Below are 57,671 nucleotides of genomic sequence, written 5' to 3'. Positions count from 1 at the left end.
CATTCGCGATCTCGTCTCGGACGGCGGGAACGTCACCGGCAGCACTTAGCGCCAGCGCGGCATCATAATGGGGAATGTTGTCTGAGTTCTCTGTGACCATATTGTTATATCTGGGTTATTCCAAGTTTGATACACATGCGAAGGATCCCGATGTGAGTTTCAACCCCAAGAATGGACTTGACCTCTGCAATCTTTTTTTCCACATGTTTCCTTCCGACTGGGAGTGCATCGGCAATCTGCTTCGAGGAAAGTCCCTCTAATAATAGCCTTAATACGTCTCCTCTGCGTCCTGCTAACAGCTGAGTATGGATGGACTTGCTTGAATTGACGTTCAATAGATCGATTGCTGTTTGAAGGCGAGGTTCGACGTATCTGTTACCTTTTCTGACTTGTCTGATAGCTTGGCAGATCTGTCCCGGAGACACGCCCTTACTGATAAATCCATTGGCTCCTGAATCAAGAAGATTCTTCACCAGTGCTGCATCCGGGTTGCCACTCAACAATAGGATAGCAGTGTTCGGGCTTTGTCGCTTGAGTGCCTGCAATGAGGATGCATCATAGGGCGTAGGTAGACTCTCATGGTTTTTGGGCATCCAAATGTCGCATAGCAGGACATTTGGTTTTAATTTCATCAGTGTTCTGGACAGTTGAGATTGACTGGAGCAAGTCTCGATAACCTCGATCCTACCATATGAGGTCGTATGTAGGAGGTTGGGAAGTACCCCGGCAAGCAACATCTCATCTTCAGCGATGACAACACTGGTCTTCTGGTGTTCCTGTAGAGTATTTCTGCGTGTCATAAACGGGCTCCATCGTCCTGCCGGCTCCTAACTATAAAGGTTTCGTGCAGAGAACCGTTAGGCGCCTTTGGAGCCTAGTCGCTTTGGCCGTTTGGTGGGGACCTTGAAAAATTCAGTCGGCGTGTTGGGTTACGGCGCGTTCAGCCTTGTTACTGGGCTTCGGGATCGAACCGCGCGCCTAACCCAACCGAGCAGGAAAACTAGGTACTGGTAGTCGCTTTGGCCGTTTGGTGGGGACCTTGAAATTCAGTTTTCAGCACGTTTTGTTAGCAATCGCTAAATTTAGCGCGGTCTGGGTTGTTTGGCGTTGGTTGTGGGGAAGAAGATCCCCTCCCTACGTCCGGGACAGTCCGGCGTGTTAAGGTTACAGCGCGTTCAGCCCTGTCACTGGGCTTCGGGATCGAACCGCGCGCCTAACCAACCTAACGAGGCCATGGGCCAAACAGCGCGGGGGGTTCAAAATCGAGGAGAATGCAGGTCCTCATCGAGCCCCCGGAAGGACTTTTGCAACACCCTCGGCAGGAGAGGGGCTTTCGGGTCTGTCGAAATATTCGTGTCCATTCGCATTCATTCACGGCAACAGGTTAATTTCATCATAAGAACCGGCTGTTACATTCTCTATAGCTGTTTGAATTTTTGATACAGAAAGCTTTATTCTAGCCCAACTTGTAGTACTAAGCACCAAAATGGATATTTTTCTATTACTGAGATTTTGCTGATATTTTAGGTTCTTATCTGTTGTAATTAATATTTCAAAACTTTCCTTTTCCGCTTTTCTAATCAAATCACCATTTCGAAGCCTTTCCCAACCCAATTCAAATACAGTAGAAACCTTACAACCGATAAGGCTGTTACGGAGTGGTACAGGTGTTCCTTGATCAAATAATATTCTCATCTATGCAGCATCTAGGCTTTTAGTTGCATGTTCTAAGACATCGCGAGCCTGCTCATAGCTAACACCAGGAAACCATTCGATAAATTCAGAGAGTGTTGCTCCATCTTCCAGATTTTCAAACAAAGCAGATACAGGCACCCGGGTACCACGAAATACCCAGGCACCACTGACACGTTGGGGATCACGTTCTACAGGTAAGCATGTGTGCCAGTCAATCATAGCATTAGGTTACTCTCTTTCGGATCTAATCTCAAAACAGCGAATTTGTATTCCATCATATTCTGCTATCTCCGTATTTCACTTAATAATGTTGGGGTTCGTCCCTCACCCTAACCCACTTATCCTGCTTGAATTTTTCAAGATACTTATCATCACCCCTCTCCACCCGACGAACCATTCGACTTCACCAACCTCTGCTCCAACATCCGACGTTCCTGCTGGGTGTTGATATTGAAAAAGGTACCGGCAGGATCCGAGAAATCGACGATGGCCAGGCGGTGTTGGGCGTACCAGGTATCGATCTTGCGGCCACCGGCCTTCAGGTAGGTCAGCAGGTCTGCCAGCAGATTCCGCCGCAACAGGGCGAACACCGGTTGCATCCGGACCCCGTCGTGGGCCACGCTGATCTCGGCCTGACGGGTATGCAGGGCGCTGTATAGGGCCTGGGCCAAGTTAGCGGGGAATAGCGGCGAGTCGCAGGGTACGCACAGGAGGTAGTCGGTCTCCGTGGCCTGCAAGGCACTCGCCATGCCCGCCAGGGGGCCGTAGAAGTCGCCCATGATGTCCGGTATCACTGGGTAGCCGAAGCGCCGGTAGTCATCCAGGTTGCGGTTGGCATTGATCAGAAGCGGGCCGACCTGGGGGCTGAGGGCCCGGATGATGTGGTCGACCATGGGCTGGCCGTCGATCCGCACCAGGCCCTTGTCCTCACCTCCCATGCGTTGCGAGCGGCCGCCGGCGAGGATGACACCGGTGATGTCCTGCCGGGGTAAGTCCAGCGGGCTCGTTTCCGGGTCGGTGCACTCGGGAGGGGGTGTGGACATGGGGTGCTCGGCTGGGTCGGTGGTCAGGGCCACAGCGAGCTTGTGCTCGGCGTCCCGGCGGTACAGGAACGGACGGACGATCGTATATTTACACGGCCCGGTTTTGCAGAGATGTTTGCGTTTTGAATAAAAATATCCTGTTAATCATGGAAATCCTGTTAATCCTGTACTATTCGGAAAAAAGTCAGATCTTCCGCAGTCAAATCCTCTGGACAAGACCAAATCATTCAGGATTGCTCAATCACAGTGCCTTGATGAAGACTTTGGAGTTGCGCCGATAGTTATAGAGGGCCTGTTTTTCCAAGGGCAGCTCCTCCAGACCCACGGGCTCGAAGCCGCGCTCGCGGAACCAGTGGGCGGTTTGGGTCGTGAGCACGAACAGCCTGCCGATTCCCCGGCTCCTGGCGATTGCTGTGACGTGCTCCAGGAGCTTGTCGCCGCGGGCTTGGCTCCGATAGTCGGGGTGGACGGCCACACAGGCCAGCTCGGCCAGGTCCGTGTCGGGAAAACAGTAGATGGCCACACACGCGATGACCATGCCGTCCCGCTCCATGAGCGAGAAACGGTCGATCTCGGTCTCCAGACGCTCGCGGGAGCGGCGCACCAGAATGTCCTGCTGCTCCAAGGGACGCAGCAGCTCCAGGATCCCCCCCACGTCGTCGATGCGGGCGGGCCGCAGCGCTTCATAGGGGGATGCGGTGATCATGGTGCCGGCGCCGTCGTGGGTGAAGAGCTCACGCAGCAAGGCCCCAGGGATACGACGGCCGATCAGGTGCACGCGCTCCACCCCTTGGATGCAGGCGTGCGCTCCGGCGCGCAGGGATTGGGCCAGCTCTTCGGGCATGTCGGGCGCAGCGGTGAGCAGGGATTCGACGTCTTGGCTGAGCAGATTGGAGATCAGGCCCCCGGATGCGTCCGACACACCTGGCTCCTCGAGCAGAAAGATGAGCTTGTCGGCCCCTAGTGCGATGGCGGCGGAACGCGCCACGTCCAGGGCGCTCAGGTTGAAGACCTCACCGGTCGGTGAATAGCCGATGGGGGGCATCAGGGCCACGGCGCCGTCGTCCAGGCGTCGGCGTAGCGACTCGCAGTCGATGCGGCGGACCACGCCCGTGTGCCGATAGTCGATGCCGTCCAGTACGCCCAGGGGTTTGGCGGTGACGAAGTTGCCCGAGGCGACGGGGATCCACACCCCTGCCATGGGGGAGTTAGCCAGTCCGAGCGAGAGCAGGGCCTCGAGCTCGACCCGCACGGCCCCGGCGGCCTCCTTGACACAGGCCAGGGCCTCGGCATCGGTCACGCGCAATCCTTTGACATAGTGCAGCGCGGCTCCCCGCCGCTCGAGCCGTTCCTCGATCTGGGGTCGGGCCCCGTGCGCCAGCACCAGGCGTATCCCCAGGCCGTGGAGCAGGGCGAGGTCGTGGACCAGCTCGGAGAAGCCTGCCTCGGCCACCACCTCGCCGCCGAAGGCGATGACGAAGGTCCGCCCCCGGTGGGCGTGGACATAGGGCGTCGCCTGCCGGAACCAGTGCACGCACAGGTCCGGGCCGGCGGAGGGTAAATCTGGATCGGCGGGCTTGGACATGCTTAATCAGGTAATGGCTAATGTATAAGTGATAACATGACCAGCGGTACTGGCTACTCTGTCCCCTCTCCCGCCGGGAGAGGGGTTGGGGAGAGGGGACCAAAAAGATGAATCGCGCTACTTTTTCACTTATAGGTTTACCACTACCCTTAATCACAACGGCAAGCCGCCTGCGCGATGGCAACCGTGGCGTGTTTACCGTCATTGCCCTGGTATCTGCGCTTTGCGAGGAGGAGATCGCCCGCGTGCCCGGCGGCCGTCAGGATGGCGGCCGCCTCTGCCACCGCGGGGGTCCCCATATGGGTCCGCACCCGCTCCGAGGGATGGGGGACCTCGACCTCCGCAAGCGCCTCGGCACTGAAGAAGTGCAGCCCCCATCCGTGACGCTGCGCCAGTAACAGGATCGCCTGCTCGTCCTGTTTCTTGTCGATGGTCGCCACCGCCGCGACGGCATCGAGGGCGAGGCCGGCCGCCGCCAGCGCCTGCCGCACGGCGCCCTCCAGGGTCTCCAGCGAGGCGCCGCGATCGCAACCCAATCCCAGGATAACCCGCGTCACGGCTGACCTGCCGGGGGCCGATAGACCACCAGGCGTCCTGCAAGCCGTTGCCATAGGTCCGCGGGGATCGCGCGCCGGGTCACCAGGAGCACGCCACTGTACCGATCCGGATCCACGGCCTCGACCGCTGAGTACAGATGGATATTCTCGGGCAGCGGTCCGGGACCGGACCACCAGTCTCGCGCTCCTGCTTCTTGGACCAAGGCAATCGCTTCGCCATCCACGACGCGGGCAGCGACGCGCGTGAGATTGGGCTTGGGCGCCTCCAGGCGCCAGCCCAGCTCCCGCCCCAGGATGTCGACGGCGATGGTGTTCGCACCCTCAGAGGCAGTGGTGATCACCGCCGTCGCCCCCAGCAGAGCGGCCAGCCGTTCGGCATAGGCATTGGCCCCACCGACGTGCCCGGAGAGCACCGGAATCACGAACCGTGCGGCGGAATCGATCACGAGCACACCCGGATCCTGGTACTTGGAGCCGAGATGCGGTGCGATCAATCGCACCACCGCGCCCACCGAGAGGAAGAACACCAGTTGGTCGAACGCGGAGAACAACCCCGCCATGCGGCCACTCAAGGCCCCCGGGTAGGCAATGACCTGGTTGGCAAGTCCGTCCATCAAGGCCGCGTGGCCCGCGGCTACCACCACCGTCGCCCGCGGCAAGCGTTGCGCCAGCCCGCGCACCTGCAAGGCCCCCGGTTTGGTGACGGCGATCAGGGCCACGCTCGGTTCGGCAATCCCCTGCACGGCAAATTTTGGAGAATTCCAGGAAATAGCGGGAACAGTATATGTCTACCGACCGCGGTTCGTATAATGGATATCTTTTTGGACAGTCTCTTAGCCGAATCGATGTTGAGCGCCATGGGGCTCCGGTTGTCGCGGTATCTGGCAGGTGAATAGGGGCAAGCTCTTTGTGGTCGGGCTCGGTCCCGGTGCCTCGGAGCAGATGAGCTTACGGGCACGGCAGGCCATTGCCGAGTCCGAGGTGGTGATCGGTTACGCCAAGTATGTGGACCTGGTCAAGGACCTCCTCGCCGGGAAGGAGGTGGTCCGCAAAGGCATGACCCAGGAGGTCGACCGCTGTATCGCGGCCTACGAGCGGGCGAGCAGGGGTCGCACGGTAGCCCTGGTCTCTTCAGGCGACAGCGGCGTCTACGGCATGGCCGGCCTGACCTACGAGGTCCTCCTGCGATCCGGGTGGACGCCGGACGCCGGCATCGAGGTCGAGGTGGTACCGGGCATCACGGCCTTGTCGGCCTGTGCCTCCCTGGTCGGTGCCCCCCTGAGCCATGATTTCTGCGCCATCTCCTTGTCGGATCTGCTGACGCCGTGGCCGCTCATCGCGCGGCGGTTGGAAGCCGCGGCCAAGGGAGATTTCGTGGTTGCGCTCTATAACCCCAGGAGCGGGCGGCGGCAGCAACAGCTGGTGGCGGCCCGGGACATCTTGCTGCGCCATCGCCGGCCCGACACGCCGGTCGCCATCGTCAATGCCGCCTATCGGGATCAACAGACGACCCATCTGTCGAGGCTCGACATGCTGCCGGACTGCCAGATCGGGATGTTATCCACGGTCCTGGTGGGCAACGGCGATACCTACCGACGGGGTGACTTGATGATTACGCCCCGCGGCTACTCCCACAAATACGACGACCTGACGGGTCATCTCAAGCCGGGGGAGCGATCCGGCCGTTCGCTGAGCATGGGACTGGAAGGCTGGAGGTCCTGCGTGCGCGCCTATCTGCGCGCAGCGGAAGGCCCCTCACTCGAGGATACCGCCCGCTACTTCGATGCCCCCCCGGGTGAGATCCTGGCGGCGGTCGGCGAGGCAACCGACGCTGACAGGGCCGGCGCCTACGCAGCGGCGGCCGTCAGGCACGGAAAGGAGGCCATACTACTGGACGCGGCCCGCGGCTGGGGCCGGGTTCGCATCTTCATGCGCAGCGGGACCGGTGCGGAGAGCGAGCTCCTGCTGAACGCGGACGGCCTCATCCGTCACGGCGACTCCCTGTTTGCCCAGGCCTCGAATTTTCGTTTGTACATCGACTGGTCGCGGGTCCGCCGGGGGTGGCTCGTCAGGCGGGGCGAACGATCGCGCGGCCTGTATTGCGTCGACGCGGCAGGCAATAGCCTGTTCGCGCTCTTTCTGGTGCATGACCAGGGACGCTTCGATCAGGAAGCCGTGGCGCGCTATGAGCGGGCATGGCAAGATGCCCTCAATGACCGATCACAGTGGACGCGCAGGCTCCTCACGGAAGATTGAGCCGCCTATGAACGCAACGAGATCGAGAACCCTCGATCGCACTCCAAAATTTCCAGATGAAGCGACCAGGCAAACGAGAGACAACACTCAGGGGACCAGGGCCGCGGCCGCGAGCGGTATATGCTTGAGCACGGCGGCCGGTTGCGCCAGGCGGCGCGGCGTTACGGCATCCCCATCGGAGACTGGCTCGATCTATCCACCGGCATCAACCCGTGCGGCTGGCCGGTCCCCGAGCCGCCGCGGGCCGCCTGGTCACGCCTTCCGGAAGACGGAGACGGACTCGAAGCGGCGGCCCAGGCCTACTATGGTGCCCAACAGCTGCTTGCTGTTGCCGGCTCCCAGGCGGCGATCCAGGCCCTGCCGCGGCTGCGGGACCAGGCGCGCGTCAGCGTGCTCGATCCGGGTTATTTTGAGCATGCTTACGCCTGGCGATGCGCCGGGCACCAGGTCACGTCCGTCACCGCAGGACAACTGGATGACGCCGTGTCCGCATCGGACGTGCTCGTGCTCATCCATCCGAACAACCCGACCGGGGCCCGCTTTCCGGTGGACGAACTGCTCGCTTGGCAGGCCCGGCTCGCCGCCCACGGTGGCTGGTTGGTGGTGGACGAGGCCTTTATGGACGCCACACCGGAAGCAAGCCTGGCGCGCTTTTGTCCTCGGTCCGGGCTCATCCTGTTGCGTTCCTTGGGTAAATTCTTCGGTCTGGCCGGGGCCCGGGTGGGGTTCGTGCTGGCGCAGCCCCAGCTGCTGGAGAGACTCACCGCGCTGCTCGGGCCCTGGGCGGTCAGCTCGCCGGCGCGCTGGGTGGCGACCCAGGCACTCGCGGATCGCGCTTGGCAGCAAGGCAACCGCCGCTACCTGGCGGCGGCCGGCGAACGTCTGGTGGATTTGCTGACGCGCTGCGGACTGCCCCCCGACGGCGGCTGCGGTCTCTTTCAGTGGGTCCGCACGCCGGCTGCGGTACGGCTGCAGGACCGATTGGCGCAGCGGGGGATCCTGACCCGGCTGTTCACCGAGCCGCCGAGCCTGAGATTCGGTTTGCCGGGAACCGAAGCGGACTGGGCGCGGCTTGAAGCAGCGCTAGCCGACGTCACCCCCCGGCGCCCGGATACCCTCGATCGAAAATGGGTAAGGTAGGAAGGTTACCCGAAACTTACACGAGAACCGGTCGCTGAGGCGGCCAAAAGGCCCCCAGATCGAGGCTTACCGCCTCGAATGGTGGTACGGCGACCTGATCGGCATCGGCAAAGCGGCCGACCTCGATCCAGGCGCCGGCGTCGAGTCGGTAGGCCTCCAACGTGCGCTTAGCCGGATCGATCAGCCATGCATACTGCACCTCATAGTGGGCATACAGCGGCATCTTGATCTCACGATCCTTGCTTGCCGTGGACGGAGATAAGAGCTCGCAGATCCAATCAGGAACTACCTCGAAGCGGTGATCTTCCGGCAAGTAAGGCATCCGCTCCCGTCGCCAACCGGCCAGATCCGGTACCGCCACCTCTATATTCCGCACGAAGTGGATCTCCGGTTCGTCGATGATCCACCAACCGCCAGGGCCACCTCTTCCTCTGTGAAAGGGTCCTCCCAACTCGATCCCAAGCGCAGAGCTGGCCCCTACCTGGGCTCCGGAAGGCCGCGGCTGCGTGTGGAGCTGTCCGTTCAGGATCTCCCCGGTCACTCTTTCAGGCAGGGCCTCCAGGCTCTCATAAAGAGTAGGTTGAAGTTGAAGTGCCGGTTCCATCTCTTTCTCTCTTACCAGGTAAATGTAGTAATGAACTTCCTGCTGAGCCTTTTTCTTCCCCGCTGGAAGAGTTACATGACCACGACATGTTAAGCACTACCCGGTAACATGCGGAAATCGAGTGCGCCCATCAGCACTATACCTAAAAAACAGACTGAAACTAGGTACTAGGCCCCTCCGTTAATAGGTGCAGGGGATTCAAGCGCTTGAAAACAAGCTCCCGTCAATCCGCCCACAGCAGCGACAGGTCGAATGCGATAGCGTCGAACGGTGGGAGCGAAATCTGATCTTGATTATTCAAGGTAGTGAGCAAGCGCCACTTTCCCGCGTTGTTCTCGAATGCCTCCAGGGTCTGCGGCTGGGGATCGATGAGCCAGACGTGCGCCACGCCGTGTTCCGCATAGATCGGCAGCTTCTCGGCACGATCGCCCACGGCCGTTCCAGGGGACAAGACCTCACAGACCCAATCCGGGGCCAGCTCGAACCAAGCGGTTTCCGGTAAGCTCGGCAGGCGCGTCCGGCGCCAGCCTGCAAGATCCGGGACCAGGATATGGGGCCCGAGATGTAGCTCGGGCTCGTCCAGGATCCACCACCCCCCTGGCCCACCACGGCCCTTGTTGAAAGGGCCATCGAGCGCTCCTCCGAGCGATGAACTTGCCTGTAAGTGCCTGGGCGCCGGTCTTGGATGGGTGACTAAACGGCCATTGACGATCTCGGCAACAAAATGCGCCGGAACCCCTAGCAGATCCTCATAGGTCGCCCGGCGTTCGGCTGGCTCGGCCATGGTTGTCTCTCCTTAAGTCACAGCGGTGGTTCATGGTGCGGCCAGGCACTAAGGACGGCCTGCACCAGGGTCGCGAGCGGAATCGCGAAGAAGATCCCCCAAAAACCCCACAGCCCCCCGAACACCAGCACGGCCACGATGATGGCCACCGGGTGCAGATCGACCACTTCCGAGAACAACAAGGGCACCAGGACGTTTCCGTCCAGGGCCTGGATGAGGAGGTAGGTCCCCCCCAGCCAGGCGAACTGGGAGGTCCAGCCCCACTGGGACCAGGCGACCAGCAAGACCGGCAGGGTCACCACGGAGGCCCCGATGTAGGGGACGATGACCGACAACCCCACCAGCATGCCCAGCAGCATGGCGTAGTTGAGCCCGAAGGCGTAAAAGGTCAGGTAGCTCACTGCCCAGACGATCAGGATCTCCCAGAACTTCCCGCGCACATAGTTGGAGATCTGACGGTCCACCTCCCGCCATACGGCGCCGGCGATCCTGCGGTGTTTGGGCAGATAGCGCTTGAACCAATTGATAATCAGCTCCCGGTCCTTGAGGAAGAAGAACACCAGGAGCGGTACCAGGATGATGTAGACCAGCAGGGTGATGATGTCCACCACGGAGGCGAGTGACCAGGAGAGGACGCGTTGACCGAAGCCGGCGATTTCGGTATGAATGGTGCCGATCACTTCCTGGATCTGCGCGGTGGAAATGATGTCCGGATAGCGCTCCGGCAACCCCATCAGCGCCTTTTGCCCCGCGGAGATCATGCGGGGAAACTGCTGTACCAGGTCCGTCACCTGACGGGAGACCAGCGGCATGACCCCGAACAGGACCAGTCCCACAAAGATGATGAAGAGGCTGTAGACCAGGGATACGCTCACGAGGCGGTGCCAACCGTGCCGCTGCAGGAAGGAGACCAGGCCCTCGAGGAGATAGGCGATGACGATGCTGGCCAGCACCGGGCCCAACATGTCGCCCATGGTGAGCACCACCGCGAATCCGACCAGCAAGAGGACCGCCAGAAAGACGATCTGGGGATCGGAGAAATAGCGGCGGAACCAGTCGGCAAGGACCTGCATCGGGGGACGGATCAGACCTGTTTGCGGGCCTGCTCTGCCCGATACTCGGCATAGTGGCGGGCGAAGAGCTCCTCCAGCTCGTCGATCACCTCGCCGACCGGGCGCCCCTGCAGCACATGGGCCCCCATCAAGGCGGAGGTATCATTGAGCATGGCGCTGCGATCGAGCATGTGAAATTTGCGGGAAAGCCGTTTGATGGCGCCGACCACGCTCTCCTCTCGGGGGCGTGGCATCGGTGTCGGTTCCAGTGGAGCCGATGCCTGTTGGGCGTGGGCGGTGCCCCGCGACGCCAGGAATTCACCGAAGGCGAGCAAGGTATCCTGATCCGCCGGCTCCAGCGAGCGATAGCGCTTGACCAATCGCCGCTCGCCGGCGCGGCCGCTGCCCTGAATCCGGCTCACCTATTTTCCTTCCCCACCTGAATCGCCGTGGGTGTCACAGTAGCTGCGTGCAAACTCGAGCAATTCTTCCATGGCCCGCGAGCGGAATTTCTGTTTCTGGTGAACGAAAGAGAAGGGTCTGTCCAGGGGTGGATCCAGATTCAGCTCCACGAGCGTATTCAGCCGCAGCTCCTTCCGGATCGTCGCCCGGGAGACTACGGACACGCCCATACCTGCCTCCACGGCACCCTTTACCGCTTCGGGGCTGCCCAGCTCCATGGCAATCTTCAAGGAAGCGCTGGAAGGCTTCAGCTGGCGCAAGTAATCGTCGATCACCTCGCGGGTTCCGGAGCCCTCTTCCCGACAGATGAACGGATATTCCAACAGCTCGGAGAACTCGACCGCACGCTTTCCCTCCATGGGGTGGCCCGGCGGGACGATGGCAACCAGCTGATCGCGCTTACAGTTCTTCACCACCAGATTCTTGTTGCCGACGGAGGATTCCACGACCCCGAGATCGATGGTGTTGTTCTCCACCATGGACACGATGCCGTCACTGTTGGAGACCTTCAAGTGGATCGTGACCTCCGGGTAGTGTTCCTTGAAGTCCCCGAGCAGGGTCGGAAGCATATATTCAGCGATCGTGGTGCTCGCACCGATGGTGAGCGTGCCGTTGATATCCCCTGTCATCTCACGGACCGCGTTCTCCATCTCCGCGTAGAACTCAAAGATGCGGTCGGCATACTCATACACCTTCTTGCCCACATCGGTTATGCTGATGCGGTTGTGGGTACGGTCGAAAAGTCGGGTGTTGAAATGCTCTTCCAACTGCCGTACCTGGAAGGTCACCGCCGGCTGCGTCATATGCAGCGTTTCTGCGGCCTTGGTGAAGCTCAGCAACCGTGCGACCGTGTGAAAAACCTGGAGTCTCCGGTCTGCCATGAGAACAAGCTCCGCAAGATACCCAAATAAAAAAACTTTATATCACAAAGTACCAATCCTTAGGAAGATCGATCGGGGTCGCCACCGGCGCGGCGCAGGCGATCCAGGACACAGCTGATCCTCGCCGGCTGGCGGGGGGCGATTTCGATGGCAGAGCCGGTCATCGGATTTCTCTTTAACAAAAAACGCCGCCCCCAGGCGGCGCTATTCGTCGCTGCCCTGCAGCCGGGTCAGATATAGAGGCAGATGTCACTGTCTCCGGCGAACTCGAAGAAGGCCGCCGCGCCCGCATACTCGATGCCGTCGATGAATACCGCGCGGTCCATATCGAAGAGATCGACGGTCATCTGGCAGGCGATCAGCTTGACCTCCGCCTCGATGCAGAGCTCGCGCAGCTCCTCGATGCTGGCCACTCCCTTGGACTTCATCTTCTGCTTCATCATGGAGGTAACCATGCCCTGCATGCCGGGCAGCGTCATGCCCAGCACCGGAAACCACTTGTCCATGCCCATCGGCATGGGCATCCCTGGGTTCCCGAGGGGGGTTACCTCCAACGCCAGCTTCTTCTTGAGGAGCTGCAGCCCGTAAAAGGTAAAAAAGATTTGGGTCTCATATCCCAGCGCCGCGGCGGTAGACGCGAGAATAAAGGGCGGATAGGCCCAATCCAACGACCCCTTAGTGGCGATGATGGCCAGCTTCTTCTCGTCCATTGGCGCTCCTGTTAAAACCTGGTGAGTGGTTGATAGACCGGTAACCCGCAGGTCACGTCTTTTTGATCAGAAAGTGGAACTTACCACCCTCTTCCTTCGATTCCAACAACTCGTTTCCGGTCTGTTTGGAGAAGGCCTCGAAATCCTTCACGGAACCCGGGTCGGTTGCGATGATGTGCAGGATCTGTCCGGCGTCCATGCCCGAAAGGGTCTTCTTCGCGCGCAAGATGGGCAAGGGACAATTCAGGCCACTTGCATCGAGCTCTTGATCAAAGTCTGCCATAGCAAAATCTCCAACTGTTCCAGTGTGTTAGAATATGAGAAAACTCAGAAATTCTAATTTACGCCAAACCACAGGAAAAGGCAAGCCGCGTTGGCGTCGGGCAGTGGCTCAGGTTGAAAATTTTATGCTTGGCCGCTCACGCCGCCATCCGGCGTACCACCTCGAAGCCGCCGCGGGCCCAACCGATAATACCGCCCCGCAGATTGGTGACGTTGTTAAATCCCTGTTCCATGAGATAAGCGCAGGCGTGGTAGGAACGGACACCGCTGCGGCAATAGAGGATGACCTCCTTATCTTGCGGCAGCTCTCCCATCCGCGACGGGATCAGATGCATCGGCATGAGCGCCGCATCTTGAATCACACCGCCGGCAATTTCTCCCGGGGTCCGAATATCGATCAGATGGACATCGGCTCCCGCGGCCATTCGCTGCTGCAAGCTTGCCGAGTCGATTTCTTTGACCACACTTGACCCCTAGCCGGTATGTTAGGATATTCAATATATTAATGAGTTTTAATGTTCCCCTCAACGCCGGGCCAAGCCGGTGGAGAACCCCGATCCGACGGGCCCGCAAGTCGCATCGACGCGCATGGCAGCCGGCACAGATTCGCGTCTTCTCGAAACCTGCACATCCGAACCAAGACGAGACCATGGAGCTGCTCCCCATCTTCCTCGAGGTGAAAAACAAACCCTGCCTCGTGGTCGGCGGCGGGGAAACGGCGGTGCGCAAGATAGCCAGTCTTCGGCGCGCGGGGGCCGCCGTGCGGGTGGTTTCCCCCCAGCTCGACGAGCACCTCGGCAAGCTGGCGGCAACCGGCGCCATCGCCCACCTACAACGCCCCTTTGAGGAGGCCGATCTTGCCGGGGCCGTTCTGGCCATCGCGGCCACCGATGATCCCAGCGTCAATCGACACATCGCCGACATCGCCAAGCGGCACGGTATCCCGGTGAATGTGGTGGATCAACCCGCGGCATGTAGCTTTATCATGCCCTCGATCGTCGACCGGTCACCCGTGGTGGTGGCCGTTTCCACATCCACCGCCTCACCCGTTCTCGCGCGCCTGTTGCGCACGCGCCTCGAATCGCTGATTCCCGCCGGTTACGGACGCTTGGGGACGCTCTGTGGGCGCTACCGCGCTGCGGTCAAGGCCCGGTTTGCGGACCAGCGCGATCGCCGTCGATTCTGGGACCGGGTGCTACAGGGCGCCGTGGCCGAGCGGGTGTTTTCCGGACACTTAGATGAGGCAGACGCGGCCATGGAACGCGAGCTTGCCGTCGCCGAGCCCGGCGGGGACATGGGCGAGGTCTATCTGGTGGGGGCCGGTCCCGGTGATCCCGACCTGCTGACCTTCCGCGCCCTGCGTCTGATGCAGCAGGCGGATGTGGTGGTATACGACCGGCTGGTGGCCGAGCCGATCCTGGATCTGGTACGACGGGACGCCAAGCGGGTATTCGTGGGCAAGGAGCGCAACAACCACACCATGCGCCAGGAGGAAATCAACCGTCTGCTCGCGGATTTGGCCAAGGCGGGGCACCGGGTCGTGCGTCTGAAAGGCGGAGATCCCTTTATCTTCGGACGCGGCGGCGAGGAGATCGATACCCTGGCAGCGCAGCGGATCCCCTTCCAGGTCGTGCCCGGCATCACGGCCGCCTCGGGCTGCGCCACCTACACGGGCATCCCTCTCACCCATCGCGACTATGCCCAGTCCGTTACCTTCGTGGCCGGACACCTGAAGGACGGCACGATCGACCTCAACTGGCAACAGCTCGCCCAGCCGAACCAGACGGTGGTGTTCTACATGGGATTGGTGGGGCTCGCGGTCATCGTCGAGCAGCTGACGGCAGCCGGCATCTCACCGGACATGCCTGTCGCCCTGGTACAGCAGGGAACGACCCCCAACCAGCGCGTCTACACCGGCACCCTGTCCACCATCCTCGAGCGCATAGCGCAAGACCCGCCCCAGCCCCCGACGCTGATCATCGTCGGCGAGGTCGTGCGCCTGAGAGAGAAGCTGAATTGGTTCCAAGAGTCCCGGTATTCGGAGCAGGGTGCTACCACGCCCCCGCTCTCCGGAAGCTAACTCAAGTTTGACAGCCGGTTATGCGGTGCCTCGTTTACCGAGATGAAAATCCAAGGGCGTGTGGTTTGTTACCTGTGCTAAACTTCAACAACCTGTAGATCGAGGTGGGAGAGTAATTACAGCGACTTTCACAGTAACCATCCGGAAGCCATAAAGACATTAGCATCTGCTCGCCTCATGTATCCCAGAGCGTCGCATTTCGATTACTTACTGATCTTGGGCTTTAAAGCCGTTGATGCCCTGATCATCGCCGCCGTCCTAGTCGCCGCGATCAAGCTCCACGGACCACTCTGGGGACCAGGCTACACAATAGCCGTACTGGTGGCCGTTATTGTCTTCTTTTTAGTCGCTGAGGTCGTTGGTCTCTATCGTCCCTGGCGAGGAGAGACCGTCTCACGCCAGTTTTTTCAGCTCCTGCTCGTTTGGATGTGGACCTTTTTTATCCTGCTGCTGCTGGCGTATGGATTTAAATCCAGCAGTTTTTATTCACGCATCGCGATCGGCATCTGGCTGATTACAACGCCGTTCCTGCTGAGTACCTGGCGGATCGTCGGAAGGAGGGTCTTTTGTTATAAGGGTCGGAAAAGCAATGTGGTCGTTTGGGGTAGCGGAGCGCTTTATGAGCAGCTCGTGGCAACCATCTCGCAAACTCCCCGGCTGGGTCTGAACTTGGTGGAGCATATCCGGGATGACAGTGTGAATGGTTCAGCTTCCGACACCATGGACCCTAGCGCCGAGCCGACGATCAGCAAGCTAGGCAGCCTCGTCCAAGGTGCAAAAAACGGCGACTTCGATATCCTCTACATTGCCCTGCCCACCATGGCACGCGCTGAAATCGCCGAGCTTGTCGATCGACTCGCGGACAGCACCCTGTCCGTGTATATGGTTCCCGACTACTTCACCTCGAGTCTAGCTCAAGGCAAATGGTCAAATTTGGAGGGTATCCCGCTCGTCAGCATCTATGACACCCCGTTTTGGGGCGTAGAGGGTTGGGTGAAACGGATCCAGGACGTCGTACTCTCAAGTCTCTTCCTGCTCGCCGCCGCGGTTCCGATGCTACTCATCACCATCGCGATCAAGCTCTCCTCACCAGGCCCTGTGTTGTTCAAACAGCGCCGCTATGGGATAAATGGGAAAGAGATCAAGGTCTGGAAGTTCCGCTCGATGCACGTCTGCGAGGATGAGGACAAGATACCGCAGGCCAGAAAAGACGATCCCCGGATCACCAAGCTCGGCGCCTTGCTTCGCCGTACCTCCCTGGATGAGTTACCCCAACTCATCAATGTCCTGTTCGGTACCATGTCCATCGTCGGTCCCCGCCCCCATGCAATTGCCCACAACAAGCTTTACCGCAAGCAGATCAAAGGGTACATGCTGCGGCACAAGGTACGGCCCGGGATCACCGGGTGGGCCCAGATCAACGGCTGGCGTGGTGAAACCGATGACCTTTACAAGATGGAAAAACGCATCGAATATGATCTCTGGTATATTCGCAACTGGTCGCTGTGGCTGGATCTCAAGATCGTGCTCCTGACCCTGCTGTACGGGTTCACCGGTAAGGCCGCCTACTGACTGGACACCGCACCGCCAATACTTGGATTTCAAGGGAATGACACAACTCGGCCCGAAAGCACCAACCCGTCCGCGGGTCCTCATGGTGATCGGCACCCGCCCGGAGGCGATAAAAATGGCGCCTGTAGTTCAGGCGCTGGCAGCGGAGGAGGTGATCACCGGCCGTGTTTGTGTCACGGCCCAACACCGGCAGATGCTCGATCAGGTGCTCCAGCTCTTTGCCATCTGCCCGAATTACGATTTAGATCTCATGCAGCCCGATCAGGCCCTTACCGATCTTACGGCCGAGGTGCTGCTTGGTCTGCGTCCGGTCTTGCAAGATTGCAAACCCAATCTCGTCCTGGTGCAGGGTGATACCACTACCACCTGGGCCGCAGCCCTGGTTGCCTTCTATCAGCGCATTCCCGTGGGCCATGTGGAAGCCGGACTGCGCACCGGCAGTCGCTACGCCCCCTGGCCCGAAGAGATGAACCGCCGCCTCACTGGCAGGCTGGCCGAGCTACACTTTGCGCCCACCGAGCGCGCACGCCTTAATCTGCTGCGCGAAGGGGTAAAGGACACCAGCATTACCGTCACCGGAAACACCGTCATCGACGCCCTGCTGGACGTGGTACAACGGCTGCGGACCGATCCCGTGCTCCGGCATCGGGTAGAGGCTCCGTTCGACTTTCTCGATCCCGCCCGCCGACTCATCCTGGTTACGGGTCATCGGCGGGAAAACTTCGGCGCCGGCTTCGAGCGCATCTGCCGGGCCCTGGCTACCCTGGCCCAAAGGCCCGATATCCAGATCCTCTATCCGGTTCACCTGAATCCTAATGTACAAGAGCCCGTCCGACGCCTGCTGGGTGGAGTGGACAATATCCACCTCATAGCGCCCTTGGACTATCTTCCGTTCGTCGCACTCATGGACCGCGCGTACCTCCTGCTCACGGACTCGGGCGGGATCCAGGAAGAAGCCCCCGCCCTCGGCAAGCCGGTCCTGGTCATGCGCGATACGACCGAGCGTCCCGAAGCCATCGCAGCCGGTACCGCCCGTCTGGTCGGCACCGATGCCGCCGCCATCGTGGCCGAGGCCACCAGGCTGCTCGACGACGAACACGCCTATCGCGCCATGTCCCACGCCCACAACCCGTACGGCGATGGACACGCCGCGGCCCGTATCGCAGCCACCCTGAGGGTCCGTTATGCGTGACCCACAAGGCCGCAAGATTTGCGTTATGGGACTCGGCTACATCGGCCTACCCACCGCAGGTTTCCTAGCCAGCAAAGGCTTTGAGGTTCACGGGGTCGACGTCAATCCCGCGGTAGTCGAGACTGTCAACACCGGGCGTATCCACATTCACGAGCCCGAGCTCGAGCGCCTGGTCGAATCCGCGGTGCGGAGCGGGCGCTTCAAGGCCGCTACTCAACCCGTCGCGGCGGACATCTTCATCCTTGCCGTCCCCACGCCGTTCAAGGACGACCATGAGCCCGACCTTGGGTACGTGGAGGCCGCCACGCGGGCCGTTGTCCCCCAGCTGGTGCCGGGCAACCTGGTGATCCTGGAGTCTACCAGTCCGGTCGGCACCACCGAGCGGGTCGCCCACTGGCTGGCGGAAGAACGCCCGGAACTCGCCATCGCTGGCCACACCCATCACCAAGCCGAATCCCACGAGACCATCCGGGTTGCTTATTGCCCCGAGCGTGTCCTGCCTGGACGTATCATCCAAGAACTGGTCGCCAATGATCGCATCGTCGGCGGTATCGATGCGACCTCCACCGCCGCTGCCGCGGACTTCTACCGCGAATTCGTTGCCGGCAAGGTCCTCACCACCGACAGCCGTACCGCCGAGCTGACCAAGCTCGCCGAGAATACCTTCCGCGACGTCAATGTCGCCCTGGCCAACGAGCTGTCCCGGATCTGCGGTCAGCTGAGCATCGATGTCCGGGAGCTGATCCGGCTGGCCAACCATCACCCCCGGGTCGAGATCCTGCGCCCCGGACCCGGCGTCGGTGGGCACTGCATTGCCGTAGACCCCTGGTTCATCATCCACTCTGTTCCAGAACAAAGCCGGCTCATCCGCGCCGCCCGCGAGGTCAATATCGCCCAGCCGGAGTTCGTGGTCACCAAGGTACGTGCTGAGATCGCCCACATCCGACACCCGACCATCGCCTGCTTCGGTCTCGCCTACAAGGCCGACATCGACGACCTGCGCGAGAGCCCAGCCATCGAGATCGCGCTACGCCTGGCCCAGGAAAGGAACGGACGCATCCTCGTCGTCGAGCCCCACATCGAGGCATTACCGATACCATTGGCCGACGCCGGCGTCCGGCTTTACGGTGCAAAGGAAGCATTGGCAGAGGCGAATATCGTACTCGGGCTCGTCCCACACACGGCATTCCGGAAGATATCCCGACAGGCATTGCAGGAAAAAATCGTGATTGATACTTGTGGATTGTGGAAATAGAGTGGCGAAGGAAAATACATCCACCCGAGCGGGCCGGGGCCCGGTCCACGACAGCAGCTATAAGCTGTTGTATTCACACGTCGCTATGGTCAGTGACCTGTTGCAAGGTTTCATACCGGGCACCTGGATCAATGAGCTGGACCTGGCCACGCTGGAAAAATGCAATGGCAGCTACATCAGCGACGACCTCCGCGACCGCGCCGACGACCTCATCTGGCGCGTGCGCTGGGGCCGGGATTGGCTCTATGTCTATCTGTTGCTTGAATTCCAATCCACGATAGATCGCTGGATGGCGGTGCGTATCCAAACCTACCTCGGGCTTCTTTACCAGGACCTGATCCGCACTCAGCAGCTGAGTCAGGCCGGTCTACTGCCGCCGGTATTCCCTATCGTCCTCTACAATGGAGCCGATCCCTGGAATGCCGCGGGGACCCTCGACGACCTGATCGAACCGGCGCCACCCATGCTGGGCGAATACCGGCCGCAACAGGCGTATTTCCTGATCGACGAGCAGCGTGTCGCTGAGCAAGGCAACCTGCCGCAGCGCAATCTAAGCGCTGCGCTCTTCCGCCTCGAAGCCAGCCGAACACCTGCGGAGGTGCTGACAATCCTCCATGCCTTGGTCGAGTGGCTCGTAGCACCGGAACAAACCGGTCTGCGGCGGGCCTTTACTGTCTGGCTCAACCGGGTGTTTCTTCCCAAGCGACTTCCGGGCGTAGAATTCGAGTCACTGACCGATTTACATGAGGTACACGACATGTTGTCCAATCGCGTAGAAAGCTGGACAGATCAATGGAAACGCGAGGGTTTGAAGCAAGGTCTGGAGCAGGGTCTGGAGCAGGGTCTGGAGCAGGGTCTGGAGCAGGGTCTGGAGCAGGGTCTGGAGCAGGGTCTGGAGCAAGGTCGCCAAGAGACGCGCCACCTACTCGCCCGCCAAGCCCGCCACCGCTTCGGTCCCGCGATCGCCGCGCAGGCCGAGCCGCTCCTGGCAGCGATTGTCGATCCTCTACAGCTGCAGCATCTTGGCGATGCACTCCTCGCCTGCCCCGACAGCACCGCTTGGTTGCGTGCCCTGCGTCAGGCACGGTCCACGCCAACCGCCGGCGACGGGCGCCCGTAACCGACATTCAAAAGCAGTCGATGAGCCTAATTGAAAACGCTTGCGACAGGGAGCGGAGCAAAAGGGAAGACCTGACCCTTTATCCGCACAAGAGCGACCTAACCTTGAATCTTATGCAATCATCCGGAGCATGACAACTAGGGTATAAGATATTGTGTACTGGTAACGACAAGCTACGATAGGGGCGCAGTGAGTGTTTAACGACAAGTCGATTCTTATTACCGGCGGCACCGGATCCTTCGGCAGGCAGTGCACAAAAACGGTCCTGGAGCATTGTGACCCTCGCCGGTTAATCGTCTTCTCGCGCGACGAGCTCAAGCAGTTCGAGATGCGGCAGGAATTCAACGCACCCTGCATGCGTTACTTCATCGGTGACGTCAGAGACTATGAGCGCCTGGAGCAGGCAACGCGCGGGGTCGACTACGTGATCCATGCCGCTGCCCTGAAGCAAGTCCCGGCGGCCGAGTACAACCCGACCGAATGCATCAAGACCAATGTCTACGGCGCTGAAAAACTCATCCGCTCCTGCCTTGTCAACGGGGTCGAGAAGGTCATTGCGCTATCTACGGACAAGGCCGCGACCCCCATCAACCTCTACGGTGCCACCAAGCTCGCATCCGATAAACTCTTCGTGGCCGCCAACAACATGGCCGGTGGCCACAAGACGACCTTCGCCGTAGTACGCTACGGCAACGTCGTCGGCTCCCGCGGCTCGGTCGTTCCATTCTTCAAGAAGCTCATCGCCGGGCAGGCGGAAGCCCTGCCCATCACCGACGAACGGATGACCCGTTTCTGGATCACGCTCCGGCAAGGCGTGGACTTTGTACTGGAGAGTTTCCAACGGATGCAGGGTGGAGAGATCTTCGTGCCCAAGATCCCATCGCTCCGGATTATGGATCTGGCGCAGGCCATGGCGCCCGAAATAGCGACCCGCATCATCGGGATCCGTCCCGGCGAAAAGCTGCACGAGGTCATGTGTCCCGCCGACGACTCGCATCTGACCCTGGAGTTTGCCGACCACTACATCATCCAACCGACGATCGAGTTCGCCTATAGGAACCAGGGATACGACGTGAATGCGATCGGCGAGACAGGAATGCCGGTCATACCAGGATTCGAGTACAACTCCGGCACCAATAAACACTTCCTCTCTGTCGAAGAAATCCGGGAGCTTAATCGCATCGCCGCTGTCGGCTGATGCACCGCCATGTATCCAGCCCGGCACCACCCACAAGCCCCTGCACCCGATTACCGACCTTCCGACGCAGGCTCGCCGGCACCGCGTTATCCGTAAAAGTGGATAATTTGTTGACGAACTGTTCCCAAGCGCCCAACGTCAGTCAACCCCATCCGCCGAACCGTCGACGCCGACCACAGTGACCAACCGCTATCGGGGAACAATGATGGCTCGGTGCCTATTACCTCAGGCCAAGGGTGCACACAGATGTTCAGCACCGCCGCGCTTCGAGTAGCCAACGTCGCGCTCCGCGGATTTGCTATGGGCAGCAAGTTCGTCTTGATCTTTGTGCTGGCCAGGCTTCTGGAGCCGGCCGAACTGGGTCTGTATGGCCTGTTTGCAATTACGGTAAGGTTCGGCACGCTGCTCATCGGCGGGGACTATTACATCTATGCCCAGCGAGAGCTGTTATCGGAGGATAGGCAGCGTTGGTCGTTTGTCCTCCAGCATCAAGCGATCGCCACCGGATTGCTCTACCTGGCCCTCCTGCCGACCCAACTGCTGCTCTTCCGGTTTGATCTGTTGCCCGGCAGTCTGATCGTCTGGTTCTTCTTGTTGTTGGTCTTCGAGCACCTTGCCCAGGAAATCAACCGACTCCTCATCGTCATGGGACGGCCCATTATCGGGAGCTGGATCTTCTTCATCCGTATGGGGGCCTGGGTCTGGCCCCTGGTGGCTATCATGTGGCTCCTGCCGCGGGCGCGAACGCTGGACGCGATTTTTCTCGCCTGGCTGCTCGGCTCCGCGCTCGCGTTCGCTCTCGGAATGCTGGCCGTCATCAGAGAAGCGGCACCCTGGCGACGCTGGCCTTTGGATTATGCCTGGCTGAAGCGGGGTTTCGGTGTGGCCCTTCTGTTCCTGACGGCGACCCTCTGTAGCAATGTGATGACTACGGCTGACCGCTATATAGTCGAAGCTCTGGTTGGTAGGGACTTGCTGGGTGTTTACGTGCTGTATATGAGCATTGCGATGGCGATCGTCGCCTTCCTGGATCCGGCGGTGTTCTCGTTCCTGTATCCGCGGATTGTCGGCGCTTATCGCCGGGGGGAACTGCTTGCTTATCGCCGCCTCATGAAGGAACTGATTTGGTCGTCTATCGCGCTTAGTCTCGGGCTTGCAATCCTGATTGCCCTATCGGCGCCGTTCGTCCTGCGGTGGACCGGGCGGTCCCTCTATGTCGAGCACCTACCCTTGCTTTGGGTCCTCTTGAGTGTTGCCGTGATCCATGTGATCGGGATGGCCCCGCACTACAGCCTCTACGTCCGGGGGGCCGATCGCGTAATCGTACTCGCGCATATTTCAGCGCTGTTCGTTTTTGCCGCGGTGGCCGTGTTGGTTGCCCCGCACGCGCCCTTCTACGCGCCGGCGTACGGGTTACTGGCTGGTTTCCTCTGGATAGGCGGCCTCGAGCTCGTTTGGTACCGACACTTAGCCCGTAGGATGCGGTGAGGCCAGGTCTGTCCCGACGCAGGCTTGTCCCGACGGAGGAGGGAACCTGGAGGGAGCTTGCCGAACCGCATCTTTGGACTCATTCAACCCCCTCCGACATCCTGTGCATCCTGTACAAGATCCTGTTGCCATTCAACTCTAACTGACTGTTTTTACATGTTGAATGGCCGCAATACCCCGCTACAGTCGATCAAGTGGTTAGCGTAGGGTCTGCTGTGCGGACCTTCTGAATGTCAACATCTGACGGTGCTTGAAGTGGTATTATTCCACTCCGTTCGGTCCGGCACCGAAGTCCCTTTCCGATCCGCCGCCGCCAAACCAATGATCCCATACGGCAGACACGATATTACCGAAGGAGACATCGCCGCTGTCGTCGCAGTACTCCGTTCGGATTTCATCACGCAGGGCCCCGTGATTGAACGCTTCGAGAAGGCTGTCGCCGGGTACTGCGGCGCCAGTCACGGCATTGCGGTTAACAGCGCCACCTCCGCCCTGCACATCGCCTGCCTGGCGCTCGGGCTGGGAGCGGGCGACCGGCTCTGGACCTCGCCCATCACCTTCGTCGCCTCCGCCAACTGTGGACGCTACTGCGGCGCCCAGGTCGACTTCGTCGATATTGACCCGCTTACCTATAACCTGAGTGTCGAGGCACTCGCCGCCAAGCTCGCCCAGGCGGAGACTCGGGGCACCCTGCCCAAGGTCCTGGTGCCGGTGCACTTCGCCGGACAGTCCTGCGACATGGTGGGCATCCGGGCCTTGGCCGACCGCTATGGCTTCAAGATCCTGGAAGATGCCTCCCACGCCATCGGCGGGCGCTATCGTGACGAGCCGGTCGGCTCTTGTAAGTACTCGGATATCACCGTCTTCAGCTTCCATCCCGTAAAGATCATCACCACCGGCGAAGGGGGGGTGGCGGTCACCAAGGACGCGGACCTCGCCGTGCGTATGACCCGGCTACGCAGCCACGGTATCACCCGTGACCCGCGCGCGATGCAGGGCGAATCGGATGGTCACTGGTACTACCAGCAGCTCGAGCTCGGCTTCAATTACCGCATGACCGACATCCAGGCCGCACTCGGTTACAGCCAGATGCAGCGCCTGGATACTTATGTGGGCCGGAGGCAGGAGCTCGCCGAACGCTACGATACGCGCCTTTCCGAGTTGCCGCTCGTTCGGCCCCATCGGCATCCGGACACCTACTCCGCTTGCCATCTCTACGTCATCCAGGTGGACCCGGAGCGCACACCCCTCGGGCGTGGCGTCCTGTTCAATCGACTCAGACAAGAGGGGATTGGCGTCAATGTCCATTACATCCCCGTGCACACCCAGCCCTATTACCGATACCTTGGCTTCAAGCATGGTGATTTTCCTGTTGCCGAACGCTTCTATGTAAATGCCATTAGTTTGCCGCTCTATCCGACCATGACCGAGGAACAACAGAATATCGTGATCGAATCGATCTCGATGGCTTTACGATGAGGATAGCGGTAATCCCGGCCTGGGGAGGGAACAAACGCATCCCACGAAAGAACATCCATGCTTTGCCGGAAGGCCGATTGTCTGCCACTCCATCGCCGCGGCCCAGGAGAGTCGCTTGTTCGATCACATAGCGGTTCCAACCGATGACGCCGAAATCGCCTCGGTTGCACGGCAATACCATTAAGTTAGAGACTGTCATCTCGACTAGAGGGGTAACCGTTCAACCCCCTTCTCTTCGGGATCAGGATCGAGAGAGAGTTGAACGGTTACCCGAAGGGAGAGATCCTGGACCGTAAAATCAGGCACATATTCACAAGATTTCTCGCTGCCTGCCTGTGCGTCCCTGCATGCAGACAGGCGCTCGAAATGACAAGTAACAACAAACGCTGCCGGCAGCGCTTAACTTAATGGCATTGGGTTGCACGGGACCTGACAATCAGGCGTAAGGCATTCCCGATGCAAGTATCTCAATAAAGCCCAATGGGGAACTAATCCATGTACAGCACGACTCAAGAGCAGTTCTGGGCCAAGACTTACGGCGATGAATACACAAAGCGGAATATGGATTCAAGGCTAATAGTCAACAACGTGGCCTTTTTTCTCAGAATCCTGCGCCGTACTGGTCCCCTTAAGTCTGTTATCGAGCTCGGAGCAAACATCGGATTCTGCCTGCGCGCGCTTCGGTCATTGCTTCCTGACACCGAGCTTTCCGCGCTCGAGATCAACGAATCCGCGGCTGACGTTTTAGAGAGTTGGGGCGAGGTTACCCGGGTCTATCGACAGTCTCTCCTTGAATTCGAGCCGAACCGGTGTTGGGATCTTGCCTTTACGAAAGGTGTGTTGATCCATATAAATCCAGAGAAACTTTCAGTTGCCTACGATAAGCTCTACGCATCGAGCGGCAAATATGTATTGGTTGCGGAGTACTACAATCCGAAGCCGGTGACGATCCCCCATCAAGGCCATACAGACACACTCTTTAAACGCGATTTTGCAGGGGAGTTGCTCGACCGATTCTCCGATCTCCGACTCATCGACTATGGCTTCGTTTATCGGCGTGATCCGGTTTTCCCGCAAGACGATGTGTCTTGGTTTCTGATGGAGAAACGTTAGCGGATAGACTTAAGGGCACCTTGAATTTTTCAAGGTGGCCATGAATAAAAGTCAGGAGGTTGTCGCTGAACGGTAATGTTGTTTCTAGGATTCTTTGAGGGACCTGCATCTTTACAAACGAGTCAAGTTTGTGCGCTGCACAAAAATAGTTCTGCCTCTTGTTGGGCAGGAATCGCAAATCCTTTGAACCACGGATGGACACAGATGGACACGGATAAACACAGATCACAATCCGTGTTTATCCGTGTCCATCCGTGGTTCTTCCTTGGGGGAGGAGGGGGTCACGACTCGTCGGTCTGAGGCGAAGCCTCGCTGGATTTTGTACGCAATTGTATTAGCGGTGCCGAAAAATGGAGTCTGTCGTTGATAGTATTAGCCGAATTGCGCTCGGCACCGTTCAGCTTGGTCTTGACTACGGAATTGCAAACACAAGAGGACAGGTCGTGCTGGAGGAGGCTACGGCGATTCTTCGCTATGCGCGTGATAATGGCCTGGACACGTTGGATACCGCGGTAGCTTATGGTGATGCAGAACGGCGACTCGGCGCGATCGGCATAGGTGGTTGGCGAGTCGTGTCGAAGTTGCCGGCACTGCCCGAGAAGATCCGTAGCGTCGATGATTGGGCCACGCGGGTGGTAACCGATTCCCTGCACAGGCTTCGGATAGAACGCTTGCATGGTTTATTGCTGCACCGCCCAAAAGATTTGCTGAGTACTTGCGGCAAAGCCCTGTATTGTGCCCTGCAAGGCCTCAAGGAACGCGGATGGGTCGAGAAGATCGGCATTTCGGTCTATGGTCCGGATGAGCTCGACAATATCTGCAATTTCTTCGACCTGGACCTCGTGCAAGTACCGCTGAATGTCCTGGACCGGCGGCTGGTAACTTCCGGTTGGCTACCGCGCCTGCAGCGAAATGGGATCGAGGTACATGTCCGCTCGGTCTTTCTTCAGGGGCTGCTACTGATGTCGGCCAATAGCCGACCAGCCGGGTTTCGCCGTTGGCAGGGGTTGTGGGATCGATGGCAAACCTGGTTGGCGGATACCGGTCTCGATCCCTTGTCCGCATGCCTGGGCTTTGTACTGGATCAGCCGGGCATCGACCGGGTTATTGTCGGGGTCGAAGACTTGAGCCAGCTTCAGGAGATCTTGACTGCTGCATCCGGTCCTGTGCCCGCGCTGCCCGATGATCTGGGCTCCGACGATCCCGACCTGATCAACCCCTCGCGGTGGCATCTTTCATGAAAACCCTGGCCATCGTTCAGGCACGAATGGGATCGACCCGTTTTCCCAGCAAGGTGATGCAACCCATTCTGGGGAAACCGATGATCGGGTTGTTACTCCACCGGCTTTCCCTGGCAAAGCGGATCGACCGGATCCTGCTGGCAACCTCCGACCATTCCCGGGATCGACCGCTCGTGGAGTACGTGCGGGAGCTAGGGTATGCCGTATATCGGGGAAGCGAGAAAGACGTGCTGGACCGCTATTACCAGGCGGCTAAGCCGCATAAGCCTGCTGCCGTAGTACGGATTACCGGAGATTGTCCGCTAATCGATCCGGCGGTAGTGGACGCCGTGGTCGGGGCCTTTCACGCAGACGCGGTAGACTATTTATCCAACACTGGGCAACGGACCTTTCCGGACGGACTGGATACGGAGGTGTTTTCGTTCCCGGCCCTGGAACGGGCGAGTCGGGAAGCGACCCGACCTCACGAGCGGGAACACGTCACCCCCTACCTGCGGGAATCGGGTAACTTTTCGCTCGGCAATTATCCTCATGAGGAGGATTGCTCGGCCGAGCGCTGGACTGTGGATGAGCCTGAGGACCTGGACGTTGTTCGGTACGTATTCACGCACTTTCATCCCCGACTGGACTTCGGTTGGCTCGAGGTGTTGGCCTGGTGTCGGCAGCAGCCGGAGCTGTTCGCGGCCAATCGTCACTTGCCCAGCAACGAAGGCGCGACCATGGGCACGGGCCAAAAGCTCTGGCGACGCGCCAAGCGTATTATCCCAGGTGGCAACATGCTGCTGTCGAAGCGGGCCGAGATGTTTCTGCCGGAACAGTGGCCGGCCTATTTCAGCCGCGCACAGGGGTGCAGGGTCTGGGACCTGGACGACCGCGAATACATCGATATGTCGTTCATGGGCATCGGCACCAATATCCTGGGCTATGGTCATCCGGAAGTCGACGAGGCCGTCATGCAGACGGTGCGGGCCGGTAACATGAGCACCTTGAATTGCCCGGAGGAGGTCGCTTTAGCCGAACGGCTGATCGATTTACATCCCTGGGCGGAGATGGTGCGCTTCGCCCGCTCCGGCGGCGAGACCAATGCCATCGCCATTCGCATCGCCCGTGCCGCATCGGGACGCGATAAGATTGCTATTTGTGGCTATCATGGCTGGCATGATTGGTATCTCTCTGCGAATCTTGCCGATGACCACAACCTGGATGGACACCTATTGCCCGGACTCGAGCCCAAGGGTGTTCCACGCAACCTGGCAGGCACGGTATTTCCTTTCACCTACAACCGCTTCGATGAGCTGGAGGCGCTGGTTGCGCAACAGGATATCGGCGTTATCAAGATGGAAGTGTCCCGCAACCTGGGGCCACAAGAAAGCTTCCTGCAGAATGTGCGTAAGCTCGCTATCGACAAAGACATCGTTCTGATTTTCGACGAATGCACATCCGGATTCCGCGAGACTCTCGGCGGTCTGCACAAAAAGTTCGGCGTCGAGCCGGACCTGGCGATATTCGGCAAGGCATTGGGAAACGGCTACGCGATCACGGCGGTCATCGGGCGCCGTGCCGTGATGGAGGCCGCACAATCGACCTTCATCAGCAGCACATTCTGGACCGAGCGCATTGGACCGAGCGCGGCCTTGAAGACGCTTGAGGTTATGGAACGTAAGCGCTCCTGGGAGCGGATCACCACGACAGGCCATGCGATCGCCGAGAACTGGCGGCGCCTCGCCGACGACAGGGGGGTCCGAATCGATCTCTCCGGTTTGCCGGCACTGATCGGCTTTGCAATCCAAAGTCCCCAGGCGCTGGAATACAAGACCCTGATAACCCAGGAGATGTTGGCGAAGGGCTATCTTGCCGCAACCAGTGTCTATGTCTGTACGGAGCACACATCGGAGGTCATTGACGGCTACTTCGACGCTCTCGACGGCGTCTTCGACCTGATCGGTGAGTGCGAGCAGGGGCGGGATGTCACCTCGCTCCTGAAGGGGACTGTCTGCCACACCGGCTTCAAGCGATTGAACTAATAAGCAATCAGCTATTCCTTGTGCGCATCGCCTTCCGTACCGACTCCTCCCTGCAGATCGGCACCGGTCACCTGATGCGCTGCCTCACCCTCGCGGACGGGTTGGTACGGCGTGGGCATACCGTGCTCTTCATCTGCCGCGAGCTGGCGGGCAATGTCAACGCCTTGGTGTGTGAGCGGGGACACAGGCTCGCGCTGCTGCCGGCCCCGCCTGCCTCCGGTGTGGTAACGGCCCAGGAGAATGCCCCGGCCCATGCCGCCTGGCTCGGCGTATCCCAGGATACAGATACGGAACAGACGGTAGCGGCGTTGGATCGTGCCGGTGTCGACAAGCTCGATTGGCTCGTGGTGGATCATTATGCCCTCGACACGCGCTGGGAAGCGCATCTGCGTAGCCGTTGTATCCGGCTCATGGTCATCGACGATCTGGCGGATCGCCCGCATGATTGTGATTTGCTGCTCGACCAGAACCTCGGCCAAATGCCAGCTACTTATGCGCATCGAGTCCCGGCAAGCAGCAAGGTCCTGGCTGGACCGCAATACGCGTTGTTGCGCCCCGAGTTTGCTGCACTGCGGCAATACAGCCTCAATCGGCGGGCCATTCCGCGACTAGAGTGTTTGCTGGTCAGCATGGGTGGGGTCGATAAGGATAATTTCACCGGCAAGGTACTCAGGGCACTGAAACCTGGTCCGTTACCGCCGGACTGCCGCATCAAGGTGGTGATAGGTCCCCATGCTCCCGCGCTGGAACACGTAAGGGCATTGGCCTCCGAAATGCCGTGGGTGACTGAAGTTCTGGTTAACGTATGGGACATCGCGAAACTGATGGCCGAGAGCGACCTGGCGATTGGTGCGGCGGGAAGTACCTCCTGGGAACGTTGCTGTCTCGGTATTCCGACAATTCTTTTTCCTGTAGCGAGTAATCAAATATCCAATTGCGCCGCCTTGGGGAAAGCCGGAGCGGTAATCGCGTTGGATGCCCGAGTTTTGACCGGGAGGGGTCAGCCCGAGTGGGCGCGTGCGATACAAGATGCAATTGAAAAGGTAGAACCGAAGTTGCACGTTATGTCTCAAGCAGGTGCGCGCATCTGTGACGGCCTGGGCACCGGCCGGTTGGTTAACGAACTTATTAGCGAGAACCCGAAATGACCTCAGACGTTCTTAGCTTCTGGAATAGCAGAGCCCCGCTCTCATGCAAAGCAGGCAGCAATGATCTGATTGCCAAATCGATAGAGATCGAGGCCCTGGCAAACTATTTCAGGGATGGACTCGAGGTTATGGAGTTTGGTTGCGGCAATGGAATAACTGCCCTCGAGCTGGCGAGGCGTTTCCAAATAAGCATCGAAGCGTTCGATTTTTCTTCAGCCATGATCGAAGCAGCCGTATCATCGGCAAACTCGACAGACCTCTCTTCCAAGGTAAATTTTTCAGTGGGTGACATTACCGATCCGCCGGAAATAGCCGGTCGTTTCGATATTGTCTTCACAGAGCGAATGGTGATAAATCTCTCTCATTGGAAAGCACAGCTTGCCGCTATCAGTACGCTATGTGGTTATCTGAAACCGGGAGGCAAGCTATTGCTTATGGAGAATAGTGCTACTGGTCTGAAAAAAATAAATGAAATGCGAAGTATGGTGGGCCTACCAGAGATTTCTCCACCCTGGCACAACCTCTACCTTGATGACACAAAAGTCTCTGAGGTCACGATCGATGATTGCGATCTGGTCGAGGTTGTGCCCTATAGCGCAACATATTATTTTCTCAGCCGCGTGGTCAACGCATGGCTTGCGCATCAGGAGGGGCGGGAACCCAGCTATGATGCGCCGGTGAACCGCCTCGCACAGCTGCTTCCCCCTATTGGGGATCATGCACAAGGAAAGTTGTGGGTTTTCGAAAAGAGGTCTTGATATGGGCCTTGGTCGTCGTCTATGAAAAGGTCTTGAAAAATGAGCTATAACCTAATCCGAATCGCAGACCGAACAATAGGGTCTGATCACCCACCATTCATTGTTGCCGAGATGTCCGGTAACCATAACCGATCGCTCGATCGCGCCTTGGCGATCGTCGAGGCGGCGGCAAAGGCCGGCGCGCATGCCCTCAAGCTCCAGACCTACACCGCGGATACCATGACCCTCGATCTCAAGGAGGGTGAGTTCTTCATCGATGATCCGAACAGCCTGTGGCAGGGCAAGTCACTCTATGAGCTCTACCAAGAAGCGCATACCCCGTGGGACTGGCACGAACCGATCTTCAGACGTTGCCGGGAGCTGGGGCTCATCGGTTTCAGCACGCCGTTCGACGAGACCGCGGTCGATTTCCTCGCAGGGCTCGAGGTCCCCTGCTACAAAATCGCCTCGTTCGAGAACACCGACATCCCGCTGATCCGCAAGGTCGCCGCTACCGGCAAGCCGGTGTTCATCTCGACCGGCATGGCCACCGTCACCGAGCTCGATGAGAGCGTCCGCGCCGCCCGCGAGGCCGGCTGCAAGGATCTGATCCTCTTGAAATGCACCAGCACCTACCCGGCAACGCCCGAAGACACCAATCTCCTCACCATCCCCCATCTGCGCGAGTTGTTCGGCTGCCAGATCGGCCTCTCCGATCACACCCTGGGCATCGGCGTTGCTATTGCCAGTGTGGCACTGGGAGCGACCGTCATCGAGAAGCACTTCACCCTTGCCCGCGAGGACGGCGGCGTCGACTCGGCGTTCTCGCTGGAACCGCACGAGCTGGCGGCCCTGGTCGTAGAGACCGAACGTGCCCGGCAGGCACTCGGGGAGGTGACATACGGCCCGACCGAGGGTGAACGCGCCTTACGGGCCTTTCGTCGGTCCCTCTATGTGTGCGCGGATCTCCAACCCGGCGATAGGCTGACCGAGCACAGTGTCCGGGCCATTCGACCTGGAAAGGGATTACCCCCGAAGTACCTCGATAAGTTGATCGGCATGCGGGTAGGTCAGGCCGTCAAAAGGGGTACACCGCTGACGTGGAACCTACTGGAGATGGATAAACTCGGGCAATAAGAGAGACAGTTAGTGCGAATACTTATAACCGGCGCTGCGGGAGTGATAGGAAAGAAACTCACCAAATATCTCTGCGAGACTAGTCATCGAATCATACCGGTGGATGTTGTGCAGCGTGATGGGGTGATTTCTGCTGACTTGCGAGACGAAGCCACTGTATATCGTCTTGTAAAAGAGTATGTCCCTGACCTGATACTACATCTGGCAGCTATCAAGAATCTACGCTTCTGTGAGCAAAACAAAGAAGCAGCTCGTGCAACGAACTACGGCATTACAGAGATTCTGACCAGAGCATGCTCGGAATTCGGAACGCGCATGATATTCTTTTCCTCGGATTATGTCTTCGGGAAATATAATCACTTTTGGCAAGAGGACGATCCTCCTTGTCCAACGACCCGATACGGTAAAGACAAAGCAGCTTCCGAGCGGCTTATCCGAGAACGACTTTCCGACTATGCAATCGTGCGGACTGCCCAAGTCTATGGTTTCGCAGGGGACTTCGTGAGTTTAACCTGTGAGGCACTGACCTCTCGACGAGAGTTCATAGTCCTTGCAAATCTCGTCAATTGCCTGACGTGGATTTACGATCTACTTCCCATGGTAAATAAAATCATAAATCACGCTAATCAGGGTATTTTCCATTGCGTAGGATCGGAAGCCATGTCTCGATACCAATATGCGTGTGAAATAGCCAAAGCGTTCGCTTTGGACCCCTCTTACATTCAAGCCGTAAATCTGGATTTTTCAAACGATATTCGTCCTCCCGTCGTTTGGCTCAATGGTGCATCCACCTACGAAACTCTTCGGGTTCATCCAGGGAAGTTGAAGGATAATCTTCCTTTATGTTCTTCATATGCAATGGAGGTAACCCGACATTGAAAAATACACCATTAATTCCGCCATCCCACAAAACCGTGGAAGGCGTGAAATACCTGCTTCTTGCATTGCTGGCCACACTCTTTTTGGTGGAGCTTGGCCTGTCGTTCGGCTGGAAAGTAAAGGGGGATTTGGTTTATATGCACTATATTGCGTATTTGATCAATGAACATGGTTTTGTGCCGTATCGTGATATCTTTGAACCCAATATGCCGGGTTCGTACCTATTCCATATGGCAATAGGAAGAATGTTTGGTTACTCCGATTATGCGCTTCGCATAGTGAATGTTGCTTGGCTTGCGGCAACATTCGTAGTAACCTGGTTTATTATGAATTCATTTGGGAAGGTTGTTGCGCTTGGTAGTTGCTTATTGTTTGGTCTCCTATACTTGGGATATGGACCCTATATGAGTCTGCAGAGAGATTTCATTGCCATATTGCCAATGGCTACCGCTCTCTTACTCGCCACCCAGCGACAACCCAACCATTCGGTTAATCTCATACATTTTCTGCATGGAGTGCTCTTTGCGTTTGTTACCCTCATCAAACCACATCTGATTATCGGGCTTCCCGCCATGATCGTGTATAACTGTATACATGACACCAATGGTTCAAAGTCGATAAAAAAACTTATCAAACCCTTTATTGTGGGGGGGCTTTTCGCGCTGGTTGGTTTTCTATTAACCCTGATAATTCCTTTTCTATGGCTTTGGCGAATTGGAGCACTCGAATCCTTTTGGGATATTTTTTCATCATATGCACCGCTATATCCACAGATGTCCGGAGATAAAAAGTTTCGGGAAACTTCCTCTCATATTATGTACGTGTTATATAAGTATTTAGACTTTAAAAGACTCGGTACTTTATCCATGGCTTCTATATTTGGACTGTATCTTGTCTTGACAAGGCCTATATTTGTTGCAATAAAAAAGCCATTGATATTATTATTCTTATTATCCATACTCTATGCCGCCTCTGCTGGTATCAGCGGGAAATTATGGTCTCCGCATTTGATGCAATATATGTACTTTGCGAGTTTGGGTGCAGCAATCATTCTCTATTCGCCTCCTTCTTCATGTGCGAACCTATATCGTCCGAACATTCTTCCCCTCTTGGTTTTCATCGTTGCCGCAACGCCAATACTCCAAGCTACTTTTTTTAGAATTGTGCTCAACGCGAAAACACCATACGAGTTATCCTTGGAGGTAAGACAAGACGAAATAACCGCGTACTTAAATGCGCATCTGTCACCAACCGATAAAGTTCAACCATTATGTTGGGACGAAGGGGTTATAGAGGCAATGCTTGCTTCAAAAGCGATCCTTGCAACTCCCTATATTGCCGAACTTCAATTTTATCATCATGTGTCAACCCCGTATATCCAAAAGTTGAGAGAAGATTTTATTACAAAGTTAGAGAGAGAAATGCCAAGATTTATTGTTGATGTACACACATACGAACCCATATCAGGATTGGACACGACGTATGAATTTCCAGAATTGAAAGCGTTTATAAAAAAACATTATGATAAAGATTATGCCGGGAGTGATTTCGATATTTTTCGCCGTGATGATAGTTAGTTCAGACAGCAGAAGCGCATCTATGTCCTCCATACGCAATGGAGCAGGAGTTACGCAGTTGAAAATGCTTTTCCGCACTTGTCGGGTCCTGAATAGTTACGATCAATCAAAAATACAGACCAACCAACAACAGGCCTTTTTCTGTAAGGCCCGGTTACGGGGGCATCGGATATGAAAAATAGTTATTGTATGAATTGCCGCAGTCCGCATCTGGAGCGGTTTATCGATCTTGGTAACCAGCCAAACGGGAATGTTTTCCCCAGCCTGAATGAAATCGATAGCGAACGGATGTTCCCTTGCGTTATGTTGGTCTGCACTCGGTGTTGGCAAGTGCAATTGGAAGAGTTTCCTCCCGTCGATGCCATGTTCACGGATCACCCCTATGTCACTGGTATCAATCAACCAATGGTTACCCACTTCGAGCACCTTGTGCATGATATTATGCGGAAATTCGCCATTCCACCGAACAGTCTTGTGCTTGACATCGGGGCCAATGATGGAACGCTGCTCTCGAAGTTTCGTGATCGTGGGATGCGCGTGTTGGGCATCGACCCTTGCAAGCGGACCGGTGAATTGGCCCGAGATGCGGGCATTACCGTCTTCGAGGCTTTTTGGAACCGGCAGGGTGCCGAAGCGATGAAACAGCTTGGGGGCCATCCTGATCTGATCACAGCTACCGCCGTATTCTATCATCTGGAAGATATTCATAGCTTTGTCCAAGGCTTGGAGATTATTATGAGGGAGAATACGATCTTTTGTACCCAGTGTGTGTATCTGAAAGACCTGATCGACAATCTTCAATTCGACCATTTCTATCACGAACACACGATGATGCATGCGATTGGCCCGCTACGAACTCTTTTCTCCGAATATGGTCTACGATTATTGGATGTGGACTTCTATCCTGTTCATGGGAGGTCTTTTGTATTGTATGTCGGCAGAGAAGAGTCACGTTTTCCTACGACAAGAAAGATTGATGATACAATTGCCGAGGAGAAACGCGCCGGGCTCGGTCGGCTACAAACGTATTTCGACTTTTCCAAACGTGTGGAACACAACAAACAGGAGCTTATGTCATTTCTGAGGCAAATCAGAAGTGCAGGAAAGCGAGTGTTTGGAGTTGGCGCCCCTGTGAAAGGAAGCACCTTGCTTAATTACTATGGTATCGGGCCTGATCTCGTCGCATGTCTCACCGAAATCAATTCGTATAAAATCGGTCGCTACAGCCCCGGAACTCATATTCCGATTGTGGACGAGAATGCAATCGATGAGCCGCCGGATTATTACTTGCTTCTGTCCTGGAATTTTCTGGATTTCTTTATCGAGAAATACGCGGATTATCTCAACGCCGGAGGTAAGTTCATTATTCCACATCCAATCGTCAAGGTTATCGGAAAAGACAGGCAATCACTATCAATAAAAAGGCAGCCCCCTCGATTGTAGAGAGTAGGATACCCTAAATGAAGATTCTATTTATCAGTGATCTGTTAGGCAAAGACTGCATAGGAAGAGTACCTTTAGGGGTACTCTATCTTTCTGCCGCTTTAAAGCACTCCGGCCACACAGTCGACTTGGTTGACACGAAACACTTTTCAGGCATAACGAGAAAGATTGATGATTTTTGTTCGGTTGTTAAGAAAATTAATACGCTTACCATTAAAAAGTATATATATTTTATGGAAAGGATACGCCTTGACCAACAGGATCGCTCCGGTAAAACTGAAATTAGGACAGTGGTTTCACGTCATTTATAGAAGTCTATTCCATTGAGCCTTTCATCAGGCCATTGCCGCAGAGCGAATATGAATATATCGCTAGTCAGTTATCGGATTTTCGGTTATGAAAACATCGCTCATCATTCCGTTTAAGGACGAGGTGGAGTATGCGGAAACGACTATGAGAACGGCATATGCCTATTTATCCGCACATGAAATTGACTTTGAACTTGTTGCAGTCGACGACAGTACTGACGGAACCTGGGAGATTCTTCAATCCTTTGCGGATTTACACCAAAACGTTGTCGCAGTGAAAGGGGGGGAACCTCCGGGGTATGGGAAGGCATTACAAAAAGGGTTTGGTGTTGCCACGGGGGACGTTCTTATTCCATTCAATGGCGATCTCAGTGATTCACTCGACGACGTGATCTCATATATCCATCTGATAGAGGACGGGTATGAAATGGTCTTTGGATCGCGGTTTATGGCCGGAGCAAAAGTGGCTGGCTCCACAGCGGTGAAAATCTTTGTATCGCAGTTGGGTAACGGGTTTCTCCAAATACTTTTCCGCACCGACTGTAGTGACATCACCAACTCATTCAAGGCGTATAGAAGGATGGTGTTGGAAGAGATCACCCCGACCGCCGACGGATACGATATCGGAATGGAGATAGCCTTGAAAGGCATTCTCAGGAAGTACAGGTACACGACAATCCCCGTGGCTTGGTCGGATCGAAAGTATGGGCGCTCAAAGATGTCGATCATGAAATCAATCCCAACGTATCTGTCCACTGCGATCAGAATTAGATTTTTTCGGTAGGGAACGCCCTCGTAATCGTTCAGCCCCCACCTCGATCCAGCCGTTCGAGTAGGCCCTGATCCATAAGTCTGGCCACGCTCGGGATAACCTCCAAAGCGGATAGCTGCACCCGGTCGGCCAGGGCGATCAGGTCGTGGTTCCCATCGCAATAGGTGATGATGTTCATCATGTCGCGAATCGCCAGACCGGACCCCTTGATCGACACCGATGGGTAAAGACCACGCTTACCGAGTTGCGGCTCGCATGGAACGGTGATCCGGTAATAGCCGTTGTTCTCCAGGACGGTCAGGCATTGGTGCAGGATGCGGTAACCGCCGGCAAGACCCGCCGGCGTGATCAGATCCAAGTCATCGGCCGAGGTGTGATATTCGGGATAGCAGCCGTACTTGCTGCGCATCACCGATACCACCGGCAGATCGACACCGGGGCTGCAGTATTGTCGCTCGTCGCTGCCGCGGTCCAGGAAGCTATAAGATGTGTAGTGGTCAGTGCCATGGCGCAGGACGTGTTCGGCCACGCGGTCGGCTAAGGTATCTCCGAGGCGAGAAGGCAACAAGGAGTAGTCGCGCTCGTCTCCCACACAGGTGACAACGAAACCGGCGATGGTGCGCCGTTTCATCTCCGCCAGATGGCGCGACAGGTAAAGGATGGAACCGATGGTCTCCGGCACGTACAGGATGCGGTAACTCAGCCGTCGGTCCGGCAGTGACGCCAGCCGGCGCGCCAATGCCGTGGTCACCACCGGCCCCGACAGATCGTCGTTTGCCATTGACGGGTGGCAGACGTAGGTGGACAGCAGCACTTCCTCCGGCTCCCGACCCGGCAGCAGAAGCTCACCGTAGGTGAGGGAGCCCGGCTCCAGGGTGGAGTGCACCACCGCACGATAACGTCCGGGCGGCAAGGTCTCGCGTTGGCGATGAGTAAGGCAGAATCCCCAGCGACGCTCGTAGTAGCTGGTTACATACGGAATGGTGTCGGGTTGGTCGGGGAGCGAATAGAGGTGTCGGTCCAGCTCATCGCGGTCGAGCCAAAGGTCGACCGGCTCGGAATAGCCGACCAGATGCAGATTATGATCGGCGAAGTCGATGAGACGTTCGCTGGCCTCGTTTTCTATGTAAGCCTCCCGGACATTCCATTCGTCGGGAACGGTCCAGTCGCAGGCACGGGTCCCGGTCGGCACTTCGTGAATGGTCATTCCGGGCAGCAGATCACGCAGAAAACCCAGGGTCTCGCGTACGCCATCGCCCGTGATGCTGCGGCAGATAGGGAAGAGATCCGCTGCCCAACCGTGCATCTCGTGACCGAGGCGGTCGAGGTCGAGGGTTCCCAACACGTCTTCGGTTATCATAGGCTTTGACCTCCCTGCTCGGCTACGATGCATGGCTCAGCTACGATGCGTGGCCTGGTCACGCCCATGCCCTCCGCCCTGGTCAGGAACCATGGTCGGAGGGGTAGGGTACGGGCGACAAGGTCCCGGAGGTCGGCAGCGGTGATCAGCCCCAGCTCGCCACGCCCCAGGCGGCGCGGATGAAACAGCCCCTCTGCCCGTGCCAGTCGGTCGAGTGGGTCGGGTGCATTGATCAGGGCATCGTCGCTCAGGTAACGTACCCAGATGGTGCTCCGGGCCGCATGCTCCTCGCCGTTCCGCCGGATGCGCCCGATGAACGTCTTGTCGAAGCGATAGGGGACCTTCAGTTGGCGCTCCACGTAATGGACAAAGGTGGAGCCGGCGCCGAAGTTGAAGTTGAGGATCTTGCCGCCGGCCTCATAGAAGCGGTCGAAAAAGGAACCTGGGCCGAAGCTGTTTTCCGGCACCTCGGCGGTCAGCGCCTCCGCCTTTCCACCGATCGCCGCCACCGAATAACAGGGATCGACCGAGCGCCGCGCGTCGGAGTGCCTACGCACCCACTCGGCGAACAGGCCCATACCCGAGGGGCTGGCCTCGGGATCGAAGACCTCACCCCGCGGAAACGAGTAAGTGAAAGTCGGCACGACCAGCGTACCCTCGTACCCGATGCGATCCAGCACGGCCTCGGCGAACAGACGGCACAAGGCATCGGCGTTGCGCACCCCCTGGGCGTGACCGAAGAAACCGAGGTTGCTGTGGCTGAACAGGATGTCGCCTCGGTCGAGCGGTAGATCCGACAAGGCGATGCGCAGATCATCCGAGGAGTAGTCGGCCATGGTCAGTCTCCGCGCTTCTCCCGGATGAGTTCGGCCAATCCGCTCAGGGTGACAAAGCGGCGATCCTGGAAGTCCTGCTCGGTGAAACGAATGGAAAACCGGTTCTCCACGTTCTCGATCAGCTCGATGACACTAAAGGAGTCGATCGCGCCCACCTCGAAGTAGTTGTCGTCACGGTCCAACTCCAGGTCAGGGGTGCGCCCGGCAAACCACCTACGCAACCAATCTTCCGGCGAGAGGTCTTGGGTATCCTGCACTCTGTCGTCTCCTCAGTTTTCCACCATGACAAAGCGACGTGCCGAGGCGCCATCACCGTCTGTCTTAAGCGGAGAGTTATGTCCGCATCAAGCCGAAATCCGAAAGAGGATAGCTTCTTCTCGGTATATAATCACGGCCCTTTATGGATTCCAGACTGCTACTATCCACTCCTGGCACGATCGTAGAGTAGGCTGTACCCACCAACCGGGCTTCCAGTCACCAGCTACCAGTCGCCGGCTCTCCAACTCATCAATGCGGTTCGCTACGGTCACTGCCCATCCTACACCCCCAATGCCATAAAGCCCCTCTCCCGGCGAGGGTGTCGTAAAAGCAGTGGTGTTAGCTGCTGGCCTACGGAATTTAAACCACAGAGGGCACAGAGAACACCGAGAAAGAGAGTAGGTCGACTCTGTGTTCTCTGTGTCCTCTGTGGTTCGATAGGTAGCCCCGAAGGGACATGCGGATTTCCATCAGCAGCCCCCCTGGAAGGACTTTTGCGACACCCTCTCCGGGAGAGGGCGGGGGTGAGGGGGAAATTCAAAAGCTCAGATTGTGTCGGGTGGCAGTATACATCAAAGAAGAGATGCTTCATGATGCTTCACCAGGATGAGCTTCCTGATGATGACTAAACTCCGAATAGCCTTATTAGTAATACTGTCCGCTGTCCTGATGGCCATCATCGTTCAGGACTTCAGTGGATATATACCCGGATGTATCTTCAATCAGATGCAATGGGTGTACTATACCATTTCAGTGGGCTTGTGTTTGCTTCTATGTTTCACCATCGTTGTCGTACTTCGCGCCAAGACGCCTCGGCCACTCTTCATCATCACGACATGCGTGTTGATGATTGTAGTCATGGAAGGTGCAGTACGCCTTTTTGACCGGTTTTTCGTGGTCCCTCAAGGCATCGGGGGTCAATCGTACCAGCGCGATTCCGTTTTCCTTCCTCGACCAACACCGACGAACAGCCTCGGCTTCAATTCAGAGCGCGAATACACGAAGCAAATCCCGGCGAATACAACCCGTTTCCTTTTCTTAGGTGACTCCTATACCTACGGATCAGCAAGTCATTCCACGCGTTCTTATTGTCATGTCATCGAATCGTTTCTCAACAGGAACGGCAATGGACGGTATGAGGTATTCAATGCCGGTGTGCCAGGCTATTCCCCACTCAACTCCTATAAATTACTACGTTTTCTCATCGCGGAGGGATACGAGTACGACGCGGTTGTTTTCTCATTATTCATGCAAAACGACTTTATCGAGGAGGTGCCACATACATATCGAACCCCCATTTTGGGGATTCCTCAACGACAACCACGAAATCCGCTGCTCCGTATCGGCCATCCGCTCAATAGTTATTTGTTCCGCTATATCATCACCGCCCCACGGTTCCTGGCCAGTCGTACAGACTCGGATCGTCCACAGCCAGGCGATAACCCAACGGGACCATTTCAAGTCAGCGAAATCGCGGTCTCGCGTTTTCAAATGAATTACTTCGGTCCACCTGACCTCTCGTCTGTGTTGTTCTCCATCAAAGCCATGGCCGCGGAGGGTGGCAAACCTTTCTTTCTGGTGATATTTCCGGACCAGTTCTTCGGTGACAAGAGAGTGCGCGAAGAAATACTCTCTCGGGTGGATGGCGAGCAATACGATTTCAGGTACTACTATCGATGGATCGACCGACATTTCGCCGCGTTGCCCAGACTCGACCTCTCACATAAGATCGCCACCTGCGACGATTGCTACATCAGTAATGATACTCATCTCAACGATCGAGGCAACAAAGTGGCCGGCGAGGTCGTTGGGACATTTCTACTATCTCAAAACCTAGACAGCTTTCACATCGAGGAACAACGAGCAGAAAAATGAAACACAATAGATTTGAAAAGCACCCCAAAAAAATGTTTATGATTTTTTTGCTGGGACTACTACTGTTTTCCGCTTATGGAGCTGAAATACTCTTGTCCATGACAACACAAAGGGAAAAAATAAGTACCGAAGTCAGAAATATCAGACTAAGAGAATATCTCCCCTCGGCTGTGAAATATGTTGTTCCTACTGATGCAGATATGAGCAATTCGGATAGTCTGGTTAAAAAGGAGTATCGATTTGAGATTGATAAGGATGGCTACATATATCCATCAAGAATACACGATCAACCGGATCTGACGATAATTTTCCTTGGTGGTTCCACGACACAATGCCTCTATGTCGATGAGAACAATAGATTCCCATATCTGGTCGGTAGGTTGTTGGAGAAAAACGGCAAGAGAGTAAACTCATTCAATAGCAGCAGAAGCGGCAATGATTCGATGCATTCGAACAACATCTTGTTGAACAAGGGAATGGCGTTAAGTCCCGACGTTGCCGTTATGATGCATAATATCAATGACCTGAATGTATTGCTATATGAAGGGAGTTACTGGAATAGAAACCCAAGCAGATCTTTAATAGTGGTGCATAGGCCTTCTTTCTATAATGGCATGAAGGACATCATGAAGGCCGCATTTCCAAGGCTGATTAATGAGTTGGCGGAATTAAAAGTTAGAGTTTTCGGTGGCCTTAACATTGATAATGAGTTCTCGCATTTGCGTGGAAAACAATTAACCATGAACAAACACGAGATACTCCGACAATTTGAAAGGAGTTTGTCGACTTTTATAGGTATCTCCAGGTCACATAAAATTATGCCGGTATTAATGACCCAAGCAAACAGATTCAAAGATAAGCCGGACGAGGTGATAGTCAATGGGTGGATAGTGCCTAAACTGAATAGTTTGGGGATTGGTTATGAGGAGTTAAAAGACACATATGATGAAATGAATAATTTAGTGAGGAGGATAGGACGAATCAACGAGGTGCAGGTTATAGATTTAGCAAAGGAAGTCCCACAAGATAGTGCCTACATATACGATTATGTTCATTTCAATGATAATGGGTCAAAATATGTTGCCGCGTTAATATCAAGCCAACTCGAAAATTCACTTGGCGAATTGAAGTAGTGACAATTACCGTACCTTCAGCTCCTGTTTTACGACTCGGTTTCATCGGGGGCGCTATTAGTTCGGCAGTGGGCTATACCCATTGGGTTGCCAGTCAGCTCGATGACAGGTGGCGCTTGGTATCCGGCTGTTTCAGTCGTGATTCGGCGACCAGTGCCGAGACGGGTAGGGCCTGGCATCTTCCGCCGGACAATGTGTATTCGGATTGGAAAGACTATGTCGCTAAGGAGGAGAACAACCTGGATGCGATTGCGGTGTTGACACCGACCCCGGACCACGTCGACATCGTCTGTGCTCTGCTCGAGGCCGGCATCCCGGTAATCTGTGAAAAGGCCATGGTCGCTACTTTGGCGCAGTCCGGGCGGGTTCGACGAACCCTGGAGAGGTCCAAGGGTTTTCTCGCCGTCACCTTCAATTACAGTGGCTATCCTTTAGTGCGTGATCTGCGCCGCCATGTGCAGGAAGGCACCTTGGGCAAGCTGAAACAGATCCGGGCAGAGATGCCCTCGGATGCCTTTATCCAACCCCCCGAGAAGATGCATCCCCAGGCCTGGCGGCTGAAAGATGGCGAGATTCCCACTATCCTCTTGGACCTGGCGGTACATGTGCATCATCTCACCGCCTTTCTGACGGGATTGAAACCTATCGCGGTCAATGCCGATTTCCATCACTTCTCTATCTTCGAGGGGATCGTCGATGATGCCTCTATCTGGGTGAAGTATGAGAACGACTTTCGGGCCTCCTTCTGGGTGAGCAAGACAGCGCTCGGCTATCGAAACGGGCTCAAACTACGGCTGTTCGGAGACCGGGCCAGTGCCGAGTGGGTGCAGGAAAGGCCGGAATACCTACACATCTACCGGAAGGATTCGACGCGGGTGACCTATGATCGCGGCAATGCGGTGCATGGAGACGAAATCCGTGAGCGTTTCAAACCGGGCCATCCGGCCGGTTTTATCGAGGCCTTTGCCAATCTCTATGCCGATATTGCGGATGCCTTGATACAATACCGTGTGGAAGGGAAATACCGTTCATCCTATGTTTACGGCTGGGAACATGCCAACGAGGGATTGGCGCTCTTGGCGGCTGCCAGCCGTGCCAACCGTCAGCGGTCTTGGATCTCCTTAAAAACGGATGCCGTCAGTTTCTCGACCTGAAGACACGCTAAAGAATTCCTTCTATGAGTTTTTTCGGCTCTCTTATGCCTCGTGTGGGTAAGGGGTTAAAGCTAATCGTGTCAATACGGAACAGAGCACTTAGATGGCACTGCATCCTACGGGCTTTGTCCAACCCAATGTCATTAAATTAAGGTTAAGTCGCCGATTCGACAGGGATGGTCGGAATCAGGAAGCGAGGAGGAACCACCGTCTTCGATCCGGGTAGACGCGCCGTCTCGGCGCGTTCCTGAAAAGCGGCGGGACGCCGCTTCTACACCAATGCCATTAAGTTAGCTGCCAGCCGCTGATCATGGTAGGTCGGGTTAGGCGCGTGCTTCGGTGTTCGGTTGGGCCACAGGATTGGGGCGCGCCGTAACCCGACAGACGATGCTGCGAGCCAACCTGGGATGTCGGGTTACGGCGCGTTCAACCTCGGTTGCCCACGCCCGCATCGCAAGGCGCGCCTAACCCGACCTACAAAACTTAACTTAATGGCATTGGCTTCTACACGGGATTCCACTAATTCCTGGCAGAATGACGGCTTAGCTTAATGGCATTGTTGTCCAACCTACTTGGCCTGCGCAATGAATGGAGCAAGGTATGCGAGTCAAAGACAAATATCTCAATCCCTTTACGGATTTCGGTTTCAAGAAGTTATTCGGCATAGAGCCGAATAAAGATATTCTCATCGACTTTCTGACCGAGCTGCTGCGTAAAGATGAAGGGGAAATCAGGGATATTACTTACCTTTCCCCGGAACAATTGGGGAGAACCGCCGGTGAGAGGAAAGCCATCTTCGATATTTATTGTGAAAACGAGCGGGGTGAAAAGTTCATCGTCGAGATGCAGCAGGCGAAACAGAATTACTTCAAGGACAGAAGCATTTACTATTTGACCTTTCCGATTCGGAGTCAAGCCCAAAAGGGCGGTTGGGATTTTGAATTGAAATCGGTTTACACCGTCGGCATACTGGATTTTGTCTTCGACGAAGACAAGGGCAGTGACCAGGTCTTTCATCATGAAGTGCAATTATTCGATAAGAGCGTACAAAAGGTTTTCTATGACAAGTTGACCTATATCTATCTCGAAATGCCGAAATTCACCAAGACAATCGACGAATTGGAAACCCATTTCGACAACTGGCTTTATGTAATCAAGAATCTCGAGAACCTGACGGACAGACCGGTAAAATTACAGGAAAGCGTCTTTAACAAGCTCTTTGAGCAAGCGGAAATCGCGAATTTCGACGACGAAGAATACAGCGAATATGAGCGGAGCCTGAAGACCTATCGTGATTTGAAGAACTCGTTCGACACAGCGAGAGACGAGGGGAGAAAAGAAGGCAGAGAAGAGGGGAGAAAAGAAGGGCGAAGAGAAGGCAGAGAAGAGGGGGGAAAAGAAGAGAAAATCACGATCGCCGGAAAATTGAAACGACGACATGTACCACCTGAGATCATCTCTCAAAGCACCGGCTTGACAATAGAAGAGATCGAGAAATTATAACCCCATTTTGTTTCCATCGACCCCACGCCATGGTGCTGTGCAGGTCCCCCGACGTCAGCAATTTATACGGCTTGGTACCTGCAACCCCAGGAGAAATCTTCCGGCGTAACAGATTATTTCGTTAGGCTTAAACGGTGTGGCTTTCAGATTTCACGGCCCTTATACGCGAGAGTTTATGACATACCTTTATGATCTCTTCAGGGACCAGGCGCAACACTTTGCGCAAAAAACCGCCCTGATCAGCGGGGACGCCCGCTATTCCTATGAAACCCTGCTCCGGCAAGCGGACCGTTGGGCCACTTATCTGTTTGCCGGACAACAGAAACGTCCTAGGATAGCCCTGCTGACGGAGGACCCCTTTCACAGCATCAGCCTCTCTTTGGCCATTGCCCGTCTCGACGGCGCCTGTGTCCCGACCAACCCGCAGCTGCTGCCGGAACAATTGCTGGCCTGCTGGCAGGCAACCGACGTCGACAGGGTCATCTATGAGCCGGCATTCGAACGCAAGATCCGGGCCTGCGATCGAGGCGATATGGAATTCCTGACCACGGATGAGATCACCGGGTACGAGGAGGAAGGGGACTTGGATACGGTTTTCCCCTGGTCGGATCAAAAGGACTTTCTCATTACCCTATCTTCCGGCTCCACCGGTGCCCCGAAGCCGATCATGCTGTCGCAAGAGGTAAAGGTCGCACGGGCCCGGCAGACCTGGGACCTGTACCAGTTGACATCCGACGATGTGGTCTTGTGTGCCTCCCCCTATTTTCACTCCCTTGGGCAACGGCTGGTCTATGTTCCGCTCCTGATGGGGGCTACCTTGGTCCATCTGTCACGGTTCACGCCGAAAAAATGGCTCGATCTGGTAGAAGAAAACCGGGTCAGCTTCGTAATCGGCGTATCCTCCCATCTCTATACCCTGAAGGACTATTTACTGGATGGTAGCGGACGGATCGACTCCCTGAAGATCATCGTGACCTCCTCCGCGCCGATCGATGTCGACTTCAAGGGCCGGCTCTTCCGGACGGTGGGCTGCCGTTTCCATGAGATCTATGGTGCCACGGAGGTCGCCATCGCCACCGACCTGGCCCCCGAATATGCGGGGGAAAAGTACGCGACGGTTGGATTTCCCTGTAAGGGGGTCGGCGTCAGGATCCTCGATGACGCCGGCAATGAGCTAAGCTATAATGCCATTGGTGAAATTGCAGTAAAGACACCCTTATCTTTCGAGGGGTATTATGGCCGGTCCGATCTGACCCGGGCGGCCATGAAGGACGGCTATTTCCTCACCGGAGACCTGGGTAGCCTGGACGAGGACGGCTTCCTCTCGTATGTCTCGCGCAAGAAGGACATCATCATCTCCGGTGGGATCAACATCTATCCCGGTGACATCGAAAAGGTCCTTCTCGGGCAGCCGGCAATAAAAGAGGTCGCGGTCATCGGGGTGGACGACCGCCTGCTGGGCGAGGTCGTGGTCGCCGTCTGCGTAGCCGATAGGGAAGAAAATGTGGATAATATGGAAAGGGAGCTGCGCGGGGTTGCCGACCGGCATCTGGCGCCCTTTCAGCGTCCGCTGAAATATTTTTTCGTTGATAACCTGCCGCTCACCCACTCGGGCAAACTCTCGAAACAGTCGTTGCGTGAGAAGTACAATGCCATGAATGAGGATTGGACACTTGCCCTGAGGATGATGCTCCGTGGTGAATGAGAGTTAAGAATGGCATTGACCTGCAAGTGACAGGCGAGACGCATGCGCTACCCAGAAGTGAGAGGGGCTTTGAGGCTTGATTTAATGGCATTGCGGTTACATCCGGATCTATAAAAAGTCAATTATTACCCCCGTGACAAGGCAAGCTAAACACCCCACTCCCACAAAACCTGATACTAAGATGAGGCAACAAAAATGAAAGTATTACTAGTTGCTCCATATCGTCCATTTCATAGTTCACGGATAGAAACAAAAGTCACAGACAAAGAAGATATCATGCCGTCAGCGGCCTTGCTTATATTGGCGGCGGTTCTCAGAGAAGCCGGACATACTCCCATCGTGCGGGAGTTTGCGACCAGCACCGTTGACGCAATGCCGGATCCACTGCAGTATTCATATGATACCGTTTTGGAAATCATCAAGAAAGAAAAACTGCCGCTCGTCGGCATCTCTTTTCTGTTCGGAGGTGATTTCCCCTATGCGTGGGAGCTTGCGCGCTTTATAAAGGAGCACGCCCCTGAAATTAAAATAATCACCGGTGGGATCCATCCCACGACTTTTCCTTACGAAATTTTATCAAATGCCCTCGAGTTTGATTATGTTGCGATTGGAGAAGGTGAAAAACAACTCGTCGAGCTGGCTGATCGAATGGAAGCCTCAAACCTGGGGAACTTAAGAGAGCTTGCCGGTTTCGCTTTCAGAGATGCAGATGGTGTCGTCAACGTCAACGAGACTCGGGACAGAGTCGATTATGAGGACCTGCCGATGCCGGCCTGGGATCTCGTGGATTTCAGTGAGTACGAAATGGATTTGAGCAATTACTTCAATCCCAAAGGGCACGACCTCAAGAATATCATAAACATATTTTCCGAGCGGGGCTGCCCATATAAATGCACTTTTTGTGATTTACACCTGATGCAGGGACGTAAATTACGCCGCCTGAGCGCAGGGAAGTTTGCCGATGAGCTATCCTACCTTGTAAACGAGAGAGGAATGAATTACTTTAGATTTCAAGACGACAATCTCCTGGTTGATAATACCCATGTCATCAATATATGCAGAGAGATTGTGAGCAGAGGGCTCGATATTCAATTCGATATTACCGGTGGGTATGTCAATGCCTGCAATGACAAGGCCATCGATCATCTGGTAGCAGCAGGGCTGGTTTCAATAAACCTCAATATCGAGCACGGCTCGGAATACATGAGAACCGAAGTGATCAAGAAGCCGATCAGTAGAGATAAAATTTCCGCTGTTGTTGAGAGCTTGAGGAGATATAAGGTCAACATAGGGACGAACTGGATCATGGGTTTTCCGGAAGATACGAATGAAACTCTACAGGAAACCCTGGATCTGATAAATGCAATCAAGCCGGATAGAGCCAATGTAGGGGTCCTTGCTCCCTATCCCGGCACCCCCATTTTCGATCAATGTGTAAGGGACAATTTATTTATCGAAAAATTCGATCCTAAGGACTATTGGAAAGTGCCGTTTAAACCACACCAACAGGAGCCTTTTATTAAACCCTATAAGATGACCTTGGAAGATTTAGCAGATTGGCGCAAAAAATTCATGGATGTCCGGTATAAACATTATGGCCATTGTTACAGTGAGTTTATGCTCCCTAATGGCTATATAAGAGCAGAAGACGGAACCGTAAGAGTAGCAGCCTGACTTGGTTTCACCCTTTCGCGTGATTCGTTGTTTTTCCTCTTCTTTGCCGACCATCTTTTTTTCGCTTATGGCCAATATCTGCTTTTCCGTTATGTCAGCTCGTACCCCCCTTCTCCACCATTTGGCGGAAAGATTGGGGCCTCTGGGACATCACATTTATTGGCTCTGTCCAAGTCCTTTCTGGAAATCGTGGCTCCAACAGCGTGGTATTCCGGAAGACGACATTCTCGATGAAACAATCGCCACCCGACAAGGGATGTTGTCCGCGCGCGAGCGGCGTGAGGCAACGGAGATGCTGGCCAATACCGAGCGCACTTTCGGTTTCACCATAACCAACATGATCCTGATGGATCGATTCCTGCGGGAGAAAGCCCCGGATTTCTCTATAACCTATTTGCTCGGACTCTACGTACTGCTGCAACGCTTTTTCTCCGGCAAACACATCGAGTTCGTTATCGGCGAGCCGACTCTGGCATATGACTTGCTGGCGTCGCTTACCTGCCGACAAATGGAAATACCCTATTTATTTCCTCTCGGGATACGGATTCCCGACTCTCGTTTCGCGTTTTTTCGCGGATGGAACCAGTCGCAGATCAGGTGCCCGAATGATCCGCCGGAACCGGATGCCGCTCTTTCCTGGGTTCGGCCCTTTCTCGCAAGATTTGAAGAAGAGAAACCTAAACCTGAATATTGGACCCGATTTAACCAAAAAAAGTTTTTTAAACGGCAATGGCTCCCAAAGGGCGTAGCCAACATCGTTGACGACCTTCGGATCGGCAACTCCGATCCAACCCGTGCTACCACCAGGTACCTGGTAACGAACAAAGCAAAAGAACTCACGAATCGGTTGATGTTGCATATCAACTCACCCTTCTCCGGAGTGCAGGCAAAAGATGCGCCCCCTTATGTCTTGTTTCCTATTCATAAGCAGCCCGAGTCCAGTATCGACGTGCTTGGCGACTTTTATTCCAATCAACTCGAGCTGATCCGTAACATTGTTCGCTCCCTGCCTGCGTCCCATAGTCTGTTTGTAAAAGAGCATTCCAATGCCATCGGCGAACGCGGGGTTTTTTTCTATTCACGGGTGAAGCGCCTTCCGAAGGTGCATGTAATCGACCCAAGGGCCGACAGCTATGCGCTGCTGGGCGGAGCATCCGCCGTACTAACGGTGGCAGGTACCATGGCCTACGAGGCGGGGCTCCTCGGAAAGCCTGCAATAACCTTTGCGCCGCTGTTTTTCAATGAATTGCCATCTGTCGGGTTCTGCAAGAATATCCGTGAGTTGCCTGGCATAATCCAACACACACTGCATGACGGCACCGAGCCGGTCGACTCCGATAACGCTAGGGAAAAAAGACTGGAGTTCCTGGCGAACCTGTACCGGAACTCCTATGAAGGCACTTTTACGGACGTACTCACCTATCCCGAAGTGATGGAGGATGACAACCTATCGCGGCTCTCGCTGGCCATTGATGACACCGTCCGTGCCAGGAATTCCTATTGGCCACCCTAGTACCTCATTTCGGCTTAAACTTTTCACTTGGATATACTTTATAATGTTGAAGCGTTATGAAGTAGTTGCTCGTTACTGGAAACACCGCCTGACGAACAGGTTGCCGGAAGAGCGGGTTCTGAGATCACGGCTCATCCATTGTAATCGTGCGATCGACGTTGGGGCGAACCACGGCATCTTTTCTTTAATCCTTTCACGCCTGTGTGATTCCGTGGAGGCGTTCGAGCCAAACCCATCCTGCGCGCGCACACTGCGGCAATACCGTGCCGGGAATATTGCGATTCACACCGTTAGACTATCAAGTACCGAGGGGTCGCGAGAGCTATTTATACCTATTATCAAACGCAAGCAGATAACTGGCTACGGGAGCTTCATCCGACCCGCGGGGAATGTCGACTACAGGGTTATCGAAGTCCCTGTCCGACGTCTCGATGATTTCTCGTTTCGCGATGTCGGATTTATCAAGATCGATGTGGAAGGGCACGAATTGGACGTCATACGCGGAGGCAAGGCGACCATCACCAGGGAACGTCCTATATTGATGGTCGAAATCGAACAAAGGCATCTGAGGGGAGTCTCCGTCGATGATGTGATTCACGAGCTCTTATCATTAGGATATCGGGGGGCCTTTTACGAGGAAGGTCGCTATTGTGATATCGACGGTTTTGATGTCGAAAAGCATCAATTGGCGCCCATAGCACATCCCGCAGGCCGGCGCTATGTCAATAATTTCTTCTTTTTCCCTGACTTAAGCATTTGAATGACACCTAGGATCTCCTTTAGGGCACCTTGAAAAATACGATTCTCGTCAACAGCACGCTTCTACAATCAATGGGTTAGAGTCGCTTGATCGATGAAAACGCCTATTTTTCAAGATGCCCTTTACAGTCTCCGGCTCGCTCATATTAGCTATTGCCTTTTTTGTGGCGCTATTCCATCAGAAGTGGTCCTATGCACTTTCCGTGTTCTTCATACCCTTCACCGCGACTGCCGTAGCCAATACGGATTTCGGCGACGGCGCGGCACTACAGGTACCGACAGCAGTGGGGGCGATATGGATGATCCAGCAAGCGTTTTTTATCCTCCGGAGAGATTACAAGTTCGCAAGATTAAGCGGTTCTTTTATGCTCTTGTTGTTTCTCGGCGTGGCCATCGTTAGCGCGGTGGTAATGCCCTTATGGATTGATGGTGCGATAGCTGTACGGTATCCATCACTGGATTTTTTTGAAGAAACCCCGCTCACCTTTCGAGGCCAGAATGTAACCCAGACCGGGTATCTTGCGTTTGGCGTGCTGTTTGCGCTCTTCGTTGGAAACCATGCACGGAAAGCAGACCTACTCCGTGCAAGCCTTAGAGTCTATGTAATATCCGGTGCGTTTGTTGCCTTGTGGGGTATTTACCAGTTTATTGTATATAGGTTATCGTTGCCCTATCCCGAAGTCCTCTTCAACAACAGTATCGATCCGTCCGTGTTAGGAGCATTGAAGCAAGAATTCAGAGCGCTGGAGTTAAGGAGACTTACCTCGGTTCAGGTTGGACCTTATGCACTTTCAAAATACCTGCTTACCGTTTTGTCGGTCCTGGCGGCGCATGTCGTCACAGGAGTCCCACTGTTGCGGCCTCGAGTCGACTTTGCGGTTCTCCTGCTCGTCGTGACAACGCTGGTTCTGAGCACTTCTTTCTCCGCCTATATCGGGATTGTCGCACTCGGTGTTTTGTTTCTTCTGATTACGCCCGTTCTGAGATTGCGCAGAGTATTGGAAGCCACTACCCTTGGCTTGATCCTCGCCCTTACCATTTTCTATGTAGCATGGGTGAGTTCTCCTGGTTTCGTTACTGCCTTTGAGAGGATAGTGCTGGAGAAATTCGGCTCCTCCTCAGCCGGAGAGAGGTGGCTATCGGTAGTGATCGCCACGGAATATTTCGAGATGTATCCCCTACTTGGCCTTGGATTTGGAACCACGTTTTGTCACGACACAGTCGTTTTTCTGTTAGTGAACGTCGGGATAATCGGATTCACCGCATTCTTTTTCGCAGTCATTATCCCTTTCCGGAAGGCAATGGTTCGGATAATTGTTATGAGGGACCACTTTAGAATGCATCCTACACTGTACGCGACCTGTCTATCAATCATTATTTCTTTTGGGTTAATGATATTTCTTGATCTTTTTACTGGGTTCACGTTTGTATACCTGCATTTTTGGTTCTGGCTCGGCATGCTGATGGCGATAGCCACTCTAACCGAACCGAGAGAGAAGGATCGTTATGGCATTGCGACCCAAGAGGCATAGGGAGCAGCGACGGTGAATGTTGCCATGATTACGGGTTCTTTCCCCCCGCAAGTATGTGGCGTTGGCGATTTCTCCAGTCGATTAGTCCGGGAGTTGCGTTCGCAGGGTGTTATTGTAGATGTGTTCCCGCTGGGGATGGGCGGTTTTTTTTGTAAGAGGTGCGGAATACACCGGATAGGGAAGTATGATTTGTATCACATACAGTATCCCTCGCTCGGGTACAAGTGGAGTCTCTGTCCGCAGTTTCTCGCCTTTCGATACAAATGTTCCCTGGTTACTTTGCACGAGGCAAGTCAAACGAGGTTGCTCCGCCGGATCGCTCTGGTTCCGCTGCTCATGTTTTCACGCTGGATCGTGTTCACCAACTCGTTTGAGCAAAGTTTTTGTAAAAGCCTTTTCCCTGCAATAAGTAAAAAATCGAGTGTCATACCAATCGGAAGCAGTATACTGCCGCCGGATGGGGCGATCGTAGCCGATTGGCATGATAGAAAATACATTGTTTTCTTCGGGCTTATCCGTCCGAATAAAGGCCTAGAGGAGTTTTTGAGATTCGCACGGCTTTTGCGGCAACACAATGGCAGTGCTGCCATTATTTTAATCGGGAAGACGACGGGTAAATGGAAGGCTTACTGTTCAAGGATAATTCACCAGGCTCGAAGTGTGGGTATCGAGTGTATGTTCGGGCTGGATGAGGGGGACGTGTCGGCTCTCCTGCGCAAGAGCGCCCTTGGATATTTGCCGTTTCCTGATGGGCTTACCGAAAGGCGCAGCTCGGTGTTAGCTCTCTTTGCGCATGGCGTTGCGGTCATCAGTAATACGACGGACATTACTCCGCACACCATCCGGGAAGCGGTAGCCAATGCCGGATCTCCGGAGGAGGCAGCAAATATCGCGTGTCACTTCTTGGATCACCCGCAGGCTTTGAGAGCAATGCAAGAGAAGTCGCTAAGCGTAGCATACGAGTATTCCTGGAAGAGAATCGGACGTTCCTATATTGATCTGTATACGTCGCTTGTTCCTTAGTCGGCGGAATTGGGTAGTGGTAAATTCTATGACATGGGCTCGACCTTACGGTTGACTGGTACATAAAGGGTACCTTGAAAAATAGGCGTTTTCACCGATCAGGCGACTCTAATCCACTGATTATTCAAGTGCGCCGTTGACAAAAATCGTATTTTTCAAAGTGCCCTAAACAACACACAATGGATAAAAAAGTCCAATCCAAAAACTACCAAAACCGGATCGATACTCGATACGAGGAGCTTAATAATATGAAAGACAGAGTTGCTCTGATTACCGGGATTACCGGTCAGGACGGTAGTTATTTAGCTGAGTTGCTTTTAAAAAAGGATTACGATGTACATGGAATTGTTAGAAGGAACTCACAGCATAACCGCAGCCGCATAGAAGAAATACGTGACAGAGCCAGGCAAAGGGGCCGAGTCTTTGAATTATATTACGGCGACCTTTGTGATTCCGGCAGTCTTAACAGAATCATTTCCCTGGTTAAACCTACAGAGGTTTACAATCTCGCTGCCCAAAGCCATGTGCGTATCTCATTTGACCAGCCGGAATTTACCACTGATGTTACCGGCACAGGAGTATTAAGACTTCTTGAGGCCATACGTATCAATAAACTTGAGGCACGTTTCTATCAAGCTTCCACCTCCGAGCTTTACGGTCTCGCCCAAGAGAAACCTCAAACCGAAAGAACACCTTTTTATCCTCGCAGTCCTTACGGCATCGCTAAGCTCTATGGGTTCTGGATCGTAAAAAACTACAGAGAATCTTACGATATCCATGCCAGTAACGGTATATTATTCAATCATGAATCACCGCGTCGGGGCAAAAACTTTGTCACCCGAAAAATTACCTACTCCCTGGCCTGCATCAAACACGACATGCAGCAGACCCTGTTTTTGGGCAACCTCAATACCCAGCGCGACTGGGGCTTCGCAGGGGATTATGTAGAAGCCATATGGCGGATGCTGCAATTAAAGGAACCCGATGATTTTGTTATTGCTACAGGTCAGATGCACACAGTTAGATCCTTTGTAGAAAAAGCCGCGGCTCTTTGTGATTTCGATCTCGCCTGGGAAGGGTGCGAACAAAACGAAATTGGTCGTGATACCAAAACCGGCAGGATCCTGGTAAAAATCGACCCCCGCTTTTACCGACCCGCGGAAGTCGATGAGCTCCGGGGTGATGCCACTAAAGCCAGAGAAAAGCTGGGATGGCAACCTAAGGTTTCCTTCGAGGAGTTGGTTAGTATGATGATGGAATCCGATCTGAAACTGGTCGAAAAGCAAAAACAGTTGTTGTAGGGACCTTGAAGAATCCAGTGCCGTTTACGAAAACTCTATTTTTCTAAGGGGTCCTCATGTTGATTGACAGGAAAGCCTCTCCTTCTAATCTGGAACCCCTCAAGGTAGCTGTTGTTCACCATTGGTTCGTTACTCAGCGGGGAGCCGAAAAAGTTATTGCGTCCTTGTTAAAGCTCTTCCCGCGTGCCGATATCTATACCTTGTTTTTCGAGGAGTCGGTCTGCGGATCGCTCCTGGCGGGCCACCGGGTTTTTACCTCGGCCCTCGATAACCGCTTCGTGCGCCGCCACTACCAGAAGCTGTTTCCTTTGTATCCGCTAGGGATCAAATCCCTGCGGCTACGTGATCGATACGACCTTATCCTATCCTCCGAATCCGGGCCCGCGAAAGGTATCGCTAATCCGTTGGGAATCCCCCATCTGTGCTATATCAATACTCCTATGCGCTACTGCTGGGGCTATACGCAATGTTACCTCGATGCGATGCCAAGGCTGGCCCGGCCCGCGGCGCGTTTTGCCTTCGCGGCCTTGCGCCGTTGGGATCTGACTACGGTGGACAAGGTAGACCACTATGTCGCGAACTCTCGGAATGTGCGCGAACGCGTGCGCCGTTTCTACGGACGGGAGGCGGCGGTGGTCCCGTGCCCAATTCCACTCGACCTGTTCAGCGCAGAGAACTTGGTGCGCGTCCCTCCGCGCGACCGGGTTTACTACCTATCTCTTGGGGCCATTACCCCGTACAAGAACATTGGCCTTCTGGTGGATACCTTCAATTCGAATGGTCGCGAATTAGTCATAGTCGGCGAGGGGAGTGAGCGGTGCCGGCTCATGGCGAGGGCGAAACCCAATATCCGCTTCACAGGTAGACTTCCGTGGGATGAAATCCGACGTTATATCCTCGGCGCAAAGGCATTATTGTTCCCCGGCGAAGAGGATTTCGGGCTGGTTCCATTGGAGGTGATGGCGCATGGTGTGCCCGTAATCGCCCTGGGACGCGGCGGGGCATTGGAGACCGTGATCGAAAACCGGGAAGCGCTGTCGAAGTCCTCCGGACTTTTCTTTCACGAAGCCAGCCGCGCCAGCTTACAGAGCGCGATCGATTCCTTTGAGCAGATCGCGGATCGTTTCGATCCCCTTTGGATTCAATCGCATGTCCGGCAGTTCGGTGAGGATGTCTTCTTGCAGCGGATGAAAGAGGAGGTCGTGAGCTTGCTCAATTCCAGGGCTCGGGACCGGGGCCGTGCAAGCACCTAACGCGCGGTTAACCGGGTAGTTGAGGTAAGACCCCTGGTATCCCGTTTCGCTTGATATTGCAGAAACGCTGCTGGAACCACTTAAGACGGGGAAAAATTCTTTATTCACCACAGAGGCACAGAGAACACAGAGAAAAGAAAGTTTCCTCGGTGTCTTCTCTGTGTCCTTGGTGCCTCTGTGGTGAAACAAACATTCTCCCGCCATCAATGAGCCGATCAGGATTCACCACTTAACGACCCGGTGATTTTGGCGCGGGTGGTTCATCCTCGAAGGTCATCGATTTGCAAAATCAAGTGAAACTAGTGTAGTGCGCTGTAAATAGTAGAACTAACAAAGCCGCTCCTGGTCGGTTGTAGAGAGCCGATGCAGACAAGAGGCAGAGAATGCGAATGGCGCCGCGATCGATTTGACGCCCGACGCGCGCAATCGCCGCTTAAGTTCCAAACAGAATGGCGCACTACACTAGGTACGAGTAGTCCATCAAGCGTCCTTTGATGGACGTTTGAGGGGCTCGATGTGGGCTATTTCATCGCGTTTTGTTGGTTGTCATTTCGACCGGAGGGAGAAATCTTAGAGGCTGTCTAAAAACTAACCTATTGATTTTCTAATGGCATTGACTTTCGGCTGGCTCCCCACGCTCCAGCGTGGGAGCAGCTCCCGACGCTCCAGCGTCGATTAAGTGCCTCGGTAGGCTAACCGCCAACGCCTATCAGTACAGAGGAGCTGAGTCCACTGGAGCGGACAAGACAGGGTTCCCACGCTGGAGCGTGGGAACGAGCGCAAATTTACAGATTTTATGCCCTAAAATCAGTATCTTAATTTTTAGACAGCCTCTAAGCCCCGCGCTCTTCCGGCTCGAGGCCAGCCGCACGCCCGAGGAGGTACTAACCATCCTCCATGCCCTGGTCGAGTGGCTCAAGGCACCGGAGCAAACCGGTCTGCGGCGGGCCTTTACCGTCTAGGAGCCTGTCCGGCTTGCGCATTCGTAGCGAGGGATCAAGGGACCGAGTCAGATTTTCCGCTTGATCTCGCTAAATAGGCCTACTATTCGCCTCGATCAAGCGAAAAATCTGACCGGTCTCCTCGATTCCGCAGTAGAACAGTCGTAAGTCGGACAGGCTCCTAACTCAACCGAGTTTTTCTCCCCAAGCGACTTGTGGGCGTCGAATTTGAGTCCATGACCGATTTGCATGAGGTACACAACATGTTATTTAATCGCGTAGGAAGCTGGATCGACCAATGGAAACGCCAGGGACTGGAGCAGGGCCTGGAACAAGGCCGCCGAGAAACACGTCACCTGTTCACCCGCCAGGCCCGCCGCCGCTTCGGTCCGGCGATCGCTGCGCAGGCCGAATCGCTCTTGACGGCGATTTCCGACCCCCTGCAGCTGGAGGAACTCGGCGATGCACTCCTCTCCTGTCCTGATGGAACCGCTTGGCTGCGCATCCTGCATCAGGCACAGCCCACGCCTTCGACCGGGTCTGTGCCGACAACCACATCGACCATTGCCTGATCACGCCCAGAACCCCGCAGACCAACGGCATGATCGAACACTTCAACGGCCGTATCGCCGACGTCTTGCGCACCACCCGCTTCGACTCCGCCGAGCACTTGGCCGAGACCATCAAACGCTACGTTCAGGTCTATAATCAACACATTCCCCAAAAGGCGTTAGGCCATATTTCCCCCTTTCAGGCGATGAAAAATTGGTACCAAAAACAGCCAAACCTCTTCAAAAAACGTGTCTATAATCTGCCGGGACTTGACAACTAGGTACTAGTCTCAACGAGCTTTTCGACCTAATTCGGGATATCCTGGCCAGTTCTGAGCATGAAGGCCGTTTCTTGCACAAAGAACCGGTTTACCGTGATTTTCGTTCTGGTGATGTACGCCACTCTCTGGCCGATATCAGTAAGGCATCCAATTTACTTGGTATTCACCTAGTCATACCATCGAAGAAGGCCTGAGGGAAACGATG

At 55.4% G+C, this 57,671-nt stretch carries 54 protein-coding genes and 1 pseudogene (1 of these 55 only partly in view); 36 read left to right on the top strand and 19 right to left on the bottom strand.

Translation table 11 applies throughout. The features are described 5' to 3' along the window. The 8 genes from E1958_RS09980 to E1958_RS09945 all read right to left on the bottom strand — a co-directional run. On the bottom strand, window positions 1-100 hold the beginning of the coding sequence (locus E1958_RS09980) for a hypothetical protein (protein ID WP_133511756.1). The gene continues 269 nt to the left of window position 1, outside the view; the window shows 100 of its 369 coding nt (coding positions 1-100); its start codon is at window positions 98-100; its stop codon lies off the left edge, out of view. Between the two features lie 4 nt (window positions 101-104). Then, window positions 105-800 (bottom strand): response regulator transcription factor, encoded by a 696-nt coding sequence (locus tag E1958_RS09975; RefSeq protein WP_133511755.1) that lies wholly within the window; start codon window positions 798-800, stop codon window positions 105-107. Between the two features lie 571 nt (window positions 801-1,371). Beyond that, complete coding sequence (locus E1958_RS09970) at window positions 1,372-1,695, bottom strand: hypothetical protein (RefSeq protein ID WP_133511754.1); 324 nt, start codon at window positions 1,693-1,695, stop codon at window positions 1,372-1,374. Continuing rightward, on the bottom strand, window positions 1,696-1,914 hold the full coding sequence (locus E1958_RS09965; protein WP_133511753.1) for a DUF433 domain-containing protein: 219 nt from the start codon (window positions 1,912-1,914) through the stop codon (window positions 1,696-1,698). It abuts the gene before it with no gap. A gap of 152 nt (window positions 1,915-2,066) precedes the next feature. Further along, complete coding sequence (mobA, locus tag E1958_RS09960; RefSeq protein ID WP_133511752.1) at window positions 2,067-2,738, bottom strand: molybdenum cofactor guanylyltransferase MobA; 672 nt, start codon at window positions 2,736-2,738, stop codon at window positions 2,067-2,069. Window positions 2,739-2,979: 241 nt separating this feature from the next. Further along, window positions 2,980-4,323, bottom strand: coding sequence for an amino-acid N-acetyltransferase (argA, locus tag E1958_RS09955; RefSeq protein ID WP_133511751.1), 1,344 nt, complete (start codon window positions 4,321-4,323; stop codon window positions 2,980-2,982). A 149-nt stretch (window positions 4,324-4,472) separates the two neighbouring features. After that, window positions 4,473-4,880 (bottom strand): cobalamin biosynthesis protein, encoded by a 408-nt coding sequence (locus E1958_RS09950; RefSeq protein WP_208108586.1) that lies wholly within the window; start codon window positions 4,878-4,880, stop codon window positions 4,473-4,475. Then, the gene (locus E1958_RS09945; RefSeq protein ID WP_243725256.1) at window positions 4,877-5,599 is read right to left on the bottom strand and encodes a cobalamin biosynthesis central domain-containing protein; all 723 of its coding nucleotides are present in this window, start codon (window positions 5,597-5,599) and stop codon (window positions 4,877-4,879) included. The genes E1958_RS09950 and E1958_RS09945 overlap by 4 nt, the downstream gene beginning before the upstream one ends. Window positions 5,600-5,768: 169 nt before the next feature. On the opposite strand from E1958_RS09945, the gene cobJ reads away from it, so the two are divergent. Together cobJ and cobD are read left to right on the top strand one after the other, a co-directional pair. Beyond that, on the top strand, window positions 5,769-7,136 hold the full coding sequence (gene cobJ, locus E1958_RS09940) for a precorrin-3B C(17)-methyltransferase (protein WP_133511748.1): 1,368 nt from the start codon (window positions 5,769-5,771) through the stop codon (window positions 7,134-7,136). A gap of 120 nt (window positions 7,137-7,256) precedes the next feature. After that, window positions 7,257-8,276, top strand: a complete 1,020-nt coding sequence (gene cobD, locus E1958_RS09935; protein ID WP_133511747.1) for a threonine-phosphate decarboxylase CobD — start codon at window positions 7,257-7,259, stop codon at window positions 8,274-8,276. A gap of 16 nt (window positions 8,277-8,292) precedes the next feature. On the opposite strand, the gene E1958_RS09930 is transcribed toward cobD, so the two are convergent. The 8 genes from E1958_RS09930 to E1958_RS09895 all read right to left on the bottom strand — a co-directional run bounded on the left by E1958_RS09930 (window position 8,293) and on the right by E1958_RS09895 (window position 13,515). Beyond that, window positions 8,293-8,880, bottom strand: coding sequence for a Uma2 family endonuclease (locus E1958_RS09930; protein ID WP_133511746.1), 588 nt, complete (start codon window positions 8,878-8,880; stop codon window positions 8,293-8,295). Window positions 8,881-9,103: 223 nt separating this feature from the next. After that, entirely contained in the window at window positions 9,104-9,664 is a 561-nt protein-coding gene (locus E1958_RS09925) for a Uma2 family endonuclease (protein WP_133511745.1), read from the bottom strand. A 17-nt stretch (window positions 9,665-9,681) separates the two neighbouring features. Then, entirely contained in the window at window positions 9,682-10,737 is a 1,056-nt protein-coding gene (locus E1958_RS09920; RefSeq protein ID WP_133511744.1) for an AI-2E family transporter, read from the bottom strand. 11 nt (window positions 10,738-10,748) lie between these two features. Continuing rightward, window positions 10,749-11,138: a hypothetical protein gene (locus E1958_RS09915; protein ID WP_243725255.1), complete on the bottom strand. Its 390-nt coding sequence runs from the start codon at window positions 11,136-11,138 to the stop codon at window positions 10,749-10,751. Further along, window positions 11,139-12,059: a selenium metabolism-associated LysR family transcriptional regulator gene (locus E1958_RS09910; RefSeq protein ID WP_133511743.1), complete on the bottom strand. Its 921-nt coding sequence runs from the start codon at window positions 12,057-12,059 to the stop codon at window positions 11,139-11,141. A gap of 230 nt (window positions 12,060-12,289) precedes the next feature. Then, window positions 12,290-12,769 (bottom strand): sulfur carrier protein DsrE2, encoded by a 480-nt coding sequence (gene dsrE2 / locus E1958_RS09905; RefSeq protein ID WP_089727038.1) that lies wholly within the window; start codon window positions 12,767-12,769, stop codon window positions 12,290-12,292. A 52-nt stretch (window positions 12,770-12,821) separates the two neighbouring features. After that, window positions 12,822-13,052, bottom strand: a complete 231-nt coding sequence (locus tag E1958_RS09900; protein ID WP_089727040.1) for a sulfurtransferase TusA family protein — start codon at window positions 13,050-13,052, stop codon at window positions 12,822-12,824. A gap of 136 nt (window positions 13,053-13,188) precedes the next feature. Beyond that, a complete protein-coding gene (locus tag E1958_RS09895) occupies window positions 13,189-13,515 on the bottom strand; it encodes a rhodanese-like domain-containing protein (protein ID WP_089727041.1) in 327 nt (108 codons plus the stop codon). Window positions 13,516-13,700: 185 nt separating this feature from the next. Here E1958_RS09895 and cysG point away from each other — a divergent pair, with 185 nt between their 5' ends. The 20 genes from cysG to E1958_RS09795 all read left to right on the top strand — a co-directional run bounded on the left by cysG (window position 13,701) and on the right by E1958_RS09795 (window position 36,826). Next, window positions 13,701-15,131 carry a siroheme synthase CysG gene (gene cysG, locus E1958_RS09890; RefSeq protein ID WP_133511770.1) on the top strand — a complete coding sequence of 477 codons (1,431 nt, stop codon included), beginning with the start codon at window positions 13,701-13,703 and terminating at the stop codon, window positions 15,129-15,131. Between the two features lie 177 nt (window positions 15,132-15,308). Then, window positions 15,309-16,703, top strand: a complete 1,395-nt coding sequence (locus E1958_RS09885; protein ID WP_133511742.1) for an undecaprenyl-phosphate glucose phosphotransferase — start codon at window positions 15,309-15,311, stop codon at window positions 16,701-16,703. Window positions 16,704-16,740: 37 nt separating this feature from the next. After that, complete coding sequence (wecB, locus tag E1958_RS09880) at window positions 16,741-17,895, top strand: non-hydrolyzing UDP-N-acetylglucosamine 2-epimerase (RefSeq protein WP_133511741.1); 1,155 nt, start codon at window positions 16,741-16,743, stop codon at window positions 17,893-17,895. After that, window positions 17,888-19,150, top strand: a complete 1,263-nt coding sequence (gene wecC / locus E1958_RS09875) for a UDP-N-acetyl-D-mannosamine dehydrogenase (protein ID WP_133511740.1) — start codon at window positions 17,888-17,890, stop codon at window positions 19,148-19,150. Before wecB ends, wecC begins: the two co-directional genes overlap by 8 nt. Window position 19,151: 1 nt before the next feature. Next, window positions 19,152-20,270, top strand: a complete 1,119-nt coding sequence (locus E1958_RS09870) for an Rpn family recombination-promoting nuclease/putative transposase (protein ID WP_133511739.1) — start codon at window positions 19,152-19,154, stop codon at window positions 20,268-20,270. 193 nt (window positions 20,271-20,463) lie between these two features. Then, window positions 20,464-21,468, top strand: coding sequence for a UDP-N-acetylglucosamine 4,6-dehydratase (inverting) (pseB, locus tag E1958_RS09865; protein ID WP_133511738.1), 1,005 nt, complete (start codon window positions 20,464-20,466; stop codon window positions 21,466-21,468). 246 nt (window positions 21,469-21,714) lie between these two features. Beyond that, window positions 21,715-22,956: a lipopolysaccharide biosynthesis protein gene (locus E1958_RS09860; protein ID WP_133511737.1), complete on the top strand. Its 1,242-nt coding sequence runs from the start codon at window positions 21,715-21,717 to the stop codon at window positions 22,954-22,956. 321 nt (window positions 22,957-23,277) lie between these two features. Next, the gene (pseC, locus tag E1958_RS09855; protein ID WP_133511736.1) at window positions 23,278-24,435 is read left to right on the top strand and encodes a UDP-4-amino-4,6-dideoxy-N-acetyl-beta-L-altrosamine transaminase; all 1,158 of its coding nucleotides are present in this window, start codon (window positions 23,278-23,280) and stop codon (window positions 24,433-24,435) included. Window positions 24,436-24,454: 19 nt separating this feature from the next. Continuing rightward, a complete protein-coding gene (locus E1958_RS21995; RefSeq protein ID WP_424945074.1) occupies window positions 24,455-24,619 on the top strand; it encodes a cytidylyltransferase domain-containing protein in 165 nt (54 codons plus the stop codon). A gap of 311 nt (window positions 24,620-24,930) precedes the next feature. Then, complete coding sequence (locus E1958_RS09845) at window positions 24,931-25,548, top strand: pseudaminic acid biosynthesis-associated methylase (RefSeq protein ID WP_133511735.1); 618 nt, start codon at window positions 24,931-24,933, stop codon at window positions 25,546-25,548. A gap of 350 nt (window positions 25,549-25,898) precedes the next feature. After that, the gene (locus tag E1958_RS09840) at window positions 25,899-26,789 is read left to right on the top strand and encodes an aldo/keto reductase (RefSeq protein ID WP_133511734.1); all 891 of its coding nucleotides are present in this window, start codon (window positions 25,899-25,901) and stop codon (window positions 26,787-26,789) included. Next, window positions 26,786-28,813 (top strand): aminotransferase class III-fold pyridoxal phosphate-dependent enzyme, encoded by a 2,028-nt coding sequence (locus E1958_RS09835; protein ID WP_133511733.1) that lies wholly within the window; start codon window positions 26,786-26,788, stop codon window positions 28,811-28,813. Before E1958_RS09840 ends, E1958_RS09835 begins: the two co-directional genes overlap by 4 nt. Window positions 28,814-28,833: 20 nt before the next feature. After that, the gene (pseG, locus tag E1958_RS09830; protein WP_133511732.1) at window positions 28,834-29,961 is read left to right on the top strand and encodes a UDP-2,4-diacetamido-2,4,6-trideoxy-beta-L-altropyranose hydrolase; all 1,128 of its coding nucleotides are present in this window, start codon (window positions 28,834-28,836) and stop codon (window positions 29,959-29,961) included. After that, window positions 29,958-30,719, top strand: coding sequence for a class I SAM-dependent methyltransferase (locus E1958_RS09825; protein WP_133511731.1), 762 nt, complete (start codon window positions 29,958-29,960; stop codon window positions 30,717-30,719). The genes pseG and E1958_RS09825 overlap by 4 nt, the downstream gene beginning before the upstream one ends. Before the next feature lie 39 nt (window positions 30,720-30,758). Then, window positions 30,759-31,835 carry a pseudaminic acid synthase gene (gene pseI, locus E1958_RS09820; RefSeq protein WP_133511730.1) on the top strand — a complete coding sequence of 359 codons (1,077 nt, stop codon included), beginning with the start codon at window positions 30,759-30,761 and terminating at the stop codon, window positions 31,833-31,835. Window positions 31,836-31,847: 12 nt separating this feature from the next. Continuing rightward, complete coding sequence (locus E1958_RS09815; RefSeq protein ID WP_133511729.1) at window positions 31,848-32,714, top strand: SDR family oxidoreductase; 867 nt, start codon at window positions 31,848-31,850, stop codon at window positions 32,712-32,714. Next, on the top strand, window positions 32,711-34,291 hold the full coding sequence (locus E1958_RS09810) for a hypothetical protein (RefSeq protein WP_133511728.1): 1,581 nt from the start codon (window positions 32,711-32,713) through the stop codon (window positions 34,289-34,291). The genes E1958_RS09815 and E1958_RS09810 overlap by 4 nt, the downstream gene beginning before the upstream one ends. A gap of 171 nt (window positions 34,292-34,462) precedes the next feature. After that, entirely contained in the window at window positions 34,463-35,734 is a 1,272-nt protein-coding gene (locus tag E1958_RS09805) for a class I SAM-dependent methyltransferase (RefSeq protein ID WP_133511727.1), read from the top strand. 17 nt (window positions 35,735-35,751) lie between these two features. Beyond that, complete coding sequence (locus E1958_RS09800; RefSeq protein ID WP_133511726.1) at window positions 35,752-36,045, top strand: hypothetical protein; 294 nt, start codon at window positions 35,752-35,754, stop codon at window positions 36,043-36,045. An 85-nt stretch (window positions 36,046-36,130) separates the two neighbouring features. After that, on the top strand, window positions 36,131-36,826 hold the full coding sequence (locus E1958_RS09795; RefSeq protein WP_133511725.1) for a glycosyltransferase: 696 nt from the start codon (window positions 36,131-36,133) through the stop codon (window positions 36,824-36,826). A gap of 19 nt (window positions 36,827-36,845) precedes the next feature. Here the strand turns inward: E1958_RS09795 and E1958_RS09790 are convergent, their stop codons facing one another. The 3 genes from E1958_RS09790 to E1958_RS09780 are packed head-to-tail and all read right to left on the bottom strand — an operon-like array spanning window position 36,846 to window position 39,267. Next, window positions 36,846-38,174, bottom strand: a complete 1,329-nt coding sequence (locus E1958_RS09790) for a DUF4910 domain-containing protein (protein WP_207787536.1) — start codon at window positions 38,172-38,174, stop codon at window positions 36,846-36,848. Continuing rightward, complete coding sequence (locus E1958_RS09785; RefSeq protein ID WP_133511724.1) at window positions 38,171-39,010, bottom strand: AAC(3) family N-acetyltransferase; 840 nt, start codon at window positions 39,008-39,010, stop codon at window positions 38,171-38,173. The genes E1958_RS09790 and E1958_RS09785 overlap by 4 nt, the downstream gene beginning before the upstream one ends. A gap of 2 nt (window positions 39,011-39,012) precedes the next feature. Next, the gene (locus E1958_RS09780; RefSeq protein WP_133511723.1) at window positions 39,013-39,267 is read right to left on the bottom strand and encodes an acyl carrier protein; all 255 of its coding nucleotides are present in this window, start codon (window positions 39,265-39,267) and stop codon (window positions 39,013-39,015) included. A gap of 670 nt (window positions 39,268-39,937) precedes the next feature. Here E1958_RS09780 and E1958_RS09775 point away from each other — a divergent pair. The 14 genes and pseudogenes from E1958_RS09775 to E1958_RS09705 all read left to right on the top strand — a co-directional run. Further along, on the top strand, window positions 39,938-41,143 hold the full coding sequence (locus tag E1958_RS09775; RefSeq protein WP_133511722.1) for an SGNH/GDSL hydrolase family protein: 1,206 nt from the start codon (window positions 39,938-39,940) through the stop codon (window positions 41,141-41,143). Continuing rightward, entirely contained in the window at window positions 41,140-42,276 is a 1,137-nt protein-coding gene (locus E1958_RS09770; protein WP_133511721.1) for an SGNH/GDSL hydrolase family protein, read from the top strand. Before E1958_RS09775 ends, E1958_RS09770 begins: the two co-directional genes overlap by 4 nt. Further along, window positions 42,276-43,430: a Gfo/Idh/MocA family protein gene (locus E1958_RS09765; protein WP_166664630.1), complete on the top strand. Its 1,155-nt coding sequence runs from the start codon at window positions 42,276-42,278 to the stop codon at window positions 43,428-43,430. The genes E1958_RS09770 and E1958_RS09765 overlap by 1 nt, the downstream gene beginning before the upstream one ends. Before the next feature lie 600 nt (window positions 43,431-44,030). Further along, a complete protein-coding gene (locus E1958_RS09760; protein ID WP_133511719.1) occupies window positions 44,031-44,933 on the top strand; it encodes an Rpn family recombination-promoting nuclease/putative transposase in 903 nt (300 codons plus the stop codon). Window positions 44,934-45,108: 175 nt separating this feature from the next. Further along, window positions 45,109-46,638, top strand: a complete 1,530-nt coding sequence (locus E1958_RS09755; protein ID WP_133511718.1) for a class I adenylate-forming enzyme family protein — start codon at window positions 45,109-45,111, stop codon at window positions 46,636-46,638. A gap of 195 nt (window positions 46,639-46,833) precedes the next feature. Continuing rightward, window positions 46,834-48,312 (top strand): B12-binding domain-containing radical SAM protein, encoded by a 1,479-nt coding sequence (locus tag E1958_RS09750; RefSeq protein WP_133511717.1) that lies wholly within the window; start codon window positions 46,834-46,836, stop codon window positions 48,310-48,312. A gap of 1 nt (window position 48,313) precedes the next feature. Continuing rightward, window positions 48,314-49,825: a hypothetical protein gene (locus tag E1958_RS09745; protein ID WP_133511716.1), complete on the top strand. Its 1,512-nt coding sequence runs from the start codon at window positions 48,314-48,316 to the stop codon at window positions 49,823-49,825. A gap of 43 nt (window positions 49,826-49,868) precedes the next feature. After that, a complete protein-coding gene (locus tag E1958_RS09740) occupies window positions 49,869-50,585 on the top strand; it encodes an FkbM family methyltransferase (RefSeq protein ID WP_165741492.1) in 717 nt (238 codons plus the stop codon). Window positions 50,586-50,700: 115 nt separating this feature from the next. Then, a complete protein-coding gene (locus E1958_RS09735) occupies window positions 50,701-52,116 on the top strand; it encodes an O-antigen ligase family protein (RefSeq protein ID WP_133511714.1) in 1,416 nt (471 codons plus the stop codon). A gap of 336 nt (window positions 52,117-52,452) precedes the next feature. Beyond that, window positions 52,453-53,139 (top strand): glycosyltransferase family protein, encoded by a 687-nt coding sequence (locus E1958_RS09730; protein WP_133511713.1) that lies wholly within the window; start codon window positions 52,453-52,455, stop codon window positions 53,137-53,139. Window positions 53,140-53,387: 248 nt separating this feature from the next. Next, complete coding sequence (gene gmd, locus E1958_RS09725) at window positions 53,388-54,440, top strand: GDP-mannose 4,6-dehydratase (RefSeq protein ID WP_133511712.1); 1,053 nt, start codon at window positions 53,388-53,390, stop codon at window positions 54,438-54,440. A gap of 56 nt (window positions 54,441-54,496) precedes the next feature. After that, window positions 54,497-55,693: a glycosyltransferase gene (locus E1958_RS09720; RefSeq protein ID WP_133511711.1), complete on the top strand. Its 1,197-nt coding sequence runs from the start codon at window positions 54,497-54,499 to the stop codon at window positions 55,691-55,693. Between the two features lie 1,204 nt (window positions 55,694-56,897). After that, window positions 56,898-57,206, top strand: a complete 309-nt coding sequence (locus E1958_RS09710; RefSeq protein WP_243448271.1) for a DUF4351 domain-containing protein — start codon at window positions 56,898-56,900, stop codon at window positions 57,204-57,206. Next, window positions 57,158-57,466 (top strand): annotated as a pseudogene (locus E1958_RS09705) (integrase core domain-containing protein); the annotation flags it as partial. The gene E1958_RS09710 and the pseudogene E1958_RS09705, both read left to right, overlap by 49 nt. Between the last annotated feature and the right edge of the window lie 205 nt (window positions 57,467-57,671).

The organism is Candidatus Thiosymbion oneisti (genome assembly GCF_004359955.1).
GTDB lineage: Bacteria > Pseudomonadota > Gammaproteobacteria > Chromatiales > Chromatiaceae > Thiosymbion > Thiosymbion oneisti.
The sequence above is the reverse complement of the archived record's forward strand: the minus strand, read 5'-3'. Positions and strand labels throughout refer to the sequence as shown.

What these genes read in the sequence shown, in the direction of transcription:
- E1958_RS09975 (WP_133511755.1), bottom strand. Translation starts at nt 800, where the DNA reads ATGACACGCAGAAATACTCTACAGGAACACCAGAAGACCAGTGTTGTC.
- E1958_RS09970 (WP_133511754.1), bottom strand. Translation starts at nt 1,695, where the DNA reads ATGAGAATATTATTTGATCAAGGAACACCTGTACCACTCCGTAACAGC.
- E1958_RS09965 (WP_133511753.1), bottom strand. Translation starts at nt 1,914, where the DNA reads ATGATTGACTGGCACACATGCTTACCTGTAGAACGTGATCCCCAACGT.
- mobA (WP_133511752.1), bottom strand. Translation starts at nt 2,738, where the DNA reads ATGTCCACACCCCCTCCCGAGTGCACCGACCCGGAAACGAGCCCGCTG.
- argA (WP_133511751.1), bottom strand. Translation starts at nt 4,323, where the DNA reads ATGTCCAAGCCCGCCGATCCAGATTTACCCTCCGCCGGCCCGGACCTG.
- cobD (WP_133511747.1), top strand. Translation starts at nt 7,257, where the DNA reads ATGCTTGAGCACGGCGGCCGGTTGCGCCAGGCGGCGCGGCGTTACGGC.
- E1958_RS09930 (WP_133511746.1), bottom strand. Translation starts at nt 8,880, where the DNA reads ATGGAACCGGCACTTCAACTTCAACCTACTCTTTATGAGAGCCTGGAG.
- E1958_RS09925 (WP_133511745.1), bottom strand. Translation starts at nt 9,664, where the DNA reads ATGGCCGAGCCAGCCGAACGCCGGGCGACCTATGAGGATCTGCTAGGG.
- E1958_RS09920 (WP_133511744.1), bottom strand. Translation starts at nt 10,737, where the DNA reads ATGCAGGTCCTTGCCGACTGGTTCCGCCGCTATTTCTCCGATCCCCAG.
- E1958_RS09910 (WP_133511743.1), bottom strand. Translation starts at nt 12,059, where the DNA reads ATGGCAGACCGGAGACTCCAGGTTTTTCACACGGTCGCACGGTTGCTG.
- dsrE2 (WP_089727038.1), bottom strand. Translation starts at nt 12,769, where the DNA reads ATGGACGAGAAGAAGCTGGCCATCATCGCCACTAAGGGGTCGTTGGAT.
- E1958_RS09900 (WP_089727040.1), bottom strand. Translation starts at nt 13,052, where the DNA reads ATGGCAGACTTTGATCAAGAGCTCGATGCAAGTGGCCTGAATTGTCCC.
- cysG (WP_133511770.1), top strand. Translation starts at nt 13,701, where the DNA reads ATGGAGCTGCTCCCCATCTTCCTCGAGGTGAAAAACAAACCCTGCCTC.
- E1958_RS09885 (WP_133511742.1), top strand. Translation starts at nt 15,309, where the DNA reads ATGTATCCCAGAGCGTCGCATTTCGATTACTTACTGATCTTGGGCTTT.
- wecB (WP_133511741.1), top strand. Translation starts at nt 16,741, where the DNA reads ATGACACAACTCGGCCCGAAAGCACCAACCCGTCCGCGGGTCCTCATG.
- wecC (WP_133511740.1), top strand. Translation starts at nt 17,888, where the DNA reads ATGCGTGACCCACAAGGCCGCAAGATTTGCGTTATGGGACTCGGCTAC.
- E1958_RS09860 (WP_133511737.1), top strand. Translation starts at nt 21,715, where the DNA reads ATGTTCAGCACCGCCGCGCTTCGAGTAGCCAACGTCGCGCTCCGCGGA.
- pseC (WP_133511736.1), top strand. Translation starts at nt 23,278, where the DNA reads ATGATCCCATACGGCAGACACGATATTACCGAAGGAGACATCGCCGCT.
- E1958_RS09845 (WP_133511735.1), top strand. Translation starts at nt 24,931, where the DNA reads ATGTACAGCACGACTCAAGAGCAGTTCTGGGCCAAGACTTACGGCGAT.
- E1958_RS09840 (WP_133511734.1), top strand. Translation starts at nt 25,899, where the DNA reads ATGGAGTCTGTCGTTGATAGTATTAGCCGAATTGCGCTCGGCACCGTT.
- E1958_RS09835 (WP_133511733.1), top strand. Translation starts at nt 26,786, where the DNA reads ATGAAAACCCTGGCCATCGTTCAGGCACGAATGGGATCGACCCGTTTT.
- E1958_RS09825 (WP_133511731.1), top strand. Translation starts at nt 29,958, where the DNA reads ATGACCTCAGACGTTCTTAGCTTCTGGAATAGCAGAGCCCCGCTCTCA.
- pseI (WP_133511730.1), top strand. Translation starts at nt 30,759, where the DNA reads ATGAGCTATAACCTAATCCGAATCGCAGACCGAACAATAGGGTCTGAT.
- E1958_RS09805 (WP_133511727.1), top strand. Translation starts at nt 34,463, where the DNA reads ATGAAAAATAGTTATTGTATGAATTGCCGCAGTCCGCATCTGGAGCGG.
- E1958_RS09800 (WP_133511726.1), top strand. Translation starts at nt 35,752, where the DNA reads ATGAAGATTCTATTTATCAGTGATCTGTTAGGCAAAGACTGCATAGGA.
- E1958_RS09795 (WP_133511725.1), top strand. Translation starts at nt 36,131, where the DNA reads ATGAAAACATCGCTCATCATTCCGTTTAAGGACGAGGTGGAGTATGCG.
- E1958_RS09790 (WP_207787536.1), bottom strand. Translation starts at nt 38,174, where the DNA reads ATGATAACCGAAGACGTGTTGGGAACCCTCGACCTCGACCGCCTCGGT.
- E1958_RS09785 (WP_133511724.1), bottom strand. Translation starts at nt 39,010, where the DNA reads ATGGCCGACTACTCCTCGGATGATCTGCGCATCGCCTTGTCGGATCTA.
- E1958_RS09775 (WP_133511722.1), top strand. Translation starts at nt 39,938, where the DNA reads ATGGCCATCATCGTTCAGGACTTCAGTGGATATATACCCGGATGTATC.
- E1958_RS09770 (WP_133511721.1), top strand. Translation starts at nt 41,140, where the DNA reads ATGAAACACAATAGATTTGAAAAGCACCCCAAAAAAATGTTTATGATT.
- E1958_RS09760 (WP_133511719.1), top strand. Translation starts at nt 44,031, where the DNA reads ATGCGAGTCAAAGACAAATATCTCAATCCCTTTACGGATTTCGGTTTC.
- E1958_RS09755 (WP_133511718.1), top strand. Translation starts at nt 45,109, where the DNA reads ATGACATACCTTTATGATCTCTTCAGGGACCAGGCGCAACACTTTGCG.
- E1958_RS09750 (WP_133511717.1), top strand. Translation starts at nt 46,834, where the DNA reads ATGAAAGTATTACTAGTTGCTCCATATCGTCCATTTCATAGTTCACGG.
- E1958_RS09740 (WP_165741492.1), top strand. Translation starts at nt 49,869, where the DNA reads ATGTTGAAGCGTTATGAAGTAGTTGCTCGTTACTGGAAACACCGCCTG.
- E1958_RS09735 (WP_133511714.1), top strand. Translation starts at nt 50,701, where the DNA reads ATGCCCTTTACAGTCTCCGGCTCGCTCATATTAGCTATTGCCTTTTTT.
- E1958_RS09730 (WP_133511713.1), top strand. Translation starts at nt 52,453, where the DNA reads ATGTTTTCACGCTGGATCGTGTTCACCAACTCGTTTGAGCAAAGTTTT.
- gmd (WP_133511712.1), top strand. Translation starts at nt 53,388, where the DNA reads ATGAAAGACAGAGTTGCTCTGATTACCGGGATTACCGGTCAGGACGGT.
- E1958_RS09720 (WP_133511711.1), top strand. Translation starts at nt 54,497, where the DNA reads ATGTTGATTGACAGGAAAGCCTCTCCTTCTAATCTGGAACCCCTCAAG.
- E1958_RS09710 (WP_243448271.1), top strand. Translation starts at nt 56,898, where the DNA reads ATGTTATTTAATCGCGTAGGAAGCTGGATCGACCAATGGAAACGCCAG.